Source organism: Microbacterium sp. GQ128, from assembly GCF_059758615.1.
Map to the genome: position 1 here is coordinate 441,022 of NZ_JCAXDY010000004.1, position 42,884 is coordinate 483,905.

Below are 42,884 nucleotides of genomic sequence, written 5' to 3' on the forward strand. Positions count from 1 at the left end.
CCGGAGCCTCGTCCCGCCAGGTCATGGTCGTCGGACGAGAGCCGGGCGCGGTTTCGTCGGCGCGGATCGCCGCGTCGGTGCCGAGCAGATGCTTGAGGAAGTACTCGTTGCCCTTGCCCGAGGAGCCGAGGATGTTCGCTCGCCACACCAGGACGACGCGAGGGAAGTTCTCCGGCGCGTCCGGATCCTCCACGGCGAACTTCAGGGAACCGTCGTCGAGGCTGTCGACGACGTGCTGCGCCGGCTCCTTTCCGAGAGCATCGGCCTCGTCGCACAGATCGAGCGGGTTGCGGTCGAACGTCGGGTAGCTGGGCATCCATCCGCGCTGCACGGACTCGACGAGACAGTCGGCCGTGGTGCGGTCGGCGAAGCGGCCGAGACCCAACGGAGACGAGAGCTGGTCGGCCGGGAGTCCGTCGTAACGCCACTGATCGGTCGCCAGGTACCAGAATGCGGTGCCGATGGTGTGACGCGGAGGGCGGCCCCAGTCTGCGGCGGCCGCGTACTGCTGGTATCCCGTGATCGGACGCACCTTCTCCTGCCCGACGTAGTGCGCCCAGCCGCCGCCGTTCACCCCCTGGCATCCGGTCATGGTCGTCAGCGCCAAGAAGGTGCGGTAGATCGTGTCGGAGTGGAACCAGTGATTCGTGCCGGCGCCCATGAGGATCATCGACCGACCGCCCGACCGCTCGGCGTTGTCGGCGAACTCGCGTGCGATGCGAAGCGCCTGCGGGGCGGGCACCGCCGTGTGCTCCTCCTGCCACGCCGGCGTCCCCGGACTGCTCGCGTCGTCGTAGCCCGTCGGCCACGCACCCGGCAGCCCTTCGCGACCGACGCCGTACTGCGCGAGCATGAGGTCGAAAACGGTCGTGACCTTCCGCCCGGCGACCGTGCGCACCGGAACGCCGCGCACGACGACGCCCGCCCCCCCGGCATGCTCCTGACCCGGCTCCGGGTCGAGGTCGAAGCGCGGCAGCCGCACCTCGACGGCGTCATGATCACCCGGCAGGTCGCTGATCGAGAGCGGCGGAACGACGTCGCCGAGGTCGAGATTCCAACGCCCCTCGTCCTCTGCCGTGAACCGGTGGCCGAGGGAGCCGTTCGGAACCACAGGGTTCCCGACGGCGTCGAACAGCACCGGCTTGAAGTCCGCGCGCGCCTGCGCTGCCGCATCCCCGTCGAGATCCGAGGCGGTGACGAACTTGCCGGGCACCAGCCCGCCGTCTCGCTCTTCCAGAGCCACGAGGAAGGGCGCATCGGTGTAGCGCCGCATGTAGTCCTCGAACCGCGGTGTCCGCTTCTCGACGAAGTGCTCGCGGAGGATGACATGCCCCATCGCCAGAGCGAGTGCGGCGTCCGTACCCGGGTGGGGCGCGACCCATTCGTCGGCGAACTTGGTGTTGTCGGTGTAGTCCGGCGAGACCGTGACGACCTTCTGGCCGCGGTAGCGCGCCTCGGCCATGAAGTGCGCGTCCGGCGTGCGCGTGACGGGGACGTTCGACCCCCACATGATGAGGTAGCCCGCGTTCCACCAGTCGGCGGACTCGGGGACGTCGGTCTGATCGCCGAACACCTGGGGGCTCGCCACGGGCAGGTCGGCGTACCAGTCGTAGAACGACAGCATCGTTCCGCCGAGCAGGTTGAGGAAGCGGGAGCCCGCGCCATGGGAGACCATCGACATGGCCGGGATCGGCGAGAAGCCCGCCACCCGGTCAGGGCCGTACTTCTTCACCGTGTGCACGTGGGCCGCGGCCGCGATCTCGAGCACCTCGTCCCAGGTCGCACGGATCAGACCGCCCTTGCCGCGGACACGTTTGTAGGCGGTGGACTTCTCCGGATCCTCGACGATCGAGGCCCAGGCGTCGACGGGGTCGGCGTGCACGGCTCGCGCTTCGCGGTAGAGCTGGGCGAGGGTTTCTCGGATGTACGGATAGCGCACCCGGGTCGGCGAGTACGTGTACCAGCTGAAGGCAGCGCCGCGGGGGCATCCGCGCGGTTCGTACTCCGGAGAGTCGGGGCCGATGGAGGGGTAGTCGGTCTGCTGCGCCTCCCATGTGATGATGCCGTCCTTGACGTACACCTTCCAGGAGCAGGAGCCCGTGCAGTTCACGCCGTGCGTGGACCGCACCACCTTGTCGTGCGACCAGCGATCGCGGTAGAACGCGTCGCCCGAGCGGCCGCCCTCCAGAAACAGCGAGCGGAGATCGGAGGAGACCTCGCCCGGCCGCATGAACCTGCCGAGGCTCACCAGCCCGTCGGCGAGAGCACCGTCGGTGGAGTGCGGACTCTCGGTTCGGATGCCAGGGGTCATCGTGTCTCCTTCAGGCGGCCTTTGACTCAGCATCCAACACCCGGACATGTACCCGCACAAGGGTGCGCCGTGTTAATCCGCGAAGCAATTAGCACGGGAGAACAGGGTGGTGGGCGGGGTGCTCGCGGGGCTACTCTCGTCGCTCAGAGGAGGAACCACCCATGAGTTCTGCCGCATCTTCTCCCGCCCGGTCCGAGCTCAAAGGCGGCTTCGCGCAGGTGATCCTCGCGACCCTCGCCTCCACGGTCGGCTTCTGGGCCTGGATGGCGATCGCACCGCTGCAGAAGGCGTACGCCACCGAGATGGGCCTCGATGAGGGGCAGATCTCCCTGATGCTCGCCACGCCCGTGCTGGTGGGTGCACTCGGACGCATCGTCGTCGGCGCGATGACCGACCGCTTCGGCGGGCGGAAGATGTTCACCGCCGTGCTGCTGATCTCGGTTCCGGCCGTGCTCCTCGTCGCGGTGGCAGGAGAGATCCGCAGCTTCCCTCTGCTTCTGATCGCCGGGTTCTATCTCGGTGTCGCCGGAACGATCTTCGCGGTCGGCATCCCCTTCTCGAGCGCGTGGTTCCCGCCGGCTCGACGCGGGTTCGCGAACGGCGTGTTCGGTATGGGGATGATCGGAACGGCCGTCTCGGCGTTCTTCACCCCCCGCCTGGTGGAGTCGATCGGGTACCTCCCGACGCACCTGGTGATCGCGGGGGCGCTGGCCGTACTGGCCGTGCTGTCGTGGTTCTTCCTCCGCGACTCGCCCGTCTGGCGTCCCAACACCGAGCGGTTCGTGCCCAAGGTCGTCGGCGCGCTGAAGCTCGCGGTGACGTGGGAGATGGCGTTCCTCTACGGCATCGTGTTCGGTGGATTCGTCGCGTTCTCGACCTTCCTGCCCAAGTACCTCACCACGATCTATCCCGACGACGTCGACGTCGTCGGAGCGGGGACGCGAACCGCTCTCTTCGCCGCGGCGGCGGTCATCGCGCGTCCCATCGGCGGCGTGCTGGCCGATCGCTTCGGCCCCAAGGTGATCGCACTGATCTCGCTCGGGGGGATCGTGTCCCTCGCGTACATCGTGGGCCAGCAGCCGCCCGAAGGTATCGTCACCGGGGTCACCTTCATCCTGATGGCCGCTGCGATGGGGCTCGGCATGGGTGCGGTCTTCGCCTGGATCGGTCCATCGACGCCACCGGAGAAGGTCGGATCCGTCAGCGGCATCGTCGCGGCAGCGGGAGGCCTCGGCGGATACTTCCCGCCCCTGGTCATGGGAGCCACGTACAACGCCGACACCAACTCCTACTCCCTGGGCCTCTGGCTTCTCGTGTTCGTCGGCGCCTTCGCCCTGGTGGTCGCGGGAATGCTCCGAGACGTGGGCGGAAAGCGTAATCTGGGACGATCGTGACCACCGTTCCCGTGCAGATCGGACGCCGGATGCCGCTGGCGCCGGCCGAGACCTCCACGGCCTCCACCCGTGCACTCCTGGACACGCATGGCCGCAGTCACCGGGATCTCCGCATCTCGCTCACCGACCGCTGCTCGTTGCGCTGCACCTATTGCATGCCGGAGCAGGGCAACGAGTGGCTCGCTCGCGAGTCGATCCTGTCGGTCGACGAGATCGTCCGGGTCGCCCGCATCGCCGCGGCGGCGGGCATCACCACGTTCCGCCTCACGGGCGGCGAACCGCTGCTGCGTCGCGACATCGTCGACATCGTGCGCCGACTGCGGGAGATCGACACCGACGACGGCCCCGTGCAGGTCGCGATGACGACGAACGGAATCCGCCTCGACGAGGTGATCGACGACCTGATCTCCGCGGGCCTGAGCCGCCTGAACATCTCGATCGACACACTGCGCCCCGACAGGTTCGCCGCCTTGACGCGACGTGACCGCCTCGACGACGTGCTGCGTGGGATCGCGGCGACCTCATCATCCGGATTGCGCCCGCTCAAGCTGAACACGGTCGCGATGCGCGGGGTCAACGAAGACGAGCTGTGCGACCTCGTCGATTTCGCGATCGCGCACGGAGCCGAACTGCGCTTCATCGAGCAGATGCCGCTGGACGCCGGTCACACCTGGGATCGGGATCGGATGGTCACCCGTGAGGAGATCCTCGACACGCTCGCCGAGCGCTGGACGCTGACAGAGATCCCCGGCCGCGGCGGGGCACCTGCCGAGCGTTGGCGTCTCGATGGCGGGGTGGCGACGGTCGGCGTGATCGCCTCTGTCACGGCTCCCTTCTGCGGCGCATGCGATCGTCTGCGACTGACGGCCGACGGGCAGCTGCGGAACTGCCTGTTCTCCACCGATGAGTTCGACCTCCTTCCTGTGCTTCGAGCCACGGGCGGCGCGGGCTCCGACGCGGCGGTCGACGACGTGCTGCGGCGCTGCGTCTGGGCCAAGCTCCCCGGTCACGCGATCAACGACCCGGCCTTCCTCCAGCCGGCGCGCGGCATGAACGCCATCGGAGGCTGAGTCCGGCGCCGAGCGCCTGCTCGAACGCGCCTCAGCGCGTGCGCCCTCCGTCGAGCCGCACCACGCGGTCGACCGTTCCTGCGGGCGGCGCCACGTGCGAGATGAGCAGCACCGACTGCTCCCCCGCCGCCTCGAGCAGGTCGCGCAGCAGGGCGTCCGATGCGTCGGGATCCACGCCCGCCGTCGGCTCGTCGAGGACCAGCACGGGGAAGCCGCGCAGCAGCGCGCGGGCGAGGGCGATGCGCTGCGCCTGACCACCCGACACGAGCGCGCCACGGTCGCCGACCCTGGCATCGAGGCCACCGCGCTCCCGGGCCCACTCCCCGAGGCCGACCCGGTCGAGCACGGCGTACAGCTCGTCGTCGGTCGCCGTGTCGCGGGCGAAGAGCAGGTTCTGGCGGATGTCCTCGTCGAACAGTTGGGGGCTCTGCTCGCACAGGCCGATCACGCGTCGCAGCGCCGGCCCGGACAGCCCCGCCGCATCCCGCCCGTCGACCAGGTAGTCGCCCTCCACGCGGAGGAAGCCGACGAGGGCAGCCGCGAGCGAGCTCTTGCCCGCCCCGCTCGGTCCCGCCACCAGCACCCTCTCCCCCGGCTGCAGATCGAGGTCGACACCCGTCAGCGCGGGAGCACCACCGGGCCAGTCCGCACGGACCCCGCGCATCCGGATCGTCGGCGTGCCGTCGAGCTCGATATCGTCGCCGGCGTCGGGTCGGAGCTCGTCCGGCATCCGCTCCGGCAGCGCGTCGACGATGCGTTCCGCGCTCGAACGGACGCTCCGCCACGAAGCCGCAGCCACCGGAACCGCGCCGAAGATCTCGAACACCACCATCGGCACGAGGACCGCCACGGCCAACCACGGTCCGTCGATCGAGCCGTCGGCGAGCCCGGGCGCAGCGGCGAAGAGAGCCCAGACGGATGCCGCCCCGGCGACCGCGGACACGACGCCCGCCGCGATGGCCTGAGCCAGCGAGGCACGGTCGACGACGCGTCGCAGGCCCGCGTCCGCCGCTGCGATCCGCTCGCGTGCCTGCTCCTCCGCACCGTAGGCCAGGAGCACGTCGAGGCTGCCGAAGTAATCGACGAGCGCGGCCGAGAGCTCGGCCCGTCGCACGGACACGAGGGCTTCGGCGCGCGAGCCGAACACCCAGCCGAGTCCGATCGCCGCGGCCGCCGCGATCAACAGGCAGACCGCCAGCGTGAGGGCTGCCGGCGGCGAGACGAACGCGATGAAACCGACGGCCCCGACCGCCACGAGCGCGGCGACCCCGAGCGGCTGCACCACGCGCAGGGGCAGGTTCTGCAGGTTCTCGACGTCGTCCACGAGCGCGGTGAGCATCCGTCCGCGATCCATCGTGCCGAGACCGGCCGGAGAGAGCGGGGTCAGCCGACGCACCATGTCGGCACGTGTCGAGGCGAGCTGTCGCAGCGCCGCATCATGTCCGCTGAGGCGCTCGAGGTACCGGGTGACCGCACGGGACACCGCGAAGAACCGCACGCCGACGACCGCGATCGACAGCGGCACGAGCGAGTCCACGATGGAGGCGCTCACAATCAGCCAGCCACTCACCGCCAGCAGGCTCACCGCGGCGGCGGCCGACAGCACACCCCAGACCAGTCCGGGGAGGAAGCGTCCGATCGGCGGCTGCGCGAGCTTCAGGACGTCGCGGATGCGGTCGCTGCGCGAGTGCAGGGTGTCTGGTTCAGGGCGGCGCGCGGTCATGCGTTCACCCCCAGCGTCACCACGTGGTCGGCGATCTCCCGCGCCGTGCGACGGTGCGAGACCAGGAGGACCATCGCGCCGGCATCCGCTCGATCGCGCAGCGACCGCCAGAGCCGGGCCTCGGTCTCGGGGTCGAGAGCACTCGAGGGCTCATCGAGCGCGAGCACCCGGCGCGGGTCGGAGGCCTGGCGATACAGCGCCCGGGCGACCGCGACCCGCTGCGCCTGACCTCCCGACAGGCCGCTGCCCTGTACGCCGAGCTGGAGGGCGGGGTCGATGCCCTCGGCGCACGCGGCGTCGAGGGTCTCGCGGATGCGGTCGGCATCCGGTTCCGGGTCTCCGAGGGCGACGTTCTCCGCCACGGTCCCCCGCATCAGCCCCGGAGTCTGTCCGGCCCAGGCGAGCCACGCGGCCGGGGAGAGCCCGCGGATGTCGTGCCCGCCGAACGCGGCCGCGCCGTCGAAGTCGGCCGCGCCACGAAGCGCCGCGAGCAGCGACGACTTGCCCGCCCCGCTCAGCCCCTCGATCAGGGTGATCGTTCCCGGCTCGGCCGCGAACGACACGGGCGGCAGCTCCCGCACGCGCAGCCCTTCGACCACAAGGTCTCCCGGTTTCGCCGCATCCGCCGGTCCCACTTGCAGGACCGATTCACGGATGCCGGGCGCATTGCCGGCGATTCCTCCTGCATCCGTGGAAACGTCCTGCATCTGTACCCGAGCCCGCGCCGCGTCGAGCACCTCGAACACGTCTTCGGTCGCCGCAACCCCCTCGGCGGCCGCGTGGAACTGCACCCCCACCTGTCGGATCGGCAGGAATGCCTCGGGCGCGAGCAGCAGCACGAACAGCCCGACTTCGAGCGTCAGATCGCCCGACAGCAGACGGAACCCGACCGACACCGCGATCAGCGCGACCGCGAGCGAGGCCAGCAACTCCATCGCGAAGCCGGACAGGAAGGAGAACCGCAGCACCTTCATGGTCTCGCGGCGGTATTCGTCGGCCGTGACCTCGATGCGGTCGGCCGCACGGCGGTCACGCCCGAACAGCCGCAGCGTCGACAGCCCCTGCACCGTGTCCGCGAAGCGCGCGGCGAGAAGCTGCAGCGTCTGCCACTGCCGCGTCTGCACGGTGCGGGTCGCCATCCCGATCAGGATGAGGAACAGCGGGATGAGCGGCAGGGTGATGATCGCGGTGAGCCCGCTCGGCCAGTCCTGCCACCACATCACCGCGACGAGGACCGGCGTCGCGATCACGGTCAGCACGAGCTGCGGGATGTACCGCGCGAAATACGCGTCGAGTGCCTCCAGCCCATGCCCCGCGGTGACGGCGAGCTCGGTCTGGTTCCGCTGCGCGAGCCAGCCCGGTCCCAGTCGACCGACCGCCGAGATCAGGGCCGAGCGCAGCTGCATCCCGGTCTTCGCGGCCGCGCGCGTGCCCGCGGCATCCGATGCGGCGATCAGCAGTCCGCGCAGCAGCGCCGTGGCCAGCAGCCAGAGCAGCGATGCCGTGACGTCGCGCCCCGCGATCGCCCCGGTGACGGCATCCGTCAGCAGCCAGGCGAAGACGACCACGACCGCGGTCTGGACGACGCCGATCAACGCGGATGCCGCGAGGAACCCCCTCGCGGCACGCGCGTATCGCAGCAGTCTCGGGTCGACGGGTTTCACGCGTGCGCCGGAGCCCCCTCGATGGATTTCCGGGTGACACGCTTGCGGAACACCCAATAGGTCCACGCCTGGTAGGCGAGCACGAGCGGCATCGCGATCAGGGCGGTCCAGCTCATGATCTGCAGCGTATACGGAGTGCTGGAGGCGTTGGCGATCGTGAGGCTGTAGGCCGGGTCGATCGTCGACGGCATCACGAACGGGAAGAGGGCGCAGAACAGCATGACCACGGCGAACAGCACCGTGAGCATCCCGGAGAAGAACGCCCAGCCGTCACGCCGGACGAGCGAGAACCCGACGGCCGCGATGAGGCTGACTGCGGCGAGCGCGCCGGCACCGATGACGAGCCAGAGCAGCGGAGCCTCGCGTCCCATCGCGATCGCGACCGTCCAGATCACGGTGGCCGCCGCGACGAGGATCGTCGGGATGGCAGCTCGCTTCGCGAGGCGCCGCGCATCCTCGTGCACCTGACCGTCGGTCTTGAGTGCGACGAACAGCACACCGTGCAGGAAGAACAGCAGCAGCGTGGTGACGCCGACCAGCAGGGCATACGGGTTGAGCAGCGCGAAGAAGCCGCCGACGTAGATGTGGTTCTCGTCGATCGCCACACCCTGCACGATGTTGCCGAAGGCGACGCCCCACAGCAGCGCCGGGACGACCGAGCCGATCACGATCATCCTGTCGAAGCCGGCCTTCCACTTCTTGCTCTCACGCTGATGCCGATACTCGAACGAGACGCCGCGCAGGATCAGCGCGAGCAGGATCAGCAGCAGCGGCAGGTAGAAGCCACTGAACAGCGTGGCGTACCACTCGGGGAACGACGCGAACAGCACGGCGCCGGCGACGATGACCCAGGTCTCGTTGAGATCCCAGACCGGACCGATCGTGTTGATGACCTGCCGGCGCGAGACGTCGTCCTTGCCGAGGAACGGCAGCGACATGCCGACACCGAAGTCGAACCCGTCGAGCACGAAGTAGCCCACGAAGAAGAAGGCGACGATGAAGAACCAGAGTGTTGCGAGATCCATGATGCTCCTCCCTCTCAGTAGACGACCGACGGCAGCTGGGCCGTCTCCTCGTGCGGTTGCTCGTCGGTGTCCGGTCCCTTCTGCGCGGCCCGGATGATGAGGCGGACCTCGACGACGGCGAGCGCCGCGTAGATCGCCGTGAACGAGATCAGCGAGATCAGCACCTCGAGGCCGCTGACGCCGGGCGAGACACCGTCCTGGGTCGTCATCAACCCGAACACGATCCAGGGCTGCCTGCCCATCTCGGTGAAGACCCAGCCCATGATGTTGGCGGCCAGCGCGAGCGGGAACGACCAGATCGCGAGCTTCCACATCCACTGCGTCGGCGGCTTCTTGGCGCCCTTGCGGGTGAGCCACAGGCCGGCGACCGCGACGAGCGCGGCGGCGATGCCCAGGCCGATCATCCAGCGGAACGCCCAGTACGTGATCCACAGGACCGGGGCGAATTCCGTCAGCCCCGTGGCGGCGTATGTCTGGGCGTACTCGGCGTTCAGGTCGTTGATGCCGTGCACACACGCGTCGAGGGTGTGCGTCGACAGCAGCGACAGCAGGTACGGGACGCGGATGGAGAACAGTTCGGAGCTGCCGTCCGGCGTGCCCAGGGTGAAGAGGCTGAACGAGGCGTCCGGCCCGCAGACCGTGTTGAAGGTCGCCTCCGCTGCCGCCATCTTCATCGGCTGCGCGGCATACATCGCGAGTCCGAGCTGGTCGCCCGTGAGCACGACCCCGGCGGTGGAGACGATCATCGCCCACAGGCCGAACTTGAGCGAGATGCGCATGGTGTCGAAGTGCTGACCGCGCGAGAGGTGCCAGGCCGAGACCGAGATCACGACACCGGCCGCGAACATGAACGCACCGAAGATCGTGTGCGGGAACGCGGCGAGCGCGACGGGGTTGGTCAGCAGCGCCCAGAAGTCCGTCAGCTCGGCGCGGTTCGTCGCCTCGTTGAACGTGTAGCCGACCGGGTTCTGCATGAACGCGTTGGCCGCGATGATGAAGTACGCCGAGAGGATGCTGCCGATCGAGACGCACCAGATCGTGGCGAGGTGCAGCTTCTGCGGGAGCTTGTCCCAACCGAAGATCCACAGTCCGATGAAGGTCGCCTCGAAGAAGAAGGCCAGCAGGCCCTCGAACGCGAGCGGGGCGCCGAACACGTCGCCGACGAAGCGGGAGTAGTCGGACCAGTTCATCCCGAACTGGAACTCCTGCACGATGCCCGTGACGACACCCATGGCGAAGTTGATCAGGAAGATCTTGCCGAAGAAGCGGGTCAGGTGCAGGTACTGCACCTTGCCGGTGCGCACCCAGGCGGTCTGGAAGATCGCGGCCACCAGGGCCATGCCGATCGTCAGCGGCACGAACAGGTAGTGATAGACGGTCGTCAGCCCGAATTGCCATCGGGCGAGAGCGAGCGGATCAAGCCATTCCATGCGCTACTCCTGTTCTGTGAGGCCGTTGCCCCGCGCCGTGACGCCGTAGCGTCGTTCCCTCGGCCGGCCGCGCCGTGGCGTCGCGCAGCTGGACGGTGCAGTCCGAAGCGAGGACGGCGTCGTGGACGCACTCGGCTTCGAGTGGTCCGCCGGCCTCGTTCAGCACGCTCTGCATGAGTTCGAGATGCACGCGGCACAGCATCGGGCGGTCCTCGGAACGACTGGCCGCGTGCGGGCACGGGCTGAGGTCGACGGTGAGGCTGCCGTCGTCGACCACGGGTTCGAAGCCGCTCTCCTCCAGGTGCTCGACCAGCGCATCGAGCTGATAGGTGGCCTCGCGGCCGAGGTCCGACCCCGCGTCGGGGATCATGCTGCGCATCAGGTCTCCGCGGCGTGCGGCCGCCTTGGCCTTGTCGCGCGCCACCGGGCTCGACGCCCCCGGCGCGCCTGTGGCTGCCCGGTAGAGGGTGCGCGGCCGCCCTCGCGTCGTGCGGTGCTCGACCGTCGGGATGACGTGGCCGCCTTCGATCAGGCGCTGCAGGTGCTCACGGACGGTGTTGGGATGCAGATCCGTGGCTGCGCACAGTTCCGCGATCGTGAGTTCCGCACGCCCCGTCGAGCTTCCCGCTTCGAAGAGCAGATGCAGGATCTGCACCCGGGAGTAGCTCGATATCGGCCCGCAAACGGACCCGCCGTTGGCCATGATCCCAGTATCCCGCGATATTGGATTCGCGCACCGGTGCCCGGCCGTGAATAAACACCTGGTCGATAGGGATGTCCGATCCCGGCGATAGCCTGGGGGCATGGCCACCCGAAAACCCGCTCCCCCAGCCTACGTGTGCACGGAATGCGGGTGGACCACCGCGAAGTGGGTGGGCCGTTGCGGTGAATGCCAGCAGTGGGGCACCGTGCAGGAACAGGCGGCGCAGACCGGCATCCTCCGACGCGTGGGGCCCGTCGCTCCGACAGCGGATCGCGCTGCGCGACCGATCACCCAGATCACGACGCAGGATGCTCCGCGGCGCTCGAGCGGTGTCGGCGAGTTCGACCGGGTGCTCGGTGGCGGGATCGTTCCCGGAGCCGCCATCCTGCTCAGCGGCGAGCCGGGCGTCGGCAAATCGACCCTGCTGCTCGAGGTCGCGGCGCAGGCGGCTCGCGGCGGGCGCCGCGTCCTCTACGCGAGCGCCGAGGAGTCTCCGGGTCAGGTGCGGCTTCGCGCCGAACGCACCGGCGCCCTGCACGACGAGCTGTACCTGGCGAGCGAGACCGACCTGGCGACGATCCTCGGCCACATCGACGAGGTGAAGCCGCAGCTCGTCATCGTCGACTCGGTGCAGACCGTCTCGTCGTCGCTGATCGACGGCGCCGCCGGGCAGCCGAGTCAGGTGCGCGAGGTCGCGGCGACCCTGATCCGCATCGCGAAGGATCGCGATCTACCGATCATCATCGTGGGTCACGTGACGAAAGACGGCCAGGTCGCCGGCCCCCGCGTGCTCGAGCACCTGGTCGACGTGGTGTGCCACTTCGAGGGAGACCGGCAGACGTCGCTGCGCTTCATCCGCGCGCTCAAGAACCGCTTCGGCCCGACCGACGAGGTCGGCTGCTTCGAGATGACGGGCGATGGGATCGCTGAGGTCCCCGACCCCTCGGGCCTCTTCCTCTCGCAGGGAGCCACCGAACCGGGCACCTGCGTGGCGATCTCGCTCGAGGGGCGTCGCGCGCTGCCGGTCGAGGTGCAGGCACTCACCGTTCCGAGCAACGCCCCCAACCCCCGCCGCATCGTGCACGGGGTCGACTCCTCCCGCGTGGCCATGGTGCTGGCCATTCTCGAGCGGCGCGCGAACATCAAGACGAGCACCCTCGACGTCTACGTGTCGACGGTGGGCGGCGTGCGCTTCACCGAACCGGCCGCCGACCTCGCGATCGCCATCGCGGTGGCCGGCTCGATTCAGCAGATCTCGGTGCCGCGCACCGTCGCCGCCGTGGGCGAGCTCAGCCTCGCGGGCGAGATCCGTCCGGTCACCCAGGCGGCGCAGCGTCGATCAGAGGCCGCCCGACTCGGCTACGACCAGGTCGTCGACGACCGGTCGAAGACCCTGCGCGCCGCGCTCGGAGATGTGCGCGCACGCAACACATCGCGCCGTTCCGATCGCGACATCCCGCCGTTCTGATCGATCCTTCGATCAGCACCCGTGTCGGAGTGCGTCAGGCGTCGAGCGCCTTGAGCAGCTCGGTCGGGTCCGCCTGCATCGGGTGCGGGCCCGCGATGTCGAGGAACACGGTCGTGATCGGGTGCGCCGCCAGGAATCGTCGCAGCCAGTCGGCCGAGTAGATGCCCACGCCGGGCGGGAGGTTCGCCGGCTTGTTCTTCGCGTCGCTGAACAGCAGCAGCGCGAGGTCGCCGGTGTTCGCGTCGCGGTAGGTCCACACCTCGCCGCTGTCGAGCGGATTGTCGCGGGCTCCCGGCTTGATCAGCGGCACGACCGTGGTGCCGTTGCGGAGGGCGAGGGCGACCGCTGCGACGTCCTGCTTCTCGAGGGCCAGAGCCAAAGCCTCCGACCGGAAGTCTTCGGGGGCGGGCTTCTTCTTCCCGGGTTTCGCCTTCTTCGCTGCCATGCATCCAGCTTAGGCAGGCGCCGAGGCGCCGCGCGCGGAATCAGCGGCGGAGACGATTGGGGCCCTCTCGAGTCCTCCATTGGGGACTGGGGTACTCGAGAGGGCCCTCGGACTCTCGGAGCGGCGGTGTCGAAGCGCTGGGGACGCTGTAGTTCGACGCCACTGGGGATGGCATGATGCCGCATGATGCGGAGAGTCACCTCAATGGTATCCCAAAGATCCGCACCTGTCTGCCTCAGACGGCCAACGTTCACCAGGTCGCGTCTTTCCGCACGGGAAACCGCTCAGTGCGACGCATTTCGAAGGCGCCGCGGGCCGATCGCTTCGAACTGCGAACTACGGATTCCGTGCAGGTCAGTAGAGGAGGATCTGCGTGGTCGTCACGCTCGTGAACCCGCCGATCGACACCTCGACGTGGTACGAGGCTCCCCCGCCTGGAGCGCGCTGGCGGTTCTCCTGGTCACAGGTCTCGACGCTGGAGCGGGTGCGATCCCAGGTCACCGGGTCCTTGCTGGTGACCGTCGTGCCGGCGGTGAGCGTGGCGATCATGCTGCTCGGGTTCTCCTGGCAGTCCGTGGACCGCCACCAGACGTCGGCGCCACTGGAGATCGTGAAGACCTGCGTCGTCGAGCCGACGTCGAGCGTGCAGTCCTTCGTGCCCTTGTTGGTGAGCGAGATGGAGAGCTTCGGCAGGACACCCGCCGGGTAGGTCTCCGCGTCGGTGACGGCTGTGACCTCGACGTCTTTCGCCTCGCACGCCACGATCGCCGGCGTCTGCTCCGCGGAAGGACTCGGCGACGGCGACTCCGAATCGGTCGGAGTCGTCGTGGGCGTCTCCGACGACGAGGAGGTCGGCTTCGGAGAGGCATCCGCGGCGGCCCAGGGCTTCGCGATCAGGAGCCAGATCCCGACGCCGACGGCAGCGACGAACAGAATGAGCCCGATCACCACGACCAGTCGCCGACGACGATAGACGGCAGCGGAACGACGGGGCATGGTTCCAGGTTAAGCGATCCTGCCCGTGCAGCCTGGGAGGCCGGGCGGGGGGCTGGCCTGTGCCCTCAGAGCACCTTGAGCATGCGCGTGTTGCCGAGCGTGTTCGGCTTGACGTGAGCGAGATCGAGGAACTCCTCGACACCCGCGTCGCCGCTGCGCAGCAGCTGGGAGTACACGTCGGGGTCGACGACCTGTTCGCCGATCGGCGTGAAGCCGCGGCGGCTGAAGAACTCGACCTCGAAGGTGAGGCAGAACAGGCGCGACAGCCCGAGCGTGCGTGCGTTCTCCTCGAGCCGGTCGACGATGGCCCGCCCGACACCGTGGTGGAGCCAGTCGTCCTGCACGAGCAGGGTGCGCACCTCGCCGAGGTCCTCCCAGAACACATGCAGCGCGCCGCATCCGATCAGCACGCCATCGGCCTCGGCGACGACGAACTCCTGCACGGCGCCATAGAGCACCGCCAGATCTTTGCCGAGCAGGATGCGCTGCTCGACGAGGGGCTGCAGCAGGTTGCGGATGCCGACGATGTCGGCGCTGCGCGCCGGCCGGACGATGTACTCGCTCACGCATCCACCCTAGAACCCGCGACTCCGAGCCGTTCCCAGATGCGCACAGTTTCGGAGATCCTCCCCGCGCGACACAACTTCGGAGATCCGCGACGACACGCCGGGACCCCGCGCCGGAGGACGGCGCGGCGTGCGCGATCTCCGAAGTTGTGCCGTCCTGCGCCGGACACAGGAAAGGGGCGGATGCCGCAGCATCCGCCCCTTTCGTGATTCAGCCGGAGGTCACTCCCCGCTGGCGACCGCCAGGTCGGGGGTGCCGGCGATCGCGCCGCCGCCGGTGTTGACGCCGACCGCGACGGGGCCGCCGTCGCGCGGACCGTGCTCGAACAGGAACTCCCCGTCCTTCGCATCGACCTTCACGTGGTCACCGGAGTTGAGCTCGCCGTGCAGGATCTTCTCCGACAGACGGTCCTCGACCTCGTGCTGCATCGCGCGACGCAGCGGTCGGGCGCCGAGCGCCGGGTCGAAGCCGATCTCGATGAGACGCTCCTTGGCGGACTGCGACAGCTCGATCGTCATGTCGCGGTCCAGCAGCCGCTCGCCGAGGCGCTTGGTGAACAGATCGACGATCTGCACCAGCTCGCTCTTCGACAGCTGCGGGAACACGATGATGTCGTCGACACGGTTGAGGAACTCGGGCTTGAAGTGCCGCTTGAGCTCTTCGTTCACCTTGCCCTTCATCCGGTCGTAGCTGGTCGAGTCGTTGCCCTCGATCTGGAAGCCGACGGGACCACCCGCGATGTCGCGTGCACCGAGGTTGGTGGTCATGATGATGACCGTGTTCTTGAAGTCCACGATCCGACCCTGGCCGTCGGTGAGCCGACCCTCTTCGAGGATCTGCAGCAGCGAGTTGAAGATGTCGGGGTGGGCCTTCTCGATCTCGTCGAACAGCACCACGCTGAACGGCTTGCGGCGCACCTTCTCGGTGAGCTGACCGCCCTCTTCGAATCCGACGAATCCGGGAGGGGCACCGAACAGACGCGAGACGGTGTGCTTCTCACCGAACTCGCTCATGTCGAGCGAGATGAGAGCTGCTTCGTCGTCGAACAGGAACTCGGCGAGCGCCTTGGCGAGCTCGGTCTTTCCGACACCCGTGGGGCCGGCGAAGATGAACGAGCCGGAGGGGCGCTTCGGGTCCTTGAGGCCGGCACGCTGGCGACGGATCGTCTTGGAGAGGGCGGCGATCGCCTCTTCCTGACCGATGACACGCTGGTGCAGAGCCTTCTCCATGAAGACGAGCCGGCTGGACTCCTCTTCCGTGAGCTTGAAGACGGGGATGCCGGTGGCCTGCGCGAGCACCTCGGCGATCAGTCCCTCGTCGACGACCGCGGAGGTCGCGACATCGCCCGCACGCCACTGCTTCTCGAGACGCAGACGCTCGGCGAGCAGGCTCTTCTCCTCGTCGCGGAGGGAGGCGGCCTTCTCGAAGTCCTGCTCCTCGGAGGCGATCTCCTTCTGCTCGCGCACGGCGGCGATCTTCTCGTCGAACTCGCGCAGCTCGGGCGGGCTCGACAGGATCGACAGACGCAGGCGTGCGCCGGCCTCGTCGATCAGGTCGATGGCCTTGTCCGGGAGGAACCGGTCGGAGACGTAGCGGTCGGCGAGATTCGCCGCGGCCACGATGGCACCGTCGGTGATCTGCACCTTGTGGTGCGCCTCGTAGCGGTCGCGCAGTCCCTTGAGGATGTTGATCGCATGCGGCAGCGTCGGCTCGTTGACCTGCACCGGCTGGAAGCGGCGCTCGAGCGCGGCATCCTTCTCGAAGTGCTTGCGGTACTCGTCGAGCGTGGTGGCACCGATCGTCTGCAGCTCACCACGGGCGAGCAGCGGCTTCAGGATGCTGGCCGCGTCGATCGCACCCTCGGCGGCACCCGCACCCACGAGGGTGTGGATCTCGTCGATGAAGACGATGATGTCGCCGCGCGTGCGGATCTCCTTGGTGACCTTCTTCAGGCGCTCCTCGAAGTCACCGCGGTAGCGGGAACCGGCGATGAGCGAGCCGAGGTCGAGCGAGTAGAGCTGCTTGTCCTTCAGCGTCTCGGGCACATCGCCCTTGACGATCGCCTGGGCGAGGCCCTCGACGACGGCGGTCTTTCCGACGCCGGGCTCGCCGATCAGGACGGGGTTGTTCTTGGAACGGCGGGAGAGGATCTGCATGACCCGCTCCGCCTCCTTCTCGCGCCCGATCACCGGGTCGAGCTTGTTGTCGCGCGCAGCCTGGGTGAGGTTGCGACCGAACTGGTCGAGCACCGCGGAACCACCCTGGGTGCCGGCCGGCGAGTCGTTGGTCTGCGCGCCGACGGATGCCGGCTCGCGTCCAGGGGCTCCGGAGAGCAGCTGGATGACCTGCTGGCGGACCTTGTTGAGGTCGGCGCCGAGCTTGACGAGCACCTGAGCGGCGACGCCCTCGCCCTCACGGATGAGGCCGAGCAGGATGTGCTCGGTGCCGATGTAGTTGTGGCCGAGCTGCAGAGCCTCGCGGAGGCTGAGCTCGAGCACCTTCTTGGCGCGCGGCGTGAACGGGATGTGCCCGGTCGGCTGCTGCTGGCCCTGGCCGATGATGTCCTGCACCTGCTCGCGCACGGCGTCGAGGGAGATGCCGAGGCTCTCGAGGGCCTTGGCGGCGACGCCTTCACCCTCGTGGATGAGGCCGAGCAGGATGTGCTCGGTCCCGATGTAGTTGTGGTTGAGCATCTTCGCCTCTTCTTGGGCGAGGACGACCACTCGACGGGCTCGGTCCGTGAATCTCTCGAACATGCTGTGACTCCTTATTCGCACGGGGCGAAGACGCGTGAAGCGCTTGTACATCGAGAGTAACCACCACGCAGGGCCGGTATGCCCGTGTTCGCCGTGGGCATACCGGGGGTTGACCGAGTTATCGACAGTCGTTATGTTAACGACAGTCGATAACAACGACCATGGATAAGGAGCACTCATGACCTCGCCGAAACAGGACACCCTGTCGCGTGGCGACACCGGCGCGCTCATCGCCTTCTGCCTCGCCGGAGCCGCGATCGCGGCGTACATCACGATCTTCTCCCTCATCCGCATCCTGACCCTGCTCGGGGGAGCGTCGGTTCCGGTGATGGTCGAATTCGTGGACCAGCCTGTCGAGGTACCGCTCGGAGCGGGCGGCGCCGACATCACCCTGGAGCTCGATCGCGCGGCCATCAACGCATCGGCGCTGCCCCCGATCGCCGTCACGACGGGCGTCATCGGGCAGATCCTCCAGATCGTCACGATCGTCCTCGTGATCGGCTGCCTCCTTTTGCTCGCGCGCAGCATCCTCTCCGGCATCGTGTTCAGCCGCCGCAACACCCGGCTCGTGATGGTGGCCGGGCTGAGCGGCCTGTTCGGCTACGCGGCCGTGCAGTTCTTCGACAACATGCTCGCCAACGCCACCGTCGCATCCGAGATCGACAACTCCATCCACAACGCCGTCATCAGCGTCGAGCCCTTCACCTTCATCCTGGCGGCGTTCGTGATCGCGATCATCGGCACAGCCTTCGTGGTCGGCGATCGACTGCAGCGCGAGACGGAAGGACTCGTCTGATGACCGCGACGAACACGACCAGCAGGGCCACCCGATCGGAGACGGCGGACGCCATCACCGTGATCCTCTACGCCGCCGCGGCGCTGGTCACGGTCGCGTTCGCCACGATCCTCCGCGTCGCGAGCACGTTCCGCGAGACGGGGATCGCCTGGACGATCCCGATCGACCAGCAGCCGATCTCGGCGACGACCGACTCGGGCGTCATCTCGATCGAAGGGTTCGCCGACGAGGCGATGGTCATCACGAGCGGCGTGGACACGGTGTCGATCGTCGCGATCGTCGCCGCCATCGCGCTGTGGGCGCTCGCGGCGCTCCTGGTCATCGCCAGCGTGACCTTAGTCGCCTGGAACTTCCTGCGCGGCCGGTTCTTCGTGCGCACGAACGTCCGGGCGTTCAACATCATCGGCTGGACGCTCGTGGGAGCGCCGATCCTGATCGTGATCCTGGAGACGATGGGACGCAACGGCGTGACCGCCGCCCTCGGTCTCGGCGAGGGGGAACCGGTGCATCCGATCGAGTTCTGGACGATCGCGCCGTTCTTCGCCGCCGGGGTGACCGTCGGCCTGGTCGCGGTCGCGTTCCGCCGCGGCATCCGCCTGCAGCACGAGAAGGCGGCGCTCGAGAAGGAAACGGAAGGACTCGTCTGATGCTCAGCTTCGGATCGGATGAGCTCGGGCAGTCCCTGCTCTACATCGGCATCGGTCTCGGCGTGATCGCCCTGATCGTCGCGGTCGTCGTGTGGAACAGCCGCCGCCGCGGCAGCCGTACGGTCGCGCTCGACGCCGCGCTCACCCTCTCGGGATGGTGGATCCTGCTGGGGATCTTGAGTGCCGTGACCTACATCATCAAGGCGTTCACGGTCGACTGGGCCGAGCTCGACGGGCAGACGTACGTATACCTGGACTGGCCCGCGAACCTGCCCTGCTCCGAATTCGGCGACAGCGCGACGACGATGCTCATGTGTGGCAGCGAACCGCTCTCGGAGTTCACCGTCGGGAACGCGTCCCTCGGGCTCCGGCTGCTCGCCGCGGCGGCCCAGCTGAGCACGGTGGCTCTGACGACCATGCCCGCCGTGATCCTCGCGGTCATCTGCTTTCACACGCTGCGCGGGCGCGTGTTCTCGCGCACCGTCACGCGGGCTCTCGTAGGCGGTGCCATCGCGGTGCTCGTGTTCGGCATCGCGGCCGACCTGCTGGGCGGCATCGCCGCGACCGCCGGGCTGCGCGAGGTGTTCCCGCCCGACAGCGAGTGGTACCCCTCGGCCTATCAACTCACCGTCACCCCTCTCCCCTTCGGGGCCGCGCTCGCGCTCATCGCCCTCGCCGCCGTCTTCCGCCAGGGCATGCGCCTCGAACAGGACCGGGCTCGCCTGCAGCAGGAGACCGAGCGCCTGCAGAAGGATACGGAGGGCCTGGTGTGACCCCGGCCGAGAGCGACGACGAGCTCACCGGCATCCACTGCCGGCTCGACGAGCTGCTCGCCGACCGCGGGATGACGCTGACCGAGCTGAGCGCCACCGTGGGCGTGAGCATCGTGAACCTGTCGGTGCTGAAGAACGACCGCGCCCGCGCCATCCGCTATTCGACGCTGCGCGCGATCTGCGAGGCGCTCGACTGCTCCCCCGGCGACCTGCTGGTGCTCGCGCCGCGCTGACGGGGAACCCCGGTTCCGGTCGCAGTTCCTGCCGCTCGTGGCGCGTTCAGGCGGCAGGAAGTGCGACCGGAAGCAGGCCTGCCGGCTACACCGAGCGGAATCAGGCTCGAGCGTCATCCGGCGTCACATCCGCCCAGGGAATTCCCAGGCAGACATAGCGTTGATCCTCAGGGCGCGCACTCGGCGCGCCGTGATTCTGGAGTCCCCACCCATGAGCACCACCGCACGCGCCCAGAAGGCGCCTGACACCCGCGGGCCGGTCCGGAAGCTGCTGACCTCGTTCGGCTTCCAGATCCTCGCCGCCCTCGTCCTCGGCATCGCCGCCGGTCTGATCGGCCGCCAGCTCGGGGCCACGGCAGAGAACCCGAACGGCTTGTCGGCCACCCTCGACACGATCGGCAGCTCGTACGTGACGCTGCTGCGCGCCGCCGTCGTCCCGTTGATCTTCACCGCGATCGTCGCGAGCATCTCGAACCTGCGCCGGGTGCAGAACGCCGCACGCCTGGCCGGGCAGACCATCCTGTGGTTCGCGTTCACCGCCTTCATCGCCGTGGTCATCGGCATCGTCCTCGGCCTCGTGATCCAGCCCGGCAGCCGCGCCGGCGAGGGCCTCGAGACCGGCGAACCGTACACCGTCGGCACCTGGTGGAACTTCCTGCTGGGCCTGATCCCGCAGAACTTCCTCGGCCTCACGGTCAGCACGTCGCCCGGCGAAGCCGACGGCACGTTCTCGTCGAGCGTCGGCTTCAACATCCTGCAGGTCATCGTGGTCGCTGCCGTCATCGGCATCGCGGCGCTCAAAGCCGGCAAGAAGGCCGAGCCCTTCCTGGTGTTCACCGAGTCGCTGCTGAAGGTCATCCAGCGCGTGCTGTGGTGGATCATCCGCATCGCCCCGCTCGGCACGTTCGGCCTCATCGGCTCGGCCGTGATCAAGTACGGCTGGGAGAAGCTCGCCTCCCTCGGCTGGTTCGCCGCCGCGGTCTACATCGGCCTCGCGCTCGTACTGTTCGTCGTGTACCCGATCCTGGTGCGCACCAACGGCCTGTCGATCAAGCAGTACTTCTCGGGCGTCTGGCCCGCCGTACAGCTGGCCTTCGTCAGCCGTTCCTCGATCGGCACGCTGCCGCTCACGGAGCGCGTCACCGAGCGCAACCTCGGCGTCCCCCGCTCCTACGCCTCCTTCGCCGTGCCGCTGGGCGCAACCACGAAGATGGACGGATGCGCCGCGATCTACCCGGCCATCGCCGCGATCTTCGTCGCGCAGTTCTTCGGCATCGAGCTGAACTTCGTGCAGTACCTGCTGATCGTGATCGTCTCGGTCGTCGGCTCCGCCGCCACCGCCGGCACCACCGGCGCGGTCGTCATGCTCACCCTGACGCTGTCGACCCTGGGCCTGCCGCTCGAGGGCGTCGGACTGCTGCTCGCGATCGACCCGATCCTCGACATGGGCCGCACCGCGGTCAACGTCGCGGGTCAGGCACTGATCCCGACGATCGTCGCCAAGCGCGAAGGCATCCTGAACGAGGAGCTCTACAACGCTCCCCGCGAGGGCCTGCCCTTCGCCGACGACTCCGGAGACGACGACGCTCCCGAGGCGGATGCCACCTCGGACAAGGAGCCGGTCGGCGCGCGCTGACCGCCCCCTCCCCTCGTGGGGCGAGCCACCCCCTTGAGTACGAACCGGCCCCTTGAATGCGAATTCAAGGGGCCGGTTCGCGCGTAAAGGGGTGGCTCGGCAAACGAGGCGGGGGTTTGGGGAAAACGCGGGCGTGCGGGTCAGGCGCGGCCGGGCTGGCGCGTGACACCGCGGGTGTCGAGTGCGAGCTCCTCGGCATCCATCGCCGCGATGAGTTCGCGCATCACCTCTTCGTCGAGATTGCCCGCGTCTCGCTCAGCGAGGAGGATCTCGCGGCGCACCTGCAGCCATCCCTTCGTCAGGGCCACGAGGTCGTCGTAGGACGGCCGGCTCGCGGCATCCTCCACCTTCTGGGCCTCGTCGGTGTCCTTCTCGACGCGGGTCATGCGCTTGGTGAACGCATCGAAGACGCTCAGATCGACCTCGCCGTACTTCGCCTCCCACTCGCGGCGCTTCTCGGCGAGGAACTCCTTGCCGGCCTCGCGGCTCTTCGCCCGAACCTCGGCGAGCGCCTCTTCGTCTTCCTTCTCATCGGCGTCGCAGGCGATGCCGAGACCGCGGATGAGCAGCGGCAGCGTGAGCCCCTGCAGAAGGAGAGTGCCGACGGTGACGATGAAGGCGACCACGACGATGGCATGCGAGGCCTCCGTGTCGAGCGTCGCGAGGTCGGCGGCGGCCACCGCGATCGCGAGGGTGACGACCCCGCGCATCCCTGCCCAGGAGATGACGGCACTGTCCTTCCAGGTGAGCTGCAGCCCGGCCATCCGTTCGCGCACGATCTGACTGCGCAGCTCGTCCGTGCTGTACTGCCGCCAGCGCCTCGACTGCTTGCGGCGCTCGTCGAAATCCCCCGACTGGATGCCGCGGTCGACGCGGGCGAGCCTTCGGCGGTCCTGGAAGTTCGCCCAGGCGCTCGTCGGATAGATGTAGAGAGGTCGCACGATCAGGACCACGAGCAGGACGGCGCCCGAGAGCAGCAGGATGTGCCCGACCGACTCGCTGCCGAGATCGCGAAGCACCCGCGGGAACTGCAGTCCGATGTAGGCGAACACGAAGCTCTCCAGCAGCAGGTCGGCGGACAGCCAGAGCGGCTTCTCCTGCTGGCGCGTCGTGTAGTCGGTGCGCGGGGAGTTGTAGCCGACGTAGAGACCCATCGCGACGACGGCGAGGACCCCGGAACCCAGCAGATGCTCGGCGATCGCGTAGGCGCCGAAGGGAGCGAGGAGCCCGAACGTGCCGATCACGACCGCATCGCTGATGCGCATCCGCAGTTGATGCAGGACGATCCCGAACACGAGGCCGATACCGACGCCGATCGCGACCGCGAGCAGGAACTGCCCGATGCCCTCCCAGACCGAGACGGTCGCCCCGGCCAGGATCGCCGCGAACACCCGGTACAGCGTGAGAGAGGTGGCGTCGTTGATGAGGCTCTCGCCCGAGAGGACCGTCATGATGCGGCGCGGCAGACCGAGGCGGCGGCCGATCGCCGCGGCGGACACCGCGTCGGGCGGGGCGACGATCGCGCCGAGCAGCAGCGCGCCGGGAAGCGTGAGCGCGGGGAAGATCCACCAGGCCACGAAGCCGACGGCGAGGGCGGTGATGAGCACGAGCCAGATCCCGAGCCGGCGGATCTGCGGGAGGCTGCGCTTGAATCCGACGAAGGACACGTCCAGCGCGGCCGAGTACAGCAGCGGTGGCAGCACCAGGCTGAGGAGCAGGTGCCCGTCGATGTCGATGTCGGGAACGAACGGGAGGAAGGAGACGGCGAGCGCGACGACCGTCACGAGCAGCGGTGCCGGCCACCCTCGTGAGCGCGCGAACGCCGCCACCGCGACCGAGCCGACGAGGACGTAGAAGATACCCGCTTCCATGAGGGAAGCGTATCGCCGCCGACTTGCCGGCCCAGACCCCGGGCTGCCGCCGAAACCCCGGGCCGCGTGCAGCCACACCCCGGGGTCTCGGCGGGAAAGCGGGGTCTCGGCGGGGGGACAAGGGGGAATGGAGGCGGCACGCCGCGTGTTGCAGGAGAGGATGTCCGATACAGCCCTCTCCGTCCTCGACCTCGTCCCGGTTCGCACCGGCCAGACCAGTGCCGAGGCCATCGCCGCCTCCCTGTCCCTCGCCGAGACCGCCGACCGGCTCGGCTACCGCCGCTACTGGTTCGCCGAGCACCACAACATGCCGTCGGTGGCATCCACCACTCCCCCGGTGCTGATCGCCGCAGCGGCCACCCGCACCTCCCGCATGCGCCTCGGCTCCGGCGGTGTGATGCTGCCGAACCACGCGCCGCTCATCGTCGCCGAGCAGTTCGCCGCCCTCGAGGCCATCGCACCCGGACGCATCGACCTGGGCCTCGGCCGCGCCCCCGGCAGCGACCCCGTCATCACCCAGCTGCTGCGCGGCTCGGGCACCACGAGCGACGTCGAGCAGTTCCCCCGCCACGTGCAGGACATCGCGGCGCTGCTCTCGGCCGAGGGCGCCGCGCTGCGGTTCACCTCGGGCGGCGAGTACACCGTGCGCGCGACGCCGGCCGCGACCGGCACCCCCGAGGTGTGGCTGCTCGGTTCGAGCGACTACTCCGCACAGCTGGCTGCGTCGCACGGTCTGCCCTACGTCTTCGCGAACCACTTCTCGGGGCAGGGCCTCGAGCGCGCGCTCGACCTGTACCGAACCGGCTACCGGCCGAGCGAGGAGCACCCGGAGCCGCGCACCTTCCTCACGGTCAACGCCGTCGCCGCGCCCACGCAGGAGGAGGCGGAGGCCCGCGCCCTGCCTCAGCTGCGCATGATGGCGCGACTGCGCCTGAACCAGCCGCTCGCCGCTCTCGAGACCGTCGAGCAGGCGGCCGCCGCCGAGACGAACGCCGCGACCGACGAGGTCGTGCAGGCGGCGCGCTCGCGGTGGATCGTCGGAACGGGTGAGAGTGTGTCCGCGGAGATCAACGCCTTCGCCGAACGGTACGGCGTCGACGAGGTCATGCTCTCTCCGGTCGCCGGCGCCTACGACGCCGAGCCGAACGACGCACCGACCGGTCGCGCGCAGACGCTGGAGCTCATCGCCGCCGCACTCCCCCGCTGACCCCGCACGCCTGTCAAGCCCTGGCTTTCCCGCCGGCACAGGCGTAGCGTCACCAGCAGTGCCGTCGACAGGGGCGCAGCCCCTTCGGCGATCGCACTGTCGGCAGCAGCAGAAGGAGTTCGATGATGAGCACCACCAAGACTCTCGCCCTCTGGGTCGCCTACGGCCGCAACGGCGTCGTCGGCAGCATCCGCCACGATGACACCGGTTACACCGTGACGATGGTCGGCTCGGATGAGGTGACCGGGACCTACCCGAACCTCGCTTCGGCCAAGGGCGCCCTGCACTCCCACATGGCTCCGGGCAGCGATTGGCCGCGCTTCCAGGAGCACTGAGCCGCGCCATCCGCCTGACCGTGCTGGGCGGTCGGGCGGGTGACGTCAGACGTCGGGTTCGCCGGAGAGGATGCCGCGCAGCCAGTCGCGCGCCTCGATGAAGACGTCGTCGGAGTAGCGCTCGGGATAGTGCACGATCTGCCGGTCGGCGCGCGGATACGAGCCGAGGAACACCACCCGGGGGCTGAACCGGCGAATGCCCAGGAGCGCATCCGCCATCCGCTCGTGCTCGATGTGGCCGTCGGCGTCGATCACGAACCGGTAGCGGCCGAGCTCGTCGCCGATCGGCCGGGACTCGATGAGCGACAGGTTGATGCCGCGGGTCGAGAACTGCTCGAGCATCTCGAGGAGCGAGCCGGGGTGGTCGTGCGGGAGTTCGACGATGAGCGAGGTCTTGTCCGCTCCGGTCGGCTCGGGCGAACGGGTCGTGCGGGTGACCAGCACGAAGCGGGTCACGGCCTGGGCGTTGTCGCCGATGCCATCCGCGAGCACGTCGACGTCGTAGTGGTTCACGATGCCGGGCGCCGCGATGGCGGCCTGCGCGGGGAGCGTGCCGTCGAGGACGCCGATCGCGGAGGCGACGTTGCTCGATGCGGGCACGTGCGAGTGCGAGGGGAGGTGCGCGCCGAGCCAGCCGTGGCACTGGGCGTAGGCGACCGGATGCGCCGCGATCACCTCTACCTGGTCGAGCGTGGTTCCCCGCGGCGCGACGAGCACGAAGTTCACCCGCACCAGATATTCGCCGACGATGCGCAGGCCCGGGAGCGTGGCGAGGGCGTCCTGCGTGGTGGAGACACCGCCCTCGATCGAGTTCTCGATCGCGATCATGGCGGCGTCGCTGCGGCCCTCGAGCACATCGGCCAGGGCCTCGCCCACGTTGTGCACGGAGCGCCACTGCTGACCGCGAGCCTCGGCCACCTGTTCCAGCGCCGCCTCCGTGAAGGTTCCAGCGGGGCCCAGATAGCTGTAGGTACGGCGTTCAGTCACGGGTTTCACCTTATCCCTCAGCCGACAGTCCGATATGCGGATGACGTCGCGGATGCGAACCTGCCGAACAGGGGGCAGACTGAAGAGATGACCAGCCGTGCCGGCCTCCCCGCGGAGGAAAGTGACCTGATCGATGTCGACGAGCTGATCGCCGCATACTACGACCGCACGCCGAATCCCGATGTCGCCGCCGAGCGGGTCGTGTTCGGCACCAGCGGCCACCGGGGGTCGTCGCTGTCGAACAGCTTCAACGAGAACCACATCCTCGCCACGACGCAGGCGATCGTGGACTACCGCGCAGCTCAGGGCATCACCGGCCCGCTGTTCCTCGGTCGCGACACGCATGCGCTCTCGCTGCCCGCTGAGCGCAGCGCGATCGAGGTGCTCCTCGCCAACGGCGTGGACGTGCGCGTCGACTCCCGCGACTCGTGGGTGCCGACGCCGGCGCTCAGCCACGCGATCCTCACCTACAACCGCGGACGTGCGGCGGATGACCCGGGTCGCGCCGACGGCATCGTCGTGACCCCGTCGCACAACCCTCCGCGTGACGGCGGCTTCAAGTACAACCCGCCGCACGGCGGACCCGCCGACACGGATGCCACCGGTTGGATCGCCGACCGGGCGAACGCGCTCATCGCCGCGGGGCTCGACGGCGTCAAGCTCGTGCGCTTCGCCGACGTCGACTGGGATGGACTCAACGGCTACGACTTCCGCGACGCCTACGTGCGCGACCTGCCCTCCATCATCGACATCGATGCGATCCGCAGCGCCGGGGTCAGCATCGGCGCCGACCCCCTCGGCGGCGCATCCGTCGAGTACTGGTCGCTGATCGCCGAGATGCACGATCTCGACCTCACCGTCGTGAACCCCGAGGTCGACCCGACCTGGCGCTTCATGACCCTGGACTGGGACGAGAAGATCCGGATGGATCCGTCGTCGCCGTCGGCGATGGCCTCGCTGGTCGCGAAGAAGGGCTCATACGACGTCCTCACCGGCAACGACGCGGATGCCGACCGGCACGGCATCGTCACTCCGGATGCCGGGCTGATGAACCCGAACCACTACCTCGCCGTCGCGATCGACTATCTCTTCTCGCACCGGCAGGACTGGCCGCGGGATGCCGCGATCGGGAAGACCCTCGTGTCGTCGATGATCATCGATCGGGTCGCCGAGTCACTCGGCCGGCGCCTGTTGGAGGTGCCCGTCGGGTTCAAGTGGTTCGTGCCCGGTCTGCTCGACGGCTCGGTCGCCTTCGGCGGCGAAGAGTCCGCCGGCGCGTCTTTCCTCCGCCGCGACGGCTCGGTCTGGTCGACCGACAAGGACGGCATCCTGCTGTGCCTGCTGGCCGCCGAGATCATCGCCGTCACCGGCAAGACCCCCTCGGAGCGGTACCGCGAGCTGGAGGCTGCGTTCGGAGCCTCGGCCTACCAGCGCGTCGATGCTCCGGCGACGCCCGAGCAGAAGGCGACGCTCGCGAAGCTCGCTCCGGAAGCCGTGACGGCGACGACCCTCGCCGGTGAGGAGATCTCAGCCAAGCTCTCGCACGCCCCCGGCAACGGTGCGGCCATCGGCGGGCTCAAGGTGCAGACGGAGCACGCCTGGTTCGCCGCCCGGCCGTCGGGCACCGAAGACGTGTACAAGCTCTACGCCGAGAGCCTGCGCGGCCCGGAGCACCTCGCCGAGGTGCAGGCCGAGGCACGCGCTGTGGTGTCGGCCGCGCTGGGCGACTGAGGCAGCCGACGCGGCGCCGGAGTATTCGCGAGCCGGGCGGTCAGGAGGCCGCAGTACGCGCGAGCACGGCGCCGGCCTCGCGCAGCCAGCGCGCGGGATCCGCGATCGCCGCGTCGGATGAGCCCGCGAGGTCGGAGAGAGAGACGGATGCCGCGAACGGCGTGGTGTCCGCATCCGCCGTGATGCGCCCGGCGGCGAGCAGCGCGCGGGTGCCCGCGGCGGCGGCAAGGCCGGCCAGAAACGAGGGCACCTTGCCGTCGCCGGATTGTCCGTCGAAGGAGCCCTCGCCGGTGATGACGACGTCGGCATTCGCGATCGCGGCGGCGAGGCCGATGAGCTCGGCCACCTCGGCGGCACCGGGGGCGAGCACCCCGCCCCAGACGACGAGCGCGGCACCGGTGCCTCCGGCTGCGCCGTATCCCTCCCCCGCAGGATCGATGCCCAGCAGGTCGGCCAGGCGGCGCAGACCGTCGTCGACGCGCGCGATGTCCTCTGTTGCGCGCAGCCCCTTCTGCGGGCCGAACACCGCGGCGGCACCGCGCGGACCGGTGAGCGGGTTGGTGACGTCGGTCAGCACCCGCACCTCCGGCGCCGCGCGCAACCCGGTCAGGTCGGCCGAGACGATGTCGGCGAGACCCCGTGCACCGCGGGCGACGGGTGCGCCGGACGCGTCGAGGAACCGCGCACCCAGCGCGGTCAGCATCCCGGTGCCGCCGTCGGTCGACGCGCTCGATCCGATGCCGACGACGAGACACGAGACCCCATGATCGAGGGCGTCGGCCATAACCTGGCCCAAACCCGTCGTGTCGGCATCCCAGGGCTGCAACTCGTCGAGGAGCTCGATTCCGGACGTCGAGCCGAGATCGACCACTGCTGTGCCCGCGGGGGCTGCCGGTGTCGGCGGGAGCAGCAGCCAGGAGGTATTCACGCGCGTTCTCGCGGGCCCGTCCACCACCACCGGCATCCGCACCGCGCCGTCGACCGCGGCCTCGAATGCGGCGACCGTGCCTTCGCCGCCGTCCGCCATCGGCCGATGCACGAACTCGGCGGCCGGGTCGACCGCAGCCCAGCCCTCGGCGAGTGCCGTCGTCGCGTCGGCCGCCGTGATCGTGCCTTTGAAACTGTCCGGCGCCAGCACGACCCTGGTCATCGCGGGATGCCCGGGGTGCTCGCCCGCACCACGACCTCGACGGGGAGGGGCGCCTGCTCCCAGTCGGCATCGACCGTCGCCCGGAAGGCCTGATAACCCATTTCGGTCAGCGGCACGCGGACCGTCGTCAACGCAGGGGACACATCGCTGCTGGCCGGCACGTCGTCGAAGCCGCAGACCGCGATGTCGGCGCCGATCTCACGACCCGCCTCGCGGATGGCGGACATCGCGCCGATCGCCACGACGTCGCTGATCGCGAAGACGAGAGTCCCCGTGGGCACCCCGTCGGCCAGGGCGGACGCCATGCCCTCCGTTCCCGATTCGCGCCGGAAGTCCCCCCGCCGCACGCTCTCCACCACACCGCCGGATGCCTCGAACCCCGCGCGGAACCCCGCCAGACGGTCGTCGGAGGTGCGCACACCATCGGCGGCACCGAGGACGATCGCGGAGCGGTAGCCCAGCTCCGCCATCCGCCGGGCGAGCGTCTCGGCACCGGAGCGGTTGTCGATCTCGATGCGTCGATCGGCGTCGCCGTCCGGCCCGAAGGCGACCACTCTTCCGCCGAGGCGGGCGAACTCGGCGAGCTCCCGCGCGGTGTCGACCTCCATCGGCTCCTGCGTGCGGGAGGCCGCGAGGATCAGCCCGCGCGGACGCTGGCCCCGTAGGGCATGCACGATCCGCGCTTCCCGCGCCTGATCGCGTTCGGTGATCGCGATCGTCACGACCAGCCCATGCTCGTCGGCACCGCGCGCGACGCCCGATGCGATCAGACCGAAGTAGGGGTCGGCGATATCCGCGACGAGCAGAGCGATGACAGGAGACGTTCCCCGGGCGGTGGCCTGAGCGGAGACGTTGGCCGTGTAGCCGAGCTTCGCTGCGGCGGCTTCGACGCGCTCGCGGAACGACTCGGCGACCTTGCGCTCCGAGCCGTTGAGCGCACGCGAGGCCGTGGCCAAGGAGACACCGGCCTCACGCGCCACATCGTGCAACGTGGGCGCCGGGCCGCGCGGATGGCGCGACGCGCGCTCCGATGACGGCCGCTCCGCGGGCGATGCGGGGTTGGTCATGTCTCCGAGCCTACTTCCCGGGTCTTCGTCACGCGGGCCTCTCCAGGTGATCGCGGAGGGCTGTCGCTTCGCGTGCGAGCAGGGCGGGATCGTCGTCCGGCACGAACTCGAGGAGGGCATCGCGCGGGGGCGCCGCGGCGGCCCTGGCCTCGGCGAAGAACCGTGTCCACAGCGCATCCCGCGCGCGCAGCGGCAACCGCTCGCGCTCCGGCCACCAGGAGAAGACGTGGGCCGCGCTCGTGTGCGCAGCCAGCGCGCGGTACTCCTCCAGCACGGTATCGACGGAAGCACCGACCGTCGGCTGCCAGTAGGTCGACAGTGCCGGGCTGTCGACCTCGTCGAGAAGCCGCAGTGTCGTCGGCGCCGTGTCGGCGAGCGTTCCGGAGTGGAACTCGAGCGCGAGCGTGATGCCGCGACCCTCCCCCTCTGCTGCAGCGTCCTGCAACCGGTCGACCACAGCGTTCCAGTCATCGGGTGTCGCGGCATCCGAGCCGACCACGCCCGCCCAGATGCGCACCCGGTCCGCCCCGAGCGCCTCGGCGCTGTCGAGCACCGGAGTGAGGGGCTCGTCCGCTCCGGCACGGAAGTACGACCCGTACGAGGCGACCGCGAGGCCGGCGTCCGCGGTGAGGCGGGCGATCTCCCCGGCTCGGACGACATCGCCCGGGGGCACGTGCACATCGCCGCCCCACTCGATCGCCTCGAGCCCGGCATCCGCTGCGAGCTCGACGATCCGCTCCGGCGCGAGCGCACGGAAGGTCACCGAGCACAGTCCTGGACGGATGCGGGTCATGGTGTCATCCTCTCAAGTCGCGACCGGTGGCCCACCCGCCGGTACGGATGCAGGACCGATGCACAGTGGTCGGGCCGAAGGCCCCGTTTCCGTCCTGCATCCGTGCATCCGTCCGACATGTGGGACCCGACCGGCGACCGGCGCGCGTCATCCGACGTGCGGGGAGACGGCCGCGCCGAAGGTCTCGGCCGTGCGGCGCACGACGTTCTCGGGGGAATCCGCCCAGATGGAGGCGTTGAAGATCTCGACCTCGATGTCGCGGTCGTACCCGGTCGCCATCACGGCACGGGTGAGCGAGCCGAAGTCGATCACTCCGTCACCGGTGTAGTGCCGGGAGAGCAGCACGTCGGCCGGAAGGGGCGTCTTCCAGTCGCACACCTGGTACGTGGCGATGCGGCCTTCGCGACCCGCGCGCGCGATCTGGTCGAGCACCTGCGGGTCCCACCAGATGTGGAAGGTGTCGACCGCGGCGCCCACCACCGCGGGCTCGAAGTCGGCGGCGATGTCGAGCGCCTGACCGAGCGTCGAGACGACGGCACGATCGGAGGCGTACATCGGATGCAGCGGCTCGATCGCGAGCGTGACCCCCGCGGCCGCGGCCTCGGGGGCGAGCACACCGATCGCATCTCGGACGCGCTCGCGCGCCCCGATCAGGTCGCGGGACCCCTCGGGCAGGCCGCCCGCGACGAGCACGAGCACCGCGGTCGAGCCCTCGGCACCCGCGGCGGCCAGGGTCGCGGTCTCCTCGATCGCCCGACGGTTGTCGTCGAGCGCGGCATCCCGCTCCGCCCCGGCGGGCAGCGTGAAGAAGCCGCCGCGGCAGTGCGTCGTGAAGCGCAGCCCCGAGTCGGTGAGCATCCGAGCGGCGACGTCGAGGCCGACCTCGTTGACCGGTTCTCGCCACAGTCCGATGGCCTGGATGCCGGCGTCGGCGGTGACCCTCAGGGCCGTGGCGAGGTCGGCGTACTTGATGGTGGCCTGGTTGATCGACAGGCGCGGGTCCGGCCCGGCAGTGTCCACCTGTCGGACGGATGCACGGATGTCGGGGGATTCCCCGGCGATTCCACCGACAGGCGTGCTTTCTCCCTGCAGGTGTGCGGCCGCGGGCGTCGAACCCGGCACCGCGCTCATGCGTCGACCCCGTTCAGGCGCAGCATCCCGTGCCAGCGCTCGCGGGCGAGGTCGGGCTGCTCCAGCGCGAGCGAGGCATTGGCCAGCTCGACGATCCGGCTCAGGTGCGGGAGGCTGCGCGCGGAGTGCAGGCCTCCCACCATCTGGAACGCCGGCTGGTGGCCGTTGAGCCAGGCCAGGAAGGCGACGCCGGTCTTGTAATAGAAGGTCGGCGCGGCGAAGACCTGTCGGCTGAGTTCCTCGGTGGGACCGAGGATGCGCAAGTAGGCCTCCGGGTCGCCGGCATCCAGCGCCTGGATCGCCGCCGACGCCACCGGAGTGATCGCCGCGAACGCCCCGAGCAGAGCGTCGGAGTGCCCCGCGCCGTCGCCGACGGTGTCGCCGCCGATCAGGCTCACGTAGTTGAAGTCGTCGCCGGTGAACATGCGCACACCATCGGGGAGCCGCTCGCGCACCGAGATCTCGGACTCGGCGTTGAGGAGGCTCATCTTGACGCCGGCGACCTTGCCCGGGTTCCCCTCGATCACATCGAGCAGCACCGCGGATGCCGTCTGCCAGTCGTCGGCGCCGAAGTATCCGGCCAGCTCGGGGTCGAAGGCCGTGCCGAGCCAATGCAGCACCACGGGCACGGTCGCGCGCGACAGCACCTCGCGGTAGACGCGGCGGTAGTCGTCGGCATCCGTGGCGACGCGGGCGAGGTGGCGGGAGGCCATGAGCACGGGGCCGGCGCCCTGCTCCTCGGTGAAGTGCAGCTGCTCGAGGTAGGCCGCGATCACCTGCTCGAGCGAGATGTGCGACTCGGCCACGTGGTCGGTGTTGACGCCGACCACGACGGAGCCGCCCTCCTCGCGGGCGACCTCGGCGCTGCGCGCGATCAGCTCACGGGTGGCCGCGGCATCCAGTCCCATGTTCCGCTGCGCGGTGTCCATGGCGTCGGCGACACCGAGACCCCAGGAATACACGTTGCGGCGGAACGCGAGCGTGGCGTCCCAGTCGATGTCGGCCGGCTGCCCCGGGGTGTTGTCGGCGTGCACCTTCGGCACCACGTGGGCGGCGGCATAGGCGACGCGGCTCTGCAGCGGAGTGGTCGGACGGCTGTACGCGCCGGAGTCGTTGAGGGCGACGTCGGCGGTCTCACCGGTCGCCCGCAGGAGTCGGAGGGTGCTCATGCGCGCCTCAGTCCAGCGCCAGCGGCTCGAGGGCGATCTTGCGGCCCTCGGCGCTCGAGGTAAGACCGGCCTCGGCGAACTGCACTCCGCGGGCGCCGGCGAGGAGGTCGAACGGGTAGTCCGTCCCCTCGACGTACGAGACCAGGTACTCCTCCCACTGCTGGCGGAAGCCGTTGAGGAACACGTCGTTGGTGGGCACCTTCTGCCAGTCGGCGTCGTAGTCGCGGGTGTCTTCCAGGTCGGGGTTCCACACCGGCTTCGGGGTGGCGTTGCGGGGCTGGATCTTCGCACCGAACAGCCCGACCACCGCCGAGCCGTGCGTGCCGTCGACCTGGAACTCGACGAGCTCGTCGCGGTTCACGCGCACGGTCCAGGAGGAGTTGATCTCGGCGATCACGCCGCCCTCGATCTCGAAGATGCCGTATGCCGCGTCTTCGGCCGTGGCCGTGTAGTGCTCGCCCTTCTCGTCCCAGCGGTCGGCGATGTGCACGGCCGCCTGCGCGTAGACGCTCTTGACCTCGCCGAACAGGTTCTCGAGCACGTAGTTCCAGTGCGGGAACATGTCGGTGATGATGCCGCCGCCGTCTTCGGTGCGGTAGTTCCAGCTCGGGCGCTGCGCGGGCTGCCAGTCGCCCTCGAACACCCAGTAGCCGAACTCGCCGCGCACCGAGAGGATGCGGCCGAAGAACCCGGAGTCGATCAGGCGCTTGAGCTTCTGCAGGCCGGGCAGGTAGAGCTTGTCGTGCACGACGCCGGTCTTGATGCCCGCCTCCTTCGCGAGGCGCGCGAGTTCGAGTGCCTCCTCGAGCGATTCGGCAGTGGGCTTCTCGGTGTAGATCGCCTTGCCCGCGGCGATGGCCTTGCGGATCGCGGTGGCGCGGGCCTTGGTCACCAGGAAGTCGGCGTAGATCTCCCACTGCGGGTCGGCGAGGGCGGCGTCGAGGTCGGTCGTCCAGTCCTCGATGCCGTGCTTCGCGGCGAGCTCGGCGAGCTTGGTCTCGCTGCGACCGACGAGGATCGGCTTCACCGTGATGCGGGAGCCGTCGGGCAGCTCGATGCCGCCCTCCTCGCGGATCGCGAGGATCGAGCGCACCAGGTGCTGTCGGTATCCCATGCGTCCGGAGACGCCGTTCATGATGATGCCGATCTCACGGGTGTTCGCCTGGGTCATGGTGTTCCGTTTCTCTCGCGGGAAGCTGTCCGCGCTTCCTTCGACTCTGACTGGAAAGCGCTTTCCGAGATCATGCCATGAGATGAGAGGAGAGCGCAACCGAAGCGCTTTCAGCCGGAGGTCAGGCGGTGCTGTCGCGCTCGACGAGCTCGGTCGGGATGACCGCAGGGGCCTCGTCCTGCGGCGTGCCCTCGATCGCTTCCACCAGCGCCGACACCGCGCGGTGGGCGAGAGCGGTGAAATCCTGCCGGATCGTGGTCAGCGGTGGGCGGTAGTTCGCCGCATCAGGCACATCGTCGAAGCCGATGACCGCGACATCTTCGGGCACTCTCCGGCCGGATTCGGAGAGGGCGCGCAGCACGCCGAGCGCCATCTGGTCGTTGACGCAGAAGATCGCGGTGGCCTCGGCGAGCGCGTGCCCGGCCGAGTATCCCGAGTCGGCACTCCAGTCGCCGCGGACCACGGCGGGCGGGCGGATGCCGGCGGCGACGAGCGTCTCCCGCCACCCCCGCTCGCGCTCGGCAGCTGCGAAGGAGTCCGCGGGACCGGCGAGGTGGTGCACGGTGTCGTGCCCGAGGCCGAGCAGCCGAGCCGTGGCGACGGCCGCGCCGCCTGCGTGGTCGCTGTGCACGGAGGTGAAGCCCGCATCGGTCGGGGCGTCGACGACCACCAACCGCAGACCGGCGGGGGGCCGCACCGCGGGGACGAGCGCCGACGCCTCGTTGAGGACGATCGCGCCGTCGACCTCCTGCTCGGCCAGACGCTCGAACGCCTCGGCGACGCCGTCGGTCGCGGTCACGAGTGTCAGCGCGTATCCGCGTTCCGCCGCCGCTTCGGCTGTGGCCTGCAGCATCCGCGAGTTGCCGACCGTGGCGAGGGTGGTGACCACGAGGCCGATGGTCTGCGAGCGCCCGGTACGCAGGGCGCGAGCCGCACGGTGCGGGCGATACCCGAGCTCGGACATCGCGCTCTCGACCCGGGAGCGGGTGGCGGGGTCGACGCGGGGGCTGCCGTTGACGACCCGGGACACGGTCTGACCCGAGACTCCGGCGCGGGCGGCGACCATCGCCATCGACACGCGACCCGAGGACGATCGAGGCCGCCCGGAGCGCGGTTCACCGGCCAGGTCGTGTTCGTCTCCCACGCACATTCTCCGTTCGCCACCCGTGCACAACTCCGCGTGTTGACGTTACCACGGCTCTGTGGCTACCATGTTTACGTGAACACGCACGATCTTCCTGAGTTGCGCACCGAGACCCTCGGCGCCGGTGTCATCAAACGCGCCACCACCCTCGCCGACGGCCGCGACCTCATCTACTACGACGATCCGGGCACTTCGCTCGGAGCCGAGCGCGCGGTCGATGCCCGCGCCCTCGACCCGCGCCCCGAGACCGCGACCATGCGCCTCGACGTGCTCACCGGCGACTGGATCACGGTCGCCGCGAACCGGCAGAACCGCGTCATGATGCCCAGTGCCGACGCCGACCCGCTCGCACCGCAGACCCCCGGCAACCCGTCCGAGGTGCCCTCGCGCTACGACGTCGCGGTGTTCGAGAACCGCTCCCCCGCGTTCGGGCCCGCCCTCGCCGAGGCCGTCGGCACTGCGCCGCAGGCATCGAATGCGCCCCGCGGACTCGACGACCTCGCCGCCCTGGGCCTCGGTCGCACCCGCACCTCGGTCGGCCGCTGCGAGGTCGTCTGCTTCAGCCCCGACCACGAAGGCTCGTTCGGCACGCTGTCCGTCACGCGTGCCCGCACGGTCATCGAGGCCTGGGCCGACCGCACGGCCGCGATCTCGAAGCTGCCCGGCATCCAGCAGATCTTCCCGTTCGAGAACCGCGGGGAGGCGATCGGCGTGACCCTGCCGCATCCGCACGGCCAGATCTACGCCTACCCCTACGTGACGCCCCGCACCACGCGGCTGCTCGAGTCGATCGACCGCACCGCGCCCGACCTGTTCCAGCACATCCTCGAGTCCGAGCAGGCCTCTGAGCGCGTGGTGTTCCGCGGCGAGCACTGGACGGCCTTCGTCCCCTTCGCCGCCCGCTGGCCCCTCGAGGTGCACCTGATGCCGCACCGTCACGTGCCCGACTTCGCCGAGACGACCGAGGCCGAACGCGACGAGCTCGCGCCGCTCTACCTGCGGCTGCTCCGCGGCGTCGACGCCCTGTACGAGACCCCGACCCCGTACATCGCCGCCTGGCACCAGGCCCCCGTGCACGTCGGCCGGGACACCGTGCGCCTGCACCTGCAGCTGACGAGTCCGCGCCGGGCCGCCGACAAGCTCAAGTTCCTCGCCGGCTCCGAGGCTGCGATGGGGGCGTGGGCCGCGGAGGTCCCGCCCGAGGTCGGCGCCACACGCCTGCGCGAGGCTATCGGACGCGTCTCCGAGGACGAGACCTCCGAAGGAGCATCCGCATGACCGCCGCCCACGACGACGCCCGCGCGCTCTTCGCCGACCTCACCGGACGGGAGCCCGACGGCCTCTGGTCGGCTCCGGGACGCGTCAACCTCATCGGCGAGCACACCGACTACAACGACGGCTTCGTGCTGCCGTTCGCCATCCCCCAGCGCACGGTCGCCGCGGTCGGGCTGCGCGACGACGACCGCGGCCGCGTCCTGGTCGGGTCGACCTTCGCGGAGGAACCGGTGGAGGTCGGCCTCGACGAGCTCGACGAGCTCTTCCCGACCGCGCCGGGTGCGCGCCCCGCCGTTCCGGAGTGGGCCGCCTACCCGCTCGGAGTCGCCTGGGCGCTGCGCCAGGCGACAGAGCGCTCGGGACACTTCCGCGGCCTCGACATCGCGATCGCCTCCGACGTCCCGGTGGGCGCGGGGCTCTCCTCCTCCGCCGCGATCGAGGGGGCGACGGCATCCGCCCTGAACGAGCTCTGGGGAACGGGTCTCGACGCCACGGCTCTGGCCCGCGTCGGTCGGCGTGCCGAGAACGAGGCCGTCGGGGCTCCCACCGGCATCATGGACCAGATGGCGTCGATGCTCGGTCAGCCCGACACCGCGATCTTCCTCGACTGCCGCTCGCTCGAGGCCCAGCCGGTGCCGCTCGGTGTCGCCGAAGCCGGACTCGCGATCCTCGTGATCGACACCCGCGTCCAGCACGCCCACTCCACGGGCGGCTACCGCGAGCGTCGGGCGTCGTGCGAACTCGGCGCGTCGCTCATGGGCGTGCCGGCCCTGCGCGACGTGTCGATCGCCGACCTGTCGCGTGCCGAAGAGCTGATGGACGACGTGACCTTCCGCCGCGTGCGTCACATCGTCACCGAGAACCAGCGCGTGCTCGACACCGTCCGAGTTCTGCGCGAGCAGGGCGCGAGGGCCGTCGGCGACCTCCTGGTGGCATCGCATGTGTCGATGCGCGACGACTTCGAGATCTCGACCGTCGAGCTCGACACCGCCGTCGACACCGCGCTGGCCGCCGGCGCTCTCGGCGCCCGCATGACGGGCGGCGGTTTCGGCGGTGCCGCGATCGCGCTGATCGAACAGGATGCCGTCGACGCCGTGTCGGATGCGGTGACCGCCGCGTTCGCCGCCTCGGGATTCGACGCCCCGCACCTGTTCACGGTCACCCCGTCCGCAGGTCCGCTGCGCGACGCCTGAGAGAATGATCGATCGAGCCGCGACCACGCCGCGGCAGGAGAGGAACGCAATGTCCTGGATCGTCACCGGCGGCGCCGGCTACATCGGAGCCCACGTCGTCCGTGCCCTCGCGGAAGCCGGGCTCACGCCGGTCGTGCTCGACGACCTCTCCAGCGGCGTCGCGTCGTTCGTGCCCGAGGGCGTGCCCTTCGTGCAGGGCAGCATCCTCGATCGTGCGCTCGTCGAGAAGACGCTGCGCGACCACGACGCCCAGGGCGTCATCCACGTCGCGGGGTACAAGTACGCCGGCGTCTCGGTGCAGCGCCCCCTGCACACCTACGCGCAGAACGTCGAGGGCACCCGGATCATCCTCGAGGCGATGGAGGCCGCCGGAGTCTCGAACATCGTGTTCTCGTCGTCGGCCGCCGTGTTCGGCACCCCCGACGTCGCACTCGTCGTCGAAGACACCGCCAAGAAGCCGGCGAGCCCGTACGGGGAGTCGAAGCTCATCGGCGAGTGGCTGCTGCGCGACCAGGCGATCGCGACGGCCGACTCCGAGCGTCCGCTGCGGCACACCTCGCTGCGGTACTTCAACGTGGTGGGGTCCGCCGATCCGACCGTCTACGACGTCAGCCCGCACAACCTCTTCCCGATCGTGTTCGAGGCGCTGCTCGCGGGCAAGACCCCGAAGATCTTCGGCGATGACTACGACACCGCCGACGGCACCAACGTGCGCGACTACGTGCACGTGGGCGACATCGCCGCCGCGCACGTCGCCGCTGCACAGCGCCTCGCCGACGGCCGCCCCATCGAGGCGGCGTACAACCTCGGCTCGGGCGACGGGCTCAGCGTGAAGCAGATCATGGATGCCGTCGCCCGCGTGACCGGCATCGACTTCAGCCCCGAGATCGGCCCTCGTCGCCCCGGAGACCCCGACCGCATCGTGGCGACCGGCGAGCTCGCGGCCCGCGATCTCGACTGGACCATGCGGTACACGGTCGACGAGATGGTGCGCACGGGGTGGGAGGCGCGGCGGGCTGCGTCCGTCTGAGCTGGATTTCTCGTGGGGCGGGCTCCGGGTCGCGCCGCTGCTCGCAGAGCGGGGTACCCCTCCCCGCAAGCGGGGACCCCTCCCCGATGCTCGCATCGGCGCGGCCCTGCGCCCTCGGGCCCAGCGGTCGGCTCGGCGCACGTGGATGGCGCGCCTCCTCGTGCTGAGTATGGGAGAAGGCCTCAGACGTCGCGGGCGCGGATCGGGTAGAGCCAGAAACAGAGCCAGGCGAGGGCGGTGAACCCGAGCGGGATCACAGCGAGCATCAGACGGATGCCGCCGTCGACGCTCTCGGGCTGCGCGTCGCCGAGGGTGGCATCGAACCCGGAGGCCGTGAGCACCAACGCGGCGACGATCGCCTGCAGCACCACGGAGCCGCGCACCACGAAGCCGTTCACCCCGAAATAGGCGCCTTCGCGGCGGTGCCCGGTGCGCACGGCATCCTCGTCGATGATCTGCGCGAGCATGACCTCGAGCAGCTGCAGCAGGCCGCCGACGCCCACACCGACCGCAACGCCGACCAGCGCCGCACCGAGCACGTTCGACGGCGCCACGTAGCCGAGCACGGCGACGCCGAACACCGCCACGCTCCACAGCACAGCCGTGCGCGGTGAGGTGCGGCGGACGACCGCGCTCCACAGCACGATCGAGGGGATCGCGGTGACGAAGATGGCTCCGAGGAGCAGGCTCCCCTCCCCCTCAGCCGCGCCCAGCGAGTACCGCACGTAGAAGGGGATCGCGGCGAGGATCACGGCGATCGAGGTCTGCACGAACAGCGACCCGAGCACGTACGGGACGAAGGCCCGGTTGCGGAACGTGTAGTTCAGCTGGTCGCCCCACCGCATGGCCTCCGACGCCGCTTCCGGGACACGGCGCTCGATCATCCCGCCGAAGAACGACCACACGAGCAGCACCAGGCACACCGTGCCGAGCACGAGAGCCATGCCGGGCCAGCCGATCGAGTCGTACAGGGCGGGCGCACCGGCCGTTCCCAGCACCATGCCGAGGATCGCGAAGATCTGCCGCGGGACGTTGCCTCGGGCGCGCTCCTCTGTGGTGCGGAAGATCTCGGGGAACAGCGCGGAGATGTTCAGCACCACGACGACGAACGCGATGTCGTACACGGCGACGACCACGAGGAACCATAGGATGAGACCCGCGGCCGGGAGCTCGGGCGGCATCCACACCAGCGCGAAGGCGACAACGAGCGGCACGATGCCCAGCCCGATCCACGGGATGCGTCGACCCCAGGGTGTGCGCATCCGGTCGGAGATCGTGCCGACGAGCGGATTCAGCACCGCGTTCAGGATGCCGTGGGCGATCATCGCCACGGCCACCCATCCGGCCGGCACCGCGAGGTGCGAGACGTAGAAGTAGACGACGAAGGCCGAGAAGGTCTGCGCCATGAGCTGGGTCGGGAACCCGGATGCTCCGAACGCGATCGTCTGCGCCCTGGTCGGCGCGGCATCCAGCCGTCGATCGCGCAGGCGATCGCCCAGGACGGTCATCGAACGCCCGCCCGCTGCAGGTCGCGCAGGTCGCGCCAGCCGATGCGCACGAGAGCCTCGTCTTCGATGGCCTGCAGCACGGCCGGGTCTGTGAGCAGACGCAGCTCGTATCCGCGCTTCGCCGCGCTGAAGTCGACCGCGGCGCGGAGCTCGTCGTCGTCGATCATCGGATGCAGGTAGATCTCGGTGACACCGGCGGGAACGGCACGCAGCAGTGCGATGAAGCCGTCGCGCACCTGCTCGTAGGTCTCCTCATCCGGCTCGCCCTCCCGGAGGAGTTCGAACGGATGCGACCACAGTCGGTCGATGATCACGACACCCATCGCGTCGGCAGCGGAGGCCGCGTCGTCGAGCTTCGCCTGCAGCGCGGCATCCTCTCCCACCCCGTCCATGGTGCGCGGCAGTCGGAACGGGAGGCCGTTGCGGGCGGCCAGCTCGAACACCGGGCGCAGGAAGTCGTGGCCGGTGACGAGGCCGTAGACCGAGCCCATGTGGTTGTCGAGGTGCGTCACGTCGACACCGGCGTCGAGCGCGGCGTGCAGCTGGGCGGCGAGCTCGGCGGCGACGTCGTCGTCGGTCGCGGACCGCTCGACGGACGCGACATCGACCGGGAAGAAGCCGTCGGCGTCGACGAGGCTCGTCGCGGTGCCGGTCAGCGGGCGCCAGCGGTAGCGGCGCCATTCGCTGGTGAGCACCAGGTGCACACCGATGTCGAGATCGGTGCGGGATGCCGCGAAGGTCAGGGCCTCCGGCGACCACGAACACGGGACCATCACGGTCGTCGAGTCGATGCGCCCGGTCGTGAGCAGGTCGACGATCGCGGTGTTCGCCGCGTGGCACATGCCGAAGTCGTCGGCGTTGAGGATGATCGCCCGCGCACCGGGTGCGAGGCCGAGGCGGTCGGCGAGGTCGGAGGGGGCGGTCATCAGGTGTCCTGTCGGGTGGGGACGGTGGGGCGATCGGGGGGGGGTGTGGCTCAGCGGCCGGTCTTCGCAGCCGGGGTCAGGATGCGGGTGAACAGCATGCTCCGGAGGGCGGATGCCGCTTCGTCGACGGCGCCGACCAGCGGGGCCTCCGGGCCGAACGAGGAGACGAGGAACCGCAGCGGCAGTTGGGCCGCATACTCGTCGGCGACGCGCTGGATGGCCTCGACCAGCACGGGATGGGCTGCTTTGCCGCTGAGGATGAATGCCTCGGGATCGAGCACGAGACCAACACTGCCGGCGACGAGCACGATGCGCTTGCCGATCTCGGCGACGACCCGGGTCGCGGCCTCGTCGCCGCGGCCGGCCGCCTCGAGGTGATCCTCCAATGAGGCGTCGGCGTCCCGCCCGACCCCGAGCGCGAGATCTCCGACGACGGCGTCGCTCACGATGGGAGCCCCGATCGGAAGGGGAGTCTGCGGCAGATACATGACCTCGCCCGCGACACCCGAGAATCCGCGGTGCAGTGCCCCGTCGATCACGATGCCGGCGCCCAGGCCGTCGTCGAGGAGTAACAGAGCGAAGCTGGCGAGGTCGCCGCCGACGCCTGCCGTGAGTTCGGCGAGGGCGGCGAGGTTGACGTCGTTCTCGATACGCACGGGGCAGCCGAGGGCCGCAGTCAGCGCGGCACGGAAGGCGCCGCCGTCCGGACCCAGATCGTCGCGGATGCCGCCGTCGGCGGTGACGATCCCGGGGATGCCGACCACGGCGAGGTGGATCGCCGCCTTCGCCGCCTTGACCGAGAGGCGGCATCGGTCGACGAGAGCGACGATGTGCTCGACGCGATCCCCCTGGGTCGGCAGCACGTCGTGCTCCTCGGCGTGCACGACTCCGCGGGCGTCGACGAGCACCACGTGCGCGGCATGGTGGTCGATGTGCACGGCGGCGGCGAACCCGAGCCGCGGATGCAGGGCGACGCGGCCCGCGGCGGGCCCTCGCGTCTCGCGATCGACGCCCGCGGCGGCGACGGCTCCGGCCGCATCCAGCATCCGCAGCACCTGGGTGACGGCCGTGCGGGACAGGCCTGTCGTCGACATCAGCTCCGCGCGGGTCTGCGGACCGCTGCGCGCGAGCGCCTCCAGGATTGCGCGACCGTTGAGCGTGCGTAGCAGGCCCTGCGGTCCCGCGAGTGGTCTGGACATGTGCTCCGGCGTCTGCTCTCGATTCACGGACCGCGCCAGGCACGGGGCCGGGCGCAGTGCCCGCAAGCATGCCACATCGAGTCGCACAGGTCGACACTTCACGCCGAGTCGGCTCGACGCCATTCATGCTCTGAGCGGTGTCGAGGGGTGTCTCGTCGATGTGGCCGTGGGTCGTGGTTTCGGGGGTCGTGGCGTCGCTGGTTGTGGTGTGCGCCATTGTCGGGTGGGGTCCCACCAGGCGGGTCCGCGGACGTGGGGGGTGCCGTCCATCATGCGGATTTCCCATCCGGAGGTGGTGAGGGTGCGGTGGTGGTGCCAGCAGAGGGCGACGCCGTTGTCGGTGTGGGTGGGTCCGCCGTG

Annotated in this window: 36 protein-coding genes (1 of these 36 running past the window's edge); 14 read left to right on the forward strand and 22 right to left on the reverse strand. The window is 69.7% G+C overall.

Annotation, left to right across the window (positions count from 1 at the left end):
* Positions 1–2,311: the 5' portion of a nitrate reductase subunit alpha gene (locus tag AC6CHX_RS15700; RefSeq protein ID WP_498273567.1), read on the reverse strand. Its footprint begins 1,409 nt before the window's first position; only the first 2,311 of its 3,720 coding nucleotides appear in the window; its start codon is at positions 2,309–2,311; its stop codon lies off the left edge, out of view.
* 161 nt (positions 2,312–2,472) lie between these two features.
* On the opposite strand from AC6CHX_RS15700, the gene AC6CHX_RS15705 reads away from it, so the two are divergent.
* Together AC6CHX_RS15705 and moaA are read left to right on the forward strand one after the other, a co-directional pair.
* Entirely contained in the window at positions 2,473–3,705 is a 1,233-nt protein-coding gene (locus AC6CHX_RS15705; RefSeq protein ID WP_136041599.1) for an MFS transporter, read from the forward strand.
* Between the two features lie 29 nt (positions 3,706–3,734).
* Positions 3,735–4,775, forward strand: a complete 1,041-nt coding sequence (gene moaA, locus AC6CHX_RS15710) for a GTP 3',8-cyclase MoaA (RefSeq protein WP_498273600.1) — start codon at positions 3,735–3,737, stop codon at positions 4,773–4,775.
* Between the two features lie 31 nt (positions 4,776–4,806).
* Here the strand turns inward: moaA and cydC are convergent, their stop codons facing one another.
* From cydC to AC6CHX_RS15735, 5 genes are read right to left on the reverse strand one after another with little or no spacing between them, the layout of a single operon-like run.
* Positions 4,807–6,498 carry a thiol reductant ABC exporter subunit CydC gene (cydC, locus tag AC6CHX_RS15715; protein WP_498273568.1) on the reverse strand — a complete coding sequence of 564 codons (1,692 nt, stop codon included), beginning with the start codon at positions 6,496–6,498 and terminating at the stop codon, positions 4,807–4,809.
* Positions 6,495–8,162 carry a thiol reductant ABC exporter subunit CydD gene (gene cydD / locus AC6CHX_RS15720; RefSeq protein ID WP_498273569.1) on the reverse strand — a complete coding sequence of 556 codons (1,668 nt, stop codon included), beginning with the start codon at positions 8,160–8,162 and terminating at the stop codon, positions 6,495–6,497. Before cydD ends, cydC begins: the two co-directional genes overlap by 4 nt.
* Complete coding sequence (cydB, locus tag AC6CHX_RS15725) at positions 8,159–9,187, reverse strand: cytochrome d ubiquinol oxidase subunit II (RefSeq protein WP_136041596.1); 1,029 nt, start codon at positions 9,185–9,187, stop codon at positions 8,159–8,161. The genes cydD and cydB overlap by 4 nt, the downstream gene beginning before the upstream one ends.
* 14 nt (positions 9,188–9,201) lie before the next feature.
* Positions 9,202–10,617 (reverse strand): cytochrome ubiquinol oxidase subunit I, encoded by a 1,416-nt coding sequence (locus AC6CHX_RS15730; protein ID WP_498273570.1) that lies wholly within the window; start codon positions 10,615–10,617, stop codon positions 9,202–9,204.
* Complete coding sequence (locus AC6CHX_RS15735) at positions 10,604–11,320, reverse strand: ArsR family transcriptional regulator (RefSeq protein WP_498273571.1); 717 nt, start codon at positions 11,318–11,320, stop codon at positions 10,604–10,606. Before AC6CHX_RS15735 ends, AC6CHX_RS15730 begins: the two co-directional genes overlap by 14 nt.
* 100 nt (positions 11,321–11,420) lie before the next feature.
* Here AC6CHX_RS15735 and radA point away from each other — a divergent pair, with 100 nt between their 5' ends.
* Positions 11,421–12,788: a DNA repair protein RadA gene (gene radA, locus AC6CHX_RS15740; protein ID WP_376101141.1), complete on the forward strand. Its 1,368-nt coding sequence runs from the start codon at positions 11,421–11,423 to the stop codon at positions 12,786–12,788.
* A 34-nt stretch (positions 12,789–12,822) separates the two neighbouring features.
* Here radA and AC6CHX_RS15745 read toward each other — a convergent pair whose 3' ends face one another.
* The 4 genes from AC6CHX_RS15745 to AC6CHX_RS15760 form a co-directional block, all read right to left on the reverse strand.
* Entirely contained in the window at positions 12,823–13,233 is a 411-nt protein-coding gene (locus AC6CHX_RS15745) for a dehydrogenase (protein WP_498273572.1), read from the reverse strand.
* A gap of 354 nt (positions 13,234–13,587) precedes the next feature.
* Positions 13,588–14,229, reverse strand: coding sequence for a hypothetical protein (locus AC6CHX_RS15750; protein ID WP_498273573.1), 642 nt, complete (start codon positions 14,227–14,229; stop codon positions 13,588–13,590).
* Positions 14,230–14,294: 65 nt separating this feature from the next.
* Positions 14,295–14,795 carry an amino-acid N-acetyltransferase gene (locus tag AC6CHX_RS15755; RefSeq protein WP_029262444.1) on the reverse strand — a complete coding sequence of 167 codons (501 nt, stop codon included), beginning with the start codon at positions 14,793–14,795 and terminating at the stop codon, positions 14,295–14,297.
* A gap of 222 nt (positions 14,796–15,017) precedes the next feature.
* Positions 15,018–17,552, reverse strand: a complete 2,535-nt coding sequence (locus tag AC6CHX_RS15760; RefSeq protein WP_498273574.1) for an ATP-dependent Clp protease ATP-binding subunit — start codon at positions 17,550–17,552, stop codon at positions 15,018–15,020.
* 178 nt (positions 17,553–17,730) lie between these two features.
* Here AC6CHX_RS15760 and AC6CHX_RS15765 point away from each other — a divergent pair, with 178 nt between their 5' ends.
* The 5 genes from AC6CHX_RS15765 (at position 17,731) to AC6CHX_RS15785 (ending at position 21,637) form a co-directional block, all read left to right on the forward strand.
* The gene (locus tag AC6CHX_RS15765) at positions 17,731–18,348 is read left to right on the forward strand and encodes a hypothetical protein (protein ID WP_498273575.1); all 618 of its coding nucleotides are present in this window, start codon (positions 17,731–17,733) and stop codon (positions 18,346–18,348) included.
* Positions 18,348–18,995 (forward strand): hypothetical protein, encoded by a 648-nt coding sequence (locus AC6CHX_RS15770; protein ID WP_498273576.1) that lies wholly within the window; start codon positions 18,348–18,350, stop codon positions 18,993–18,995. Before AC6CHX_RS15765 ends, AC6CHX_RS15770 begins: the two co-directional genes overlap by 1 nt.
* Positions 18,995–19,768 (forward strand): hypothetical protein, encoded by a 774-nt coding sequence (locus tag AC6CHX_RS15775; RefSeq protein WP_498273577.1) that lies wholly within the window; start codon positions 18,995–18,997, stop codon positions 19,766–19,768. Before AC6CHX_RS15770 ends, AC6CHX_RS15775 begins: the two co-directional genes overlap by 1 nt.
* Entirely contained in the window at positions 19,765–20,001 is a 237-nt protein-coding gene (locus tag AC6CHX_RS15780; RefSeq protein ID WP_136041587.1) for a helix-turn-helix domain-containing protein, read from the forward strand. The genes AC6CHX_RS15775 and AC6CHX_RS15780 overlap by 4 nt, the downstream gene beginning before the upstream one ends.
* Before the next feature lie 211 nt (positions 20,002–20,212).
* A complete protein-coding gene (locus AC6CHX_RS15785; RefSeq protein ID WP_498273578.1) occupies positions 20,213–21,637 on the forward strand; it encodes a dicarboxylate/amino acid:cation symporter in 1,425 nt (474 codons plus the stop codon).
* Between the two features lie 140 nt (positions 21,638–21,777).
* On the opposite strand, the gene AC6CHX_RS15790 is transcribed toward AC6CHX_RS15785, so the two are convergent.
* On the reverse strand, positions 21,778–23,508 hold the full coding sequence (locus AC6CHX_RS15790) for a cation:proton antiporter (protein ID WP_498273579.1): 1,731 nt from the start codon (positions 23,506–23,508) through the stop codon (positions 21,778–21,780).
* A 160-nt stretch (positions 23,509–23,668) separates the two neighbouring features.
* On the opposite strand from AC6CHX_RS15790, the gene AC6CHX_RS15795 reads away from it, so the two are divergent.
* Together AC6CHX_RS15795 and AC6CHX_RS15800 are read left to right on the forward strand one after the other, a co-directional pair.
* Positions 23,669–24,715 (forward strand): LLM class flavin-dependent oxidoreductase, encoded by a 1,047-nt coding sequence (locus AC6CHX_RS15795; RefSeq protein ID WP_498273580.1) that lies wholly within the window; start codon positions 23,669–23,671, stop codon positions 24,713–24,715.
* A gap of 125 nt (positions 24,716–24,840) precedes the next feature.
* Positions 24,841–25,050 carry a methyltransferase gene (locus AC6CHX_RS15800; protein WP_136041584.1) on the forward strand — a complete coding sequence of 70 codons (210 nt, stop codon included), beginning with the start codon at positions 24,841–24,843 and terminating at the stop codon, positions 25,048–25,050.
* A 45-nt stretch (positions 25,051–25,095) separates the two neighbouring features.
* Here the strand turns inward: AC6CHX_RS15800 and pheA are convergent, their stop codons facing one another.
* Positions 25,096–26,046, reverse strand: a complete 951-nt coding sequence (gene pheA, locus AC6CHX_RS15805) for a prephenate dehydratase (RefSeq protein WP_498273581.1) — start codon at positions 26,044–26,046, stop codon at positions 25,096–25,098.
* Between the two features lie 78 nt (positions 26,047–26,124).
* Here pheA and pgm point away from each other — a divergent pair, with 78 nt between their 5' ends.
* Positions 26,125–27,768, forward strand: a complete 1,644-nt coding sequence (pgm, locus tag AC6CHX_RS15810; RefSeq protein WP_498273582.1) for a phosphoglucomutase (alpha-D-glucose-1,6-bisphosphate-dependent) — start codon at positions 26,125–26,127, stop codon at positions 27,766–27,768.
* Between the two features lie 40 nt (positions 27,769–27,808).
* On the opposite strand, the gene AC6CHX_RS15815 is transcribed toward pgm, so the two are convergent.
* From AC6CHX_RS15815 to AC6CHX_RS15845, 7 genes are all read right to left on the reverse strand, one after another.
* Positions 27,809–28,918, reverse strand: a complete 1,110-nt coding sequence (locus tag AC6CHX_RS15815) for a glycerate kinase (RefSeq protein ID WP_498273583.1) — start codon at positions 28,916–28,918, stop codon at positions 27,809–27,811.
* Positions 28,915–29,985, reverse strand: coding sequence for a LacI family DNA-binding transcriptional regulator (locus AC6CHX_RS15820; protein ID WP_136041581.1), 1,071 nt, complete (start codon positions 29,983–29,985; stop codon positions 28,915–28,917). The genes AC6CHX_RS15815 and AC6CHX_RS15820 overlap by 4 nt, the downstream gene beginning before the upstream one ends.
* 28 nt (positions 29,986–30,013) lie before the next feature.
* Complete coding sequence (locus AC6CHX_RS15825; RefSeq protein WP_498273584.1) at positions 30,014–30,778, reverse strand: sugar phosphate isomerase/epimerase family protein; 765 nt, start codon at positions 30,776–30,778, stop codon at positions 30,014–30,016.
* A gap of 147 nt (positions 30,779–30,925) precedes the next feature.
* A complete protein-coding gene (locus AC6CHX_RS15830; protein WP_498273585.1) occupies positions 30,926–31,909 on the reverse strand; it encodes a sugar phosphate isomerase/epimerase family protein in 984 nt (327 codons plus the stop codon).
* Positions 31,906–33,078, reverse strand: coding sequence for a dihydrodipicolinate synthase family protein (locus AC6CHX_RS15835; RefSeq protein WP_498273586.1), 1,173 nt, complete (start codon positions 33,076–33,078; stop codon positions 31,906–31,908). Before AC6CHX_RS15835 ends, AC6CHX_RS15830 begins: the two co-directional genes overlap by 4 nt.
* Positions 33,079–33,085: 7 nt before the next feature.
* A complete protein-coding gene (locus tag AC6CHX_RS15840; RefSeq protein WP_498273587.1) occupies positions 33,086–34,249 on the reverse strand; it encodes a Gfo/Idh/MocA family protein in 1,164 nt (387 codons plus the stop codon).
* Between the two features lie 121 nt (positions 34,250–34,370).
* Positions 34,371–35,321: a LacI family DNA-binding transcriptional regulator gene (locus AC6CHX_RS15845; protein ID WP_498273601.1), complete on the reverse strand. Its 951-nt coding sequence runs from the start codon at positions 35,319–35,321 to the stop codon at positions 34,371–34,373.
* Between the two features lie 147 nt (positions 35,322–35,468).
* Between AC6CHX_RS15845 and galT the strand changes: the two genes are divergently transcribed.
* The 3 genes from galT to galE are packed head-to-tail and all read left to right on the forward strand — an operon-like array spanning position 35,469 to position 38,891.
* The gene (gene galT, locus AC6CHX_RS15850) at positions 35,469–36,671 is read left to right on the forward strand and encodes a galactose-1-phosphate uridylyltransferase (protein ID WP_498273588.1); all 1,203 of its coding nucleotides are present in this window, start codon (positions 35,469–35,471) and stop codon (positions 36,669–36,671) included.
* Positions 36,668–37,861 carry a galactokinase gene (gene galK, locus AC6CHX_RS15855; protein ID WP_498273589.1) on the forward strand — a complete coding sequence of 398 codons (1,194 nt, stop codon included), beginning with the start codon at positions 36,668–36,670 and terminating at the stop codon, positions 37,859–37,861. Before galT ends, galK begins: the two co-directional genes overlap by 4 nt.
* Before the next feature lie 49 nt (positions 37,862–37,910).
* Entirely contained in the window at positions 37,911–38,891 is a 981-nt protein-coding gene (gene galE / locus AC6CHX_RS15860; RefSeq protein ID WP_498273590.1) for a UDP-glucose 4-epimerase GalE, read from the forward strand.
* A gap of 182 nt (positions 38,892–39,073) precedes the next feature.
* Here galE and AC6CHX_RS15865 read toward each other — a convergent pair whose 3' ends face one another.
* The 3 genes from AC6CHX_RS15865 to AC6CHX_RS15875 are packed head-to-tail and all read right to left on the reverse strand — an operon-like array spanning position 39,074 to position 42,524.
* Positions 39,074–40,399, reverse strand: coding sequence for an MFS transporter (locus tag AC6CHX_RS15865; protein WP_498273591.1), 1,326 nt, complete (start codon positions 40,397–40,399; stop codon positions 39,074–39,076).
* Entirely contained in the window at positions 40,396–41,325 is a 930-nt protein-coding gene (locus AC6CHX_RS15870; protein ID WP_498273592.1) for a polysaccharide deacetylase family protein, read from the reverse strand. The genes AC6CHX_RS15865 and AC6CHX_RS15870 overlap by 4 nt, the downstream gene beginning before the upstream one ends.
* 50 nt (positions 41,326–41,375) lie before the next feature.
* Positions 41,376–42,524 carry an ROK family protein gene (locus tag AC6CHX_RS15875; RefSeq protein ID WP_498273593.1) on the reverse strand — a complete coding sequence of 383 codons (1,149 nt, stop codon included), beginning with the start codon at positions 42,522–42,524 and terminating at the stop codon, positions 41,376–41,378.
* Positions 42,525–42,884 lie beyond the last annotated feature (360 nt).

Excerpts from the sequence above, each read along its gene's own strand:
- AC6CHX_RS15705 (WP_136041599.1), top strand. The coding sequence starts at position 2,473 with ATGAGTTCTGCCGCATCTTCTCCCGCCCGGTCCGAGCTCAAAGGCGGC.
- moaA (WP_498273600.1), top strand. The coding sequence starts at position 3,735 with ATGCCGCTGGCGCCGGCCGAGACCTCCACGGCCTCCACCCGTGCACTC.
- cydC (WP_498273568.1), bottom strand. The coding sequence starts at position 6,498 with ATGACCGCGCGCCGCCCTGAACCAGACACCCTGCACTCGCGCAGCGAC.
- cydB (WP_136041596.1), bottom strand. The coding sequence starts at position 9,187 with ATGGATCTCGCAACACTCTGGTTCTTCATCGTCGCCTTCTTCTTCGTG.
- AC6CHX_RS15730 (WP_498273570.1), bottom strand. The coding sequence starts at position 10,617 with ATGGAATGGCTTGATCCGCTCGCTCTCGCCCGATGGCAATTCGGGCTG.
- AC6CHX_RS15735 (WP_498273571.1), bottom strand. The coding sequence starts at position 11,320 with ATGGCCAACGGCGGGTCCGTTTGCGGGCCGATATCGAGCTACTCCCGG.
- radA (WP_376101141.1), top strand. The coding sequence starts at position 11,421 with ATGGCCACCCGAAAACCCGCTCCCCCAGCCTACGTGTGCACGGAATGC.
- AC6CHX_RS15745 (WP_498273572.1), bottom strand. The coding sequence starts at position 13,233 with ATGGCAGCGAAGAAGGCGAAACCCGGGAAGAAGAAGCCCGCCCCCGAA.
- AC6CHX_RS15750 (WP_498273573.1), bottom strand. The coding sequence starts at position 14,229 with ATGCCCCGTCGTTCCGCTGCCGTCTATCGTCGTCGGCGACTGGTCGTG.
- AC6CHX_RS15760 (WP_498273574.1), bottom strand. The coding sequence starts at position 17,552 with ATGTTCGAGAGATTCACGGACCGAGCCCGTCGAGTGGTCGTCCTCGCC.
- AC6CHX_RS15765 (WP_498273575.1), top strand. The coding sequence starts at position 17,731 with ATGACCTCGCCGAAACAGGACACCCTGTCGCGTGGCGACACCGGCGCG.
- AC6CHX_RS15770 (WP_498273576.1), top strand. The coding sequence starts at position 18,348 with ATGACCGCGACGAACACGACCAGCAGGGCCACCCGATCGGAGACGGCG.
- AC6CHX_RS15775 (WP_498273577.1), top strand. The coding sequence starts at position 18,995 with ATGCTCAGCTTCGGATCGGATGAGCTCGGGCAGTCCCTGCTCTACATC.
- AC6CHX_RS15785 (WP_498273578.1), top strand. The coding sequence starts at position 20,213 with ATGAGCACCACCGCACGCGCCCAGAAGGCGCCTGACACCCGCGGGCCG.
- AC6CHX_RS15790 (WP_498273579.1), bottom strand. The coding sequence starts at position 23,508 with ATGGAAGCGGGTATCTTCTACGTCCTCGTCGGCTCGGTCGCGGTGGCG.
- AC6CHX_RS15795 (WP_498273580.1), top strand. The coding sequence starts at position 23,669 with ATGTCCGATACAGCCCTCTCCGTCCTCGACCTCGTCCCGGTTCGCACC.
- AC6CHX_RS15800 (WP_136041584.1), top strand. The coding sequence starts at position 24,841 with ATGAGCACCACCAAGACTCTCGCCCTCTGGGTCGCCTACGGCCGCAAC.
- pgm (WP_498273582.1), top strand. The coding sequence starts at position 26,125 with ATGACCAGCCGTGCCGGCCTCCCCGCGGAGGAAAGTGACCTGATCGAT.
- AC6CHX_RS15815 (WP_498273583.1), bottom strand. The coding sequence starts at position 28,918 with ATGACCAGGGTCGTGCTGGCGCCGGACAGTTTCAAAGGCACGATCACG.
- AC6CHX_RS15820 (WP_136041581.1), bottom strand. The coding sequence starts at position 29,985 with ATGACCAACCCCGCATCGCCCGCGGAGCGGCCGTCATCGGAGCGCGCG.
- AC6CHX_RS15825 (WP_498273584.1), bottom strand. The coding sequence starts at position 30,778 with ATGACCCGCATCCGTCCAGGACTGTGCTCGGTGACCTTCCGTGCGCTC.
- AC6CHX_RS15830 (WP_498273585.1), bottom strand. The coding sequence starts at position 31,909 with ATGAGCGCGGTGCCGGGTTCGACGCCCGCGGCCGCACACCTGCAGGGA.
- AC6CHX_RS15835 (WP_498273586.1), bottom strand. The coding sequence starts at position 33,078 with ATGAGCACCCTCCGACTCCTGCGGGCGACCGGTGAGACCGCCGACGTC.
- AC6CHX_RS15840 (WP_498273587.1), bottom strand. The coding sequence starts at position 34,249 with ATGACCCAGGCGAACACCCGTGAGATCGGCATCATCATGAACGGCGTC.
- AC6CHX_RS15845 (WP_498273601.1), bottom strand. The coding sequence starts at position 35,321 with ATGGCGATGGTCGCCGCCCGCGCCGGAGTCTCGGGTCAGACCGTGTCC.
- galK (WP_498273589.1), top strand. The coding sequence starts at position 36,668 with ATGACCGCCGCCCACGACGACGCCCGCGCGCTCTTCGCCGACCTCACC.
- galE (WP_498273590.1), top strand. The coding sequence starts at position 37,911 with ATGTCCTGGATCGTCACCGGCGGCGCCGGCTACATCGGAGCCCACGTC.
- AC6CHX_RS15865 (WP_498273591.1), bottom strand. The coding sequence starts at position 40,399 with ATGACCGTCCTGGGCGATCGCCTGCGCGATCGACGGCTGGATGCCGCG.
- AC6CHX_RS15870 (WP_498273592.1), bottom strand. The coding sequence starts at position 41,325 with ATGACCGCCCCCTCCGACCTCGCCGACCGCCTCGGCCTCGCACCCGGT.
- AC6CHX_RS15875 (WP_498273593.1), bottom strand. The coding sequence starts at position 42,524 with ATGTCCAGACCACTCGCGGGACCGCAGGGCCTGCTACGCACGCTCAAC.